Here is a 41,405-nt window from a genome sequence, read left to right as displayed (position 1 = left end):
GGATGTCCCGGCCGGGCGTCCACGCGTATGAAAGGGGGTGATCAGCCGGTGAACGGCTTGACGTCGAGGATCTTGACGGCTGCCTTCTTGCCGTTCGGCAGCTCGTACTCGGCGTTCTCGCCGATCGTCTTGCCCATCACGCCCATGCCCAGCGGGGACTGCGGGGAGTACGTCTCGAAGTCCGAGGACGCGTACTCGCGCGAGGCCAGCAGGAACTCCATGGTGTCGTCCTCGTCGCCGTCGAAGGCGATCTTCACGAGGGTGCCCGGAGCCACCACGCCGTCGGAGGCGGGGGCGGTGCCGACCTTGGCGTTCTCCAGCAGCTGCGTCAGCTGGCGCACGCGCAGCTCCTGCTTGCCCTGCTCCTCCTTGGCCGCGTGGTAGCCGCCGTTCTCCCGGAGGTCGCCCTCCTCGCGCGCCGCCGCGATCTTCGCCGCGATCTCCGTGCGGGCAGGACCAGAGAGGTAGTCCAGCTCCGCCTTCAGCTGGTCGTACGCCGCCTGGGTCAGCCAGGTGACGCTCTCGCTCGTCTGGGTCACGGGTGCTCCTCGTCGGTACAGGGGGACTACAAAGCCGCCAGCGGCGGACGAAACCACGAGCCTAACAATTCGGGAAGAAAAGGGGGAGGACACCTTCCGTATGAAGTGCGTCATCGCCAGTCACGGAGCCACCGCGCACCGGCCGGATCAGCGTGCGGCAGCCGCCTGGCAGCCCACCAGCTCCACCATCGTCGCGCGCCCCGTGGTCTTGAGCGAGACGACCTCGTCCACGCGCGTGTCGCGCTGCGCGAAGGTGAAATCGGCCCGGCCGACCTCGCCGTGGTCCTTGTCCTGCGAGCTGAGGGTGCACACCCCGGTGACGGAGGCGTCCTTGCGGACCTCCAGGTGGACCTTCACCTCGCTCGCCGAGACGATCTGGAACTTGATCACCTCGGCGCTGACGCTCTGCCCGGCGACGTAGTCCCAGCCGATCCAGCCGACCACGCCCAGCAGCGCGACCCCGAGCACCGAGCCGACGATCTTGAGCTTCCGGTCCGCCCGCTCGTCCGCCGAACGGCCGTACCGGCCCTCGGGCAGTCCCTCGCGCACCGTGCTCATCGACCGATCCTTTCGAGAGGGCCCAGCGGGCCGGGCAGCGGCTCCGCCGCCGGATCCCACCCCAGGAATTTTCCGTCCCCCGATTCGGTCACTATAGAAGCCTTCGCCCTGACGAATCACAGAGGATCCTGTCTTGACCGAGCAGCTTCGACTGATGGCCGTCCACGCCCACCCCGACGACGAGTCGAGCAAGGGCGCGGCCACCATGGCCAAGTACGTGTCCGAGGGGGTGCCCGTCCTCGTCGTGACCTGCACCGGTGGCGAGCGCGGCTCGATCCTGAACCCCAAGCTCCAGGGTGACAAGTACATCGAGGAACACATCCACGAGGTGCGCGCCAAGGAGATGGACGAGGCGCGCGAGATCCTCGGCATCGAGCAGGAGTGGCTCGGCTACGTCGACTCCGGGCTGCCCGAGGGCGACCCGCTGCCGCCGCTGCCCGAGGGCTGCTTCGCACTCGCGGACGTCGACGAGGCGGCCGGCCGGCTGGTGCGGAAGATCCGCACCTTCCGGCCGCAGGTGATCACCACCTACGACGAGAACGGCGGGTACCCGCACCCCGACCACATCATGACCCACAAGGTCACGATGGTCGCCTTCGACGGCGCGGCCGACACCGAGAAGTTCCCCGAGGCCGAGTTCGGCCCCGCCTACCAGCCGCAGAAGCTCTACTACAACCAGGGCTTCAACAAGCCGCGCACCATCGCCCTGCACGAGGCACTGCTCGCGCGGGGCCTGGAGTCCCCGTACGGGGAGTGGCTGGAGCGCTGGAAGGAGTTCGAGCGCAAGGAGCGGACGCTGACCACCCACGTCCCCTGCGCCGACTTCTTCGAGATCCGCGACAAGGCCCTCATCGCACACGCCACCCAGATCGACCCCGACGGCGGCTGGTTCCGCGTCCCGATGGACCTCCAGAAGGAGGTCTGGCCCACCGAGGAGTACGAGCTGGCGAAGTCGCTCGTGGACACTTCCCTCCCCGAGTCCGACCTCTTCGCGGGCATCCGGGAGAATGCGTAGCTATGAGCGCTACGCAGGCAGCAGTCACCCAGCTCCTTCCGCTGGCCGCCGACACCTTCGACAAGAACAAGGTGACGCCCGGGCTCCTGGGCTTCATCGTGTTCGCCGCCCTCGCCCTCGGGGTGTGGGGCCTGATGAAGTCCATGAGCCGGCACATGGGCCGGGTCGACTTCCAGGAGGCGCCCGAGCCGGCCGCCTCCGCCCCGGAACCCCGCAAGCCGTAGCTGCCGCGCGGCCGCCGTGACCCCGCCCCGGCGGGGTCACGGCACCCGCACGCCCATGACCTCACGGGAGTGCAGGTTCGGCACCAGGCCCAGCCGCCACGCCTGCCAGCCCTCCGCCGGGTCCACGCCCCGGCCCAGGATCACCGCGTAGGAGTCCAGGCAGTCCGCCAGCCGGCCGTCCCGCAGCGGATGCGGGGCCGCCGCCAGCCGGGCCAGTTCCGCCGCCGCGTCCTGCGGGTCCGCCGGGACCGCGTACGGCAGCAGCGTGCAGCGCAGGAACCGGGCCCAGTCCTCGCCGCGCAGGTCCCCGTACGAGACGAACAGCCGCGCCGCGTCCTCGCACAGGTCCAGTGCCTGCGGCACCCGGTCGTTGCCCGCGTCCACGACCGCCAGCTCCAGGCACGTCCACGCCTCGCCGTGCGCCAGGCCGATCCGCCGGAAGTCCGCCCGCGCGTCCACCAACAGCTGCCGGGCGTAGCCGGAGTTGCGCAGGTTCCCCGTCCGCGCCGCCCGCTGATCGCGGGTCACCCGGCCCGAGTGGTGCCGGGCGTGCGCCAGCCCGTACACGTCCCGCATCCGCGAGAACATCGCCCGGGCCCGCTCCAGCTCCCGCACCGCCGCGTCCCGCTCGCCGCCCTCCTCCAGCGCCTGCCCCAGGTAGTACAGCGTCCACGCCTCGCCCCGCGCGTCCTCCGCCAGCCGGTGGCGGGCCAGCGCGTCCCGCAGCCGCTCCAGCGCCGGCTCCGGCTCCCCGGCGAAGACCCGGGCCCGCCCCAGCTGGGTCAGCGCCCACGCCTCGCCGCGGTCGTCGCGGGTGCGCCCGTACAGCTCCAGGGCCAGGTCCAGCTCGGCCTGGGCCCGCTCCGCCTCGCCCAGCCGCAGGTACACCTGCCCGAGCTGGAAGTGCGCCCACGCCTCGCCGTGCACGCTCTCGCTGTCCCGGTGCAGCACCAGGGACCGCTCCAGCAGGCTCAGCGCCTCCGCGAGCAGCCCCCGGTCCCGCTCCACCGCCGCCAGCGCGTGCAGGCCCCACGCGCGGTCGCCCGCCAGGTCGTCCGCCTCCTGCAAGGTCAGCGCCTCGCGCAGCCGCGCGGCCGCCTCCGGCAGGTTGCCCTGGTGGTGCAGCGTGATGCCGAGCGAGACCAGCGCCATCGCCGCGCCCGCCTCCTGCCTGGCCTCCATGTACTGGTCGACCACCGACGTCAGGGTGGTGCGGGCCTTGTCCAGGTCGCCGAGCTGGCGCGCCGCGATCCCGGTGCGCCACTGCACCGAGCGCGCCAGCCGCCCGTCCGGACCGGGCCGGGCGCCCTCCACGGTCCGCGCCAGCTCGTTGATCTCCCCGAGCCGGTAGAGGTCCCCGCGCAGCAGGCAGAAATCGCAGAGCGCGCCCAGCAGGTCCAGTACCGCCTGCTGGTCCACGTCCTCGGAGTGCCGCAGCGCCGCCGTGATGAAGCTCGACTCGTCGTCCAGCCAGCGCAGCGCGGCGTCCAGGGAGGCGAAGCCGTGGCCGCCGAAGTGGTGGGCCCGCGTCGACATCTTCCCGTCGACCATCCGGATCACCGAGTCGGCGAGGTGCGCGTAGTTGCGGATCAGCCGCTCGTGCGCGGCCGCCGACTGCACCCGGTCCTCGTCCGCCGCGAGCCGCGCCGCCGCGTACGCGCGCACGGCGTCGTGCATCCGGTACCGCTCCCCGCGTACGTGGTCCAGCAGCCCCGCGTCCGCCAGTTCGCGCAGCAGCCGCCCGGCCTCCACCGGGTCGGCGTCGATCAGCGCGGCCGCCGCCGACGGGCCGAGCGAGGCGCGCCCCGCCAGGGTGAGCAGCCGCAGCAGCCGTCGCCGCTCCTCGGGCAGCCGTTCGTACGCCGACGCCAGCGCCGCTTCGAGCCCGGCGCCGGGTCCCGGAACCTCGCCCAGCGGGGCCAGCACCCGCAGCGCGAGCGGCAGCCCGGCGCCGAGTTCCAGCAGGGCCCCCTCCGTCTCCTCGTCGTACGGAGCCCCACCCGCGGCCCCGGCCGCCGCCCGGACCAGCTCGGCGGCCTCCGGCGGGGCCAGCCGCGGCACCGGCAGCTGGTGCACCCACGCCGCGAGGTCCGCCGGCAGCTCCAGCGGGCCGGACGCCGTCACCAGCACCAGGCTCTCGGAGCGCTCCGGCACCAGCGTGCGGACCTGCGCCGGGTCCACCGCGTCGTCCAGGACCACCGTCACCGGCTGCCCCCGTAGGTGCTGGTGGTACAGCTCGCCCAGGCGCCGCACCTGCTGCTCCGCCGACGCGCCCTCGCGGAACAGCAGCTGCTCGCGCGGGGCGCCGAGCCGGTTCAGCAGGTGCAGCAGCGCCTCGCGGGTCGGCAGCGGGGCCTGGCCCGCCTCGGCCGCCCCGCCCCGCAGGTCCACCACGCACGCTCCGCGGAACTGGTCCCGCAGCGCGTGCGCCGCACGCAGGGCCAGGGCGGTGCGGCCCGAACCCGGCTCGCCGTGCAGCACCACCACCACCGGCCGGGTCTCGGTGCCGGCCCGGGCCGCCTGGACCCACTGCACGATCCGGGCCAGCTCCGCCCGCCGCCCCGCGAACACCGCCTCCGGCTGCGGGAGCTGCCCGAAGGACTGCTCCAGCGCGCTGCGCCGACGGGCCTGCGCGCTGCGGTCCGCACCGCGCAGCGCGGGCCCGGTCCCGCCGGCGGGCTGCTTGGCCAGGCCGACGACACCGCCGGCCGCCCCGCCCGGGCCGCGGGAGCCGGCCCGCACCGCCGCGGCCACCAGCCGCTGCTGCTCCAGGAAGGGCCGGATCCCGCGCACCTCCAGCACCGACAGCCAGTGGAGCCGCAGCTGCTCGGCGCCGCCCGGCCGCCCCAGCACCCCGGCCCGCCGGTTCGCGGCCGGCAGGTGCAGGGCCGTCACCTTGGCCACCGTCGCCGCGGCCCCGGCGACGCCCGCGACCAGGCCCGCGCTGAGGGCCGTACCGGCCGCCACGCCGAAGGCCAGGTCCGCTCCGGCGGCGGCCGCCGCGGCGACGCCGGTCACCAGCAGGGCGGTGGAGGTGTTGGCCCGCCGGAACGCCTCGGCCAGCGACTCCTCCCCGGCCGCCGCCTCGTCCAGGGCCCGGACGTACGCCTCGTACTCCTCGGCGGCGGCCGCCGCGATCTGCTCCAGCGCCTCCCGGCCGCGCGCGAGCAGCGCCGCCCCGTCCACCGGCGCCCGCCGCACCTCCTCCGCCACGGCCCGCTCCAACAGTCGCTCGGCCTCACCGCGATGGCTGTCCCGCATCGGCATCCCCTCAGAGAGCTCCGCCAAGGAGCCCCAAGTGTCCTGCCGGACCCCCGCGAGCGCGAGGAATCTGAGCTAGTTCAGAGGGAGTTGACAATCCACCACCCCCCACGACGCATATATGCGCGGTCCGGGCCCGGCCGCGCCGCTCCGTCCACGCGGGCCGACCACGGGCTCCCGACGGCCGAGGGGTCCCCGAAACGGCGGTCCGAGGGCCCGGTCACCGGGCGGTCGGCGCCGCTTGCGGCAGGATGGGTCCCATGTCGAACCGCCTCGCGAACGAGACCTCGCCGTACCTGCTCCAGCACGCAGACAATCCCGTCGACTGGTGGCCCTGGTCCCCGGAGGCGTTCGCGGAGGCGCGGGAGCGGGGCGTGCCGGTGCTGCTGAGCGTCGGCTATGCGAGTTGCCATTGGTGTCATGTCATGGCCAACGAATCGTTCGAGGACGAGCCGACCGCCGCGTACATGAACGAGCACTTCGTGAACATCAAGGTCGACCGCGAGGAGCGGCCCGACGTCGACGCCGTCTACATGGAGGCCGTACAGGCCGCCACCGGGCAGGGCGGCTGGCCCATGACGGTGTTCATGACCCCCGACGCCGAGCCGTTCTACTTCGGCACCTACTACCCGCCCGAGCCGCGGCACGGGATGCCCTCCTTCACGCAGGTCCTCGAAGGCGTGTACGCCGCCTGGGACGGGCGCCGCGAGGAGGTGGCCGATGTCGCGCAGCGCGTCGTGCGGGACCTCGCCGGACGCAAGCTCGACTACGGCAAGGCCGGCGCGCCCGGTCCCGAGGAGCTGGCGCAGGCGCTGCTCGCGCTGACCCGGGAGTACGACGCCACCCGCGGCGGGTTCGGCGGGGCGCCGAAGTTCCCGCCGTCCATGGTGCTGGAGTTCCTGCTGCGCCACCACGCCCGCACCGGCTCCGAGGGCGCCCTGCAGATGGCGGCCGACACCTGCGAGGCCATGGCCCGCGGCGGGATCTACGACCAGTTGGGCGGCGGGTTCGCCCGGTACTCGGTGGACCGGGACTGGGTGGTGCCCCACTTCGAGAAGATGCTCTACGACAACGCGCTCCTGTGCCGGGTGTACGCGCACCTGTGGCGGGCCACCGGGTCGGACCTCGCCCGGCGCGTGGCGCTGGAGACCGCCGACTTCATGGTCCGCGAGCTGCGCACCCGCGAGGGCGGCTTCGCCTCCGCGCTCGACGCGGACAGCGAGGACCCGGCCACCGGCGAGCACGTGGAGGGCGCGTACTACGCCTGGACCCCCGCGCAGCTGACCGAGGTGCTCGGCGAGGACGACGGGCTGCTGGCCGCCGTGTACTTCGGGGTGGGCGACGAGGGCAACTTCGAGCACGGCACCTCCGTGCTGAGGCTGCCGCAGGACGGGCCCGTCCTGGACGCGTCGAAGGCGGCCGCTATCAGGGAGCGGCTGCTCGCGGCGCGGGCCGGGCGTCCCGCGCCGGGCCGGGACGACAAGGTGGTCGCCGCCTGGAACGGGCTGGCCGTCGCGGCGCTCGCCGAGTGCGGGGCGTACTTCGGGCGGCCCGACCTGATCGAGCGGGCCACCGAGGCCGCCGACCTGCTGGTCCGGGTGCACATGGACGGCAAGGCCCGGCTGGCGCGGACCAGCAAGGACGGCCGGGTGGGCAACAACGCGGGGGTCCTGGAGGACTACGGCGACGTCGCGGAGGGCTTCCTGGCGCTGGGCGCCGTCACCGGCGAAGGGGTCTGGCTGGAGTTCGCCGGGTTCCTCCTCGACCTGGTGCTGGACCGGTTCACCGCCGAGGACGGCTCCCTGTACGACACCGCGCACGATGCCGAGCAGCTGATCCGGCGGCCCCAGGACCCCACGGACACCGCGGCGCCCTCCGGCTGGACCGCCGCCGCCGGGGCGCTCCTGTCGTACGCCGCGCACACCGGTTCCGAGGCGCACCGCACGGCGGCCGAACGGGCGCTGGGGGTGGTGCACGCCCTCGGGCCGCGCGTCCCGCGGTTCATCGGACACGGGCTCGCGGTCGCCGAGGCGCTGCTGGACGGCCCGCGCGAGGTGGCCGTCGTCGGGCACGCGGAGGACCCGGCGACGGCCGAGCTGCACCGCACGGCGCTGCTGGGCACCGCTCCGGGGGCGGTGGTGGCGGTGGGCCTGCCGCGCGGGGCGGACGGCAGCGGCGGCGAGTTCCCGCTCCTGGCCGACCGCGCGCTGGTCGAGGACCGGCCGACCGCGTACGTCTGCCGGCACTTCGTCTGCTCCCGGCCCACGACGGAACCGGCCGAGCTCGCCGCGCAGTTGGGCTCGGTCACCTCCTGAGCGGCCGGCCGACCGCCCGCGCGGTGCCGCGGCTGCGCGCGCGGCCGGCCGCGCTGCGCACCGCGGGCCCGCTCGTCCGGATGACCGGCTTCGGGCTGATCGGGCTCTCCGGTTTCGCGCCCAACCTCGCCGCGCTGTGGCTGCTCACCCGGGCCGGGGCGGACTACCTCGCGGCCGTGGTGCTCGCCAACCAGGCGGGGGTGGTGTGGAACTTCGTCCTCGTCGAGCTGCTGATCTTCCGCGACCGGCGCCGGCACCGCCACTGGGCGGACCGGCTCGGCCGCTTCGTCCTCCTCGCCAACGCCGACCTGCTGCTGCGGATCCCGCTGGTCGCGCTGTTCGTCACCCGGCTGGGGCTGGCGGTGCTGCCCGCCACCGCCCTGGCGCTCGGCTCCGCCTTCGTCCTGCGCTTCGTGGCGACCGAGACCCTCGTGTACCTGCCCCGCGGGCCGGCCGTGGCCCGGCCCGGCTCAGTGCCGGTACGCGGCGAGGGAGATGCCGACGTAGTGGGCGACGAACGCCGCGAGGGTCAGCGAGTGGAAGACCTCGTGGAACCCGAAGAAGCGGGGTGAGGGGTTGGGGCGCTTCATCCCGTAGATGACGCCCCCGGCGCTGTAGAGCAGGCCCCCGGCGATCACGAGGACCAGGACCGCGATGCCGCCGGTCCGCAGGAAGTCGGGCAGGAAGAAGACGGCCGCCCAACCCATCGCTATGTAGCAGGGCGTGTACAGCCAGCGCGGTGCGCCGACCCAGAAGACGCGGAAGGCGATCCCGGCCGCGGCGGCGATCCACACCGCCCACAGGAGCGTCCGTCCGGTGGAGTCGGGGAGGAGCAGCACCGTCAACGGGGTATAGGTGCCTGCGATGATCAGGAAAATGTTGGCGTGATCGAGTCTTCGCAGCACGGCCTCCCCCCGCGGCCCCCAGGTGCCGCGGTGGTAGACGGCACTCACGCCGAAGAGCAGGCAGGCCGTCAGCACGTAGACGCCGCAGGCGACTCGCGCCCTGGTGGAGCCGGTGAAGGCCATCAGCGCCAGGCCGGCGACCACTACGGCGGGGAACATTCCGGTGTGCAGCCAGCCGCGCATGAGCGGTTTGAGCTCTGCGGGGCCCTCGGGGACCGTTTCGGCCACGGCGGCGGCGTCAGAAGTCATGCCGCACATGCTACCTACGGGTCCGTAGGTTTCCGTTGATGCGCTTTACGGAAGATTGACGCGAGTGGCGATGCTCACGTGAGAAGCCCTCTGGACATATGCGCATACGCACCGGATGATCAGATGAGTGCGGTCGGCACCGGATGAGCGGAGCGCGAAGCGTCCGGGTCGCAGCCCCCACGGGGCATACACCAAACAAACCCCTCAACAAGGAGCAATCGTGGCGCGCGACAACGCGGCTCCCACCACTTCCGTCCCGACGAACCACACGGAGCTCATTTCCTGGGTCGATGAGATCGCGGCCCTCACCGAGCCGGACCGGGTCGTCTGGTGCGACGGTTCCGAGGCCGAGTACGAGCGCCTGTGCGAGGAGCTCGTCTCGAAGGGCACGTTCAAGAAGCTCGACCCGGCCAAGCGCCCGAACTCGTACTACGCCGCCTCCGACCCCTCCGACGTCGCGCGCGTCGAGGACCGAACCTTCATCTGCTCCGAGAAGGAGGAGGACGCGGGCCCGACCAACCACTGGAAGGCCCCTTCCGAGATGAAGGAGCTGTTCGCGGGGGAGAAGGGCATCTTCCGCGGTTCCATGAAGGGCCGCACGATGTACGTCGTGCCCTTCTGCATGGGCCCCCTCGGCTCCGAGCTCTCCGCTACCGGCGTCGAGATCACCGACTCCGCCTACGTCGCGGTCGCCATGCGCACCATGACCCGCATGGGCAAGGCCGTCCTCGACGAACTCGGCACCGACGGCTTCTTCGTCAAGGCGGTCCACACCCTCGGTGCTCCGCTCGCCGAGGGCGAGGCCGACGTCCCGTGGCCGTGCAACACCACCAAGTACATCTCGCACTTCCCGGAGACTCGCGAGATCTGGTCCTTCGGCTCCGGCTACGGCGGCAACGCCCTGCTCGGCAAGAAGTGCTACGCGCTGCGCATCGCCTCCGTCATGGCCCGCGACGAGGGCTGGCTCGCCGAGCACATGCTGATCCTCAAGCTCACCCCGCCGCAGGGTGAGGCCGAGGGCCCCAAGTACATCGCCGCCGCGTTCCCGTCCGCCTGCGGCAAGACCAACCTGGCCATGCTGGAGCCCACGATCCCCGGCTGGACGGTCGAGACGATCGGCGACGACATCGCCTGGATGCGGTTCGGCGAGGACGGTCGCCTGTACGCGATCAACCCCGAGGCCGGCTTCTTCGGCGTCGCGCCCGGCACCGGCGAGCACACCAACGCCAACGCCATGAAGACGATGTACGCGAACACCGTCTTCACCAACGTCGCGCTCACCCCCGACGGCTCCGACGTCTGGTGGGAGGGCATGACCGAAGAGGCGCCCGCGCACCTCATCGACTGGAAGGGCAACGACTGGACCCCGGAGAGCGGGACCCCGGCGGCCCACCCCAACGCCCGCTTCGCCGTTCCGGCCTCGCAGTGCCCGACGATCGCCCCCGAGTGGGAGGACCCCAAGGGCGTCCCGGTCTCCGCGATCCTCTTCGGCGGCCGCCGCGCCTCCGCCGTCCCGCTGGTGACCGAGTCCTTCGACTGGAACCACGGCGTCTTCATCGGCTCGAACATCGCCTCCGAGAAGACCGCCGCCGCCGAGGGCAAGGTCGGCGAGCTGCGCCGCGACCCCTTCGCCATGCTGCCGTTCTGCGGGTACAACATGGGCGACTACATGGGCCACTGGATCGACGTCGCCAAGGACAAGGACCAGTCCAAGCTGCCGAAGATCTACTACGTGAACTGGTTCCGCAAGAACGACGCGGGCAAGTTCGTGTGGCCCGGCTTCGGTGAGAACAGCCGCGTCCTCAAGTGGGTCGTCGAGCGGCTCGACGGCAAGGCCGAGGGCGTCGAGACCCCCATCGGCATCCTGCCGACCGCGGACTCCCTCGACACCGAGGGCCTCGACCTGCCGGCCGAGGACCTGGAGTTCCTGCTGACGGTCGACAAGGAGGTCTGGCGCGACGAGGCCGCCCTGGTCCCCGAGCACCTGAACACCTACGGCGACCACACGCCGAAGGAGCTGTGGGACCAGTACCACGCGCTCGTCGAGCGCCTGGGCTGATCCCGCCCTCCCCGCCCGGTCAGGACCGGCCCCGGTCCTCCAGGTAGCTCGTGTGCGTCTGCTGACGGCGGGCCTCCGTTTCCCGGAGGCCCGCCGTCACGCGTTCCGCCTCGTCGAGCAGGGCGGACAGCTGCCGCTCCAGGTGGCGCTCCGGCGACTCGCCGCCCGGGGCGAGCCGGTTCCACCACCGGGCGCGGTGGTAGCCGTCCACGCACTCGGGGACGTCCAGCCGGATCGCCCGGGACGGCGCGCGCACCGCCTCCGGCTCCGCGGCCAGTACCTCCGCCACCCATCCAGGATCCAGTAGCGCCTCGTACAGCTCCAGCAGCTCACTCGGTCTCCCCCCGGCCTTCGGTGTCAGCTCCACCTCCGCCACGTACTCGCGGAGCCGGGCGAAGTCCGCCCGCACGGCCGCCAGTTCCCGCGCCGGCGGCGGGAAGGCGGGCAGCGGCACGCGTCGCGGCGGGGCGAGCAGCGCCCCCGCGCCGTACAGGGCCAGGTCCACCAGCGGTCCGGAGCCCCCCGCCGACCCGGTCAGGGCCAGGCCCACGCCGGCCAGCCCGCACGCGCAGCCCGCCGCGCTCCGGGTCGAGCCCGTTCACGTCCTTGTGGATGGCGTCCGGCGCCCGACCCGGATCACCGGGGGCGTACGTGGCCAGGTGGTCGCGCAGCCGGTTGCCGCCGGGCAGCTTGGCGAGGAGCCCGCGCACTCCCTTGGCGTCCAGGTCCTCCACGGTGCGCCGCAGTTCCACGAGCGAGCCCGCCACCCGGGACCCGCGCCGGACGGGGGCGACGGGTTCGGGTGCGGTCAGGGCGAGCGCGGCGCCCCCCGCGCCGTCCTCGGGCGGTGTCGGTGTCATACGGGTCCCCCTACTCGCCCTTGTCCGCCGGGGCCTTGACGACGTCCGGGTCACGGAAGAAGCCGGACTTCTCCGAGCCGAGGACGCCGCGCGCGGTCTTCGTTGCCGTGGTGTCCGGTCCGAGTCCCGCGACGACGACGGCGGCAACGCCGCCGATCAGGAGGACCGCCGGAGCGATTCCGAGGATGCGTCTCACGGATGCAGGCTGCTCGCCCAAACCCACATTCCGCGACGGGTCGGGTGAACCCCGGGTGGCCGGGCGGTCCCACTTCGAAATGCTGTGTGACACCGCGGGTGCTGGTGGGCCGGGCGGGCGCCGGGAAGGATCGGGCCATGGGCGTGAGCGCGTTGAAGTGGCAGGGCTGGCTGGTCGGCCTGGTGGTGGTGGCCGGGCTCCTGGTGTTCGCCCCGCTGGGGCTGTACGTGTGGGCCAGCGGTGACGGGGCCGGCGCGGCCGTACCGGGGCGGCCGGCGGCGCTGGACGTACGCGTCACCGGGTGCCGGGTCGAACCGGCGAGCCGGCGGGTGGTGGCGACGGTCGAGGTGACGGGACGCACCACGGGCGGCGGGGCCTACGTCGTCACGGTCGAGTTCCGCGAGAGCGCGGACCCGGCGCCGGGCGCCCGGGCGGCCCAGGCGCTGGTACGGATCCCGGGCGTGGCCCCGGGGGCGACGGAACGCGGTGAGGCGGTCGGGCCGGTGTGGCCGGCCGCCCGGGTCCCGTGGTGCGGGGTGGCGGCGGCGCAGTTCACGCCGTCACCCTGAGGTGTGTGGCGCCCGGTCCGGAGCCTCCGCGGCCCCGGACCGGGGCCGTCAGAGGGCGCCGGCCCGGTCCTGGGACTCCAGGGCGGCGGCGTGGGCGTCCATGCGCTCGGCGGCGAGGATCGCGACGGTGGTGTCGGCCCGGGACGCGGCGACGAGCAGCGCCCGGCCGGCGAGGTCGTGCGCCCGGCGGTGCAGCTCGGCCAGGTCCTTCGACCGGTCGTGCGCCGACGGCTCGTGGACCGCCCGCACGGGGCGGGCCCCGCGCAGCCGGGTGACCTGGTCGGCGATGCGGGCGGCGGCATCGCCGAGCCCGAGCTCGTCGGTGACGGCGAGGAGCGCCGCGAGGTGTCCGGCGAGCTGGATGTCCAGGGCTTCGCCACGGCTGCGGTGCGGGTAGTCGGTGCGGCCGCCGGGCATGCGGTGGACGACCGACTTGGCGCGGATCGGCTCGTACATGAGGAGGCCTCCTGCGGGGTCAGGAGACCATCCTACATTGGATCCGTTCTAAAGTTGTGCTCGATCCGGCGAGACTCAAGTCTCCGGCGAGTCTCCGGCGAGTCCCCGGCGAACCGGCAGCAGGCCTAGAGCTGGCCGTAGCCGTCCAGGAAGTTCCCGATCCGGGTGACCGCGTCCGCCAGGTCCTTGGTGTTCGGCAGCGTGACGATCCGGAAGTGGTCGGGCTCCGGCCAGTTGAAGCCCGTACCGTGCACCACCATGATCTTCTCGGCCCGCAGCAGGTCGAGGACCATCTGCCGGTCGTCCTTGATCTTGTAGACCGCCGGGTCCAGTTTCGGGAACAGGTACAGGGCGCCCTTGGGCTTCACGCAGCTGATGCCGGGGATCTGCGTCAGCAGGTCGTACGCCGTGTCGCGCTGCTCGCGCAGCCGCCCGCCGGGCAGGACGAGGTCGTTGATCGACTGGCGGCCCCCGAGCGCGGTGGCGACGGCGTGCTGCGACGGCATGTTGGCGCACAGCCGCATGTTCGCCAGGATCGTGAGTCCCTCGATGTACGAGGAGGCGTGCTTCTTGGGGCCGCAGACCGCCATCCAGCCGGCCCGGTACCCGGCGACGCGGTAGTTCTTGGAGAGCCCGTTGAAGGTGAGGGTCAGCACGTCCGGCGCGATCGCGGCGGTGTTCGTGTGGGTGGTCCCGTCATACAGGATCCGGTCGTAGATCTCGTCCGAGCAGACGACCAGGTTGTGGCGGCGCGCGATGTCGGTCAGGCCGCGCAGCATCTCGTCGTCGTAGACGGCGCCGGTCGGGTTGTTCGGGTTGATGATCACGAGCGCGCGGGTGCGGTCGGTGATCTTGCGCTCGATGTCGGCCAGGTCCGGCATCCAGTCGGACTGCTCGTCGCACCGGTAGTGCACGGCGGTGCCGCCGGCCAGGCTGACCGAGGCCGTCCACAGCGGGTAGTCCGGCGCGGGGACCAGTACCTCGTCCCCGTCGTCCAGCAGCGCCTGCATGGACATCTGGATCAGCTCGGAGACGCCGTTGCCGAGGTAGACGTCCTCGACGTCCAGCTCGATGCCCTTGGTCTGGTAGTGCTGCATCACCGCGCGCCGCGCGGAGAGCAGCCCCTTCGCGTCCCCGTATCCATGGGCGGTGCCCAGGTTGCGGAGCATGTCCTCGAGGATCTCCGGCGGGCACTCGAAGCCGAAGGCCGCGGGGTTGCCGGTGTTCAGCTTGAGGATGCGATGACCTGCCGCTTCGAGCCGCATCGCCTCTTCGAGGACGGGTCCGCGGATCTCGTAGCAGACATTGGCGAGTTTCGTTGACTGGATCACCTGCATGACGGGAGCTTACGGTCCCGGCGGCGGTCGCGCCGCTTCATTCCCGTACCTTCCCGCGGGTCCATTTGTCCCGTTTCGGGAGATGTGGAGGCCAGGGTCGACACCCTCCTTGGAATCCGTGGCCCAGCCCGCGCTCCGCCCTGCGGAACGACTTTCTTCGGCTCCCTGCCGTCCGCCCCGGTGTTGCGCTCGTCACCCTCGCGGCGGCTCGTCACCCCACGGTGTACCGGGCCTGCGTGAACCCCGCCCCCAAGGCCCGGAACTCGCGCAGGGTGAGTTCCACGTCCTCGTCCAGCGCCCCGAACAGCGGCAGGCCCGAGCCGAGGAGCACCGGGGCGGTGGTGAGGGTGAGTTCGTCCAGCAGGCCCTCGCGCAGGAACGTTCGGACCATCCGGCCGCCGTCCACGTAGACGCTCTTCGCGCCCTGCTCCGTCAGGCCCGTCAGCAGCTCCCCCAGCGAGCGGTACACCGTCACGCGCGGGTCGTCGGCGGTCAACGTGGTACTGAGGACGGTCACGCGCTTTCCCTCGTAGGGCCAGAAGCCGAAGGTGAGCACCTTCTCGTAGGTGTTGCGGCCCATGGCGAGGGTGTCGACACCGGCCATGAACTCCTCGTAGCCCGTGTCCCCGGCGGCCTCGCCGCGGGTCGTCAGCCACTCGATGTCACCGTCGGGGCGGGCGATGAACCCGTCGAGGCTGATGCCGATCGTCACGGCGGTGCGGAAGCTGCGGTCCGTGGTCATGCGGGGTCCCTTCGGTCGGTGGGGCCGGCGGTGCGGTACGGGGCGAGGGCCGCGGTGAGGGCGGCGCGCTGGCGTCCGGCGAGGCCGCCCTCGCGGTCGACGGCCCAGAGCAGCCCGGCTCCGGTGACGGCCGCCCGTACCGCCTCGGTGAGCGCGGTGACGTCGGTGCCGCGGCGGAGTTCGCCCGCTTGCGCCGCGCGGCGGAGCAGGGCGTGGCAGGCGTCGCCCTGGGCCCGCTGGGCATCGAGCGCCAGTTGCCGGAACTCCGGGTCGGCGAGGTCGCCGCACAGGAACGCCAAGTGGTTCGCGTACGCGTCCGGGGTGGCCAGCGGGCCCCAGGCGGCGGTGATCAGCCCGGCCAGCGCGTCGAGCGCCGAGCCGTGCTCCCGGCAGACCCGCTCCCGCAGTTCCGCGAAGTCCGCCGCGCCGTGCCGGGCCAGTGCGAGCAGCAGCCCGCGCTTGGACCCGAACCGCTGCACGAGCGTGCCGGGCACCAGTCCGACCTCCCGCGCCACGGCGGCCAGGGTGAGCCCGGCCGGTCCCGTGCGGCCCATCACCCCCACGGCCGCCCGCAGGATCGTGGCGTCGTCTACGCCCCGGGGCCGTCCGGCCATGCCCTCGCCTCCGGTTCGCTCATTAATAAATGACTGTGCATTCATTAAAGCACGCGCGCCGGCCCGGCGGGAGCGCCCCGGGGCGGAGCCGCCGCTACGAGCGGCCGCAGCGGGCCGCCGCGTGCTGCCAGAGGTGGAGCAGGTACGGGTGGCGGGGGGCGGGGCGGGCCGGGCAGATGTCGAAGTGGGTGACCCGGCAGTCGTCCGTGGGCGCGGCCGCGCCGAGGTGCACGGCCGTGCCGTCGGAGCCGATCCGGTAGCGGCCGGCCGCGGGGACGAGGTGGTACGGCACGCTCCCGGGCTGCATCAGGATCCACCGGCCGTGCACCGTGCGGTGCCACAGGGCGGCATCGCCGCAGTCGCGGCACGTGGCGGGACGGCCCGCGCCGCCGTCGGGCCCGCCGATCGCGGCCAGGGCGCCGGCCAGTACCTCGCCCACCGCGATCGGCGTGCCGGGATCATCACGCAACGGGGTCCCACCTCCGCGCCGTTGGTAACACGGCACGGGCACGCGCGACCGCCGTACGGGGGACCTGCCACCCCTACGGGTGACCGAACCGGTCCAGGATCACGAGCGGCACCCCGCCGGGCGCGGCCGCCTGGTGGTCCTCGTAGGCGGGCCAGAGCGCGGTCAGCGCCTCCCAGTAGGTCTCCCGCTCCAGCGCGTCCGCCGTGCGGGCCAGCGCCTGGAAGGAGAGGGCGCCGACCTGGAGCCGGACCTCGGGGTGGGCGGTCAGGTGCGCGTACCACTGCGGGGCCGGGGCGCCCGGGGTCCGGCCGGCGGCCACGACGAGGTGCCGGCCGCCGTCGCGGACGTAGATCAGCGGGGTGCGCACGGTGCGGTCCCGGGCCCGGTCGACCGTGGTCAGCAGGAGGGTCGGGACTCCGTGCCAGAGGTGCCCGTCCAGGCCCCCCGAGCCCACGTAGGCCCGTACGTGGTCCAGGGCACGGCCCGGTCCCGGGTCGGTGGGGTGGTCCCAGTCGATGGTGACGGTCTGCATCACGGCGTCCTCCGGCTTCGGGCCCCCCGCGTCCTAACGACGCCCGGCGCCAAGTGGTTGCGCGCCCGGGACGCCCGCCGCCCCCGGTCCGGCCGGCGGGCACGGACCGGGGGCGGCGGGCGGGACCTGCCCCGTACCTACGGCAGGTAGCGTTCGATGACCGAAGGACCCTCCCGCTCGATCATCTTCCGGGCCTTCTCGACCCGCTCCGGAGTCGGGTCGGCGCCCGTCGCCATGACGAGGTCCTCGGGGTCGTAGGGCCGCTCGCCGCCGGTCCACAGCTTGGACGGGCGGTCCGCGTGCTGGGGCTGCTGGTCCGATTCACGTTCCATCGCGTACCTCCTCGGGGGTGTCCCCGTTTCCCATCATCCTCCGGCGCCCGCGCCATGAACGCACGTCGGCCGCGGCGGTTCCCGCGCCGTCCTCAGTGCACCACCAGCGTCAGCACCACACCCAGCGCGAACAGGGACCCGCAGACGGCCAGGTTGACCGTCTTCTGCTCCATGAACACCGCCGCGAACTCGCGGATCGTCGCGCTCGGCCAGAAGTACGCGGCCGTCGGCGATCCCAGCACCTGCCCGTCGACCCCTGCCTTGCGGGCCATCATGGCCGCCCGGAAGGCGTGGAAGTTGTTGGTCACGACCACGCACCGGTAGCCCGGAGTGGCCGCGGACATGATCGCCGCGCTGAGGGCCAGGTTCTCCTCCGTCGTGCGCGACCGGTCCTCCAGCCGGACGTGCCCGGCGGGAACCCCGTCCGCGATCAGCCAGTCCGCCATGGCCCGCGCCTCGGCGACCTTCTCGTCCGAGCCCTTCCCGCCCGACGGCAGCAGCACCGGCGCCACGCCGCCCCGGGCGCGCTGGGCCTCGTAGATCTGCCTGCCCTTGCGCAGCCGGGAGGCCAGCAGCGGCGGCACCCGGTCGCCGCCGACCAGGCCGGAGCCCAGCATGACCACGTAGTCCACGTCGCCGCGCACCTTGATCCGCCCGTAGAGGTAGGCGTAGGCGAGGAAGCAGAGGAAGAGGAACGAGACGTACGCCGCGATCACGACCACCATCGCGGTCATCCCGGCGAGCTTCCCGGAGCCGCTCAGCACGGTGACGAGGGCCAGCGCGAGCACCCCGAAGATCGCGAGCCCGGCCAGCATGGACAGCAGGTTGCCGAGGCTGCGGCCCTCCTTGCGCACCATCGTCACCCCGTTGGCGACCAGGAAGCAGGCGAGCGCCACCACCCCCACCGCCGGGAGGAGGAACACGGCGGCCACCAGGGCCACCGCGAGTCCCCGCGGCAGCTGCGCGATCCGCGACAGCAGCCCCAGCGCCAGGCTGATGAACGTGAGCCCCAGCAGGACGGCGTTCCGGAAGCGCCGGCGGTCCTCCCGCACGCTCAGGCAGAAGAAGACGAACAGCGCTGCGGCCGGGGCAAAAGCGATCACGGCGGTCATCGTAGGCGCCGCCCGTGAACCGGCCGCGGGCCGCCCGTGGACAGCGCTCAGGGGGTCCTGCGGACCGCCCGCCCGGCCAGGACGTCCGTCCTGCGGCCGTCGCGCATCACGAAGCGGCCGTCGATCAGGACGTGCGGGATGCCGGTCGGCAGCGCCCGGGGGTTCTCGTACGTCGACCCGGCGGCCACCGTGTCCGCGTCGAAGAGCACCAGGTCGGCTCGGTAGCCGGGGCGGACCAGTCCCCGGTCGGGCAGCCGCAGCCGGGCCGCCGGGCGGCCGGCGAGGTGCGCCACGCACTCCTCCAGGGACAGGACGCCCAGCTCGCGCACGTACCGGCCGAGGTAGTGCGGGAACGTCCCGTACGCCCTCGGGTGGGGCTTCGCGCCCTGGAGGATGCCGTCGGAGCCGCCGGTGTGCGCGGGGTGTCGCATGATCGCCCGGACGTTCTCCTCGTGACCCACGTGCTGGATGACCGCGGGCCGGAGCCGGTCCCCGAGCAGCAGCCGCCGCGCCTCGTCCCAGCCGCGCAGGCGGGTGCCGACGTAGCCGCCGAAGGCGGGGTCCCCGACGCCGGACACCTCGATCGTCGACCAGTCCACCGGCACCCCGTGGCAGCCGTCGGAGCCTTCGGCCTCCAGCGCGTACCGGATCCGCTCGGCCGCGCGGTCGTCGCGCAGCCGGTCGAGCACGGCCTCGGGGCCGCCCGCGCCCGCCCAGCTCGGCAGCAGGGCGGCGAGGGTGGTGCAGCCGGGGGTGTACGGGTAGCTGTCCAGGGTGAGGTCGGCGCCCTCGGCCAGCGCCCGGTCGAGGAGGGCGAGGAGTTCCCCCGCCCGGCCCCGGTTCTCGGCGAAGTTCATGGTCGCGTGCGCGAGGTGCAGGGCGCAGCCCGCCGCGCGGGCCAGGGCGATCATCTCGGCGTAGGCGGCCAGGGCGCCGCGCCCGTACGAGCGGTGGTGCGGACAGTAGTAGCCGCCGTACCGCGCCACCACCCGGCACAGCGCGGTCAGTTCGGCGTCCCCCGCGTACATGCCGGGGGTGTAGGTGAGCCCGGAGGACATGCCGACGGCCCCCTCGGCCAGGCCGTCCGCGACGAGCGTGCGCATCCGGTCGAGCTCGGCGGCGGTGGCCGGGCGGTCGTCCCAGCCCACCGCGTACGCGCGGACGGTGCCCTGCGGGACGAGGTAGGCGGCGTTGACCGCGATGCCGGCGGAGTCGAGCCGGTCCAGGTACCCGCCGACGGTGCGCCAGCCGACGTCGGCGTCGTCCCCGGGGCCGTTCCAGCCCGCGATCGCGGCCCGGACCCCGGCGAGGGTGCGGTCGTCGGCGGGCGCGTAGGAGAGGCCGTCCTGGCCGAGGACCTCCAGGGTCACGCCCTGGGCCGCCTTCGCGCTGTGGTCGGGATCGCGCAGCAGGGCCAGGTCGCTGTGGGCGTGCATGTCCACGAAGCCGGGGGCCAGTACCAGGCCGTGCGCGTCCAGGGTGTGCCGGCCGCCCGTCCGGATCCGGCCGATCGCCTCGATCCGGCCCTCGTGGACGGCCACGTCCGCGGTGTAAGAGGGGCCGCCCGTGCCGTCCACGACCCGGGCGCCCCGGACCACCAGGTCCACCGGCGGCTAGAAGAAGGTGCGGACGTAGTCGCCGACCGTGCCGGCCGCCTCCACCACCGGGATCAGCGGCCACTTCTCGAAGATGGTGCAGGGGTGGGACATGCCCAGCGCCACCCAGTCGCCCACCTGGAGGCCGTCGGCCGAGTCTGTCTCCAGCCAGGCGTGCTGGTCGGACAGCTTGACCACCCTGATGCCGGTGGCGGGCCGCTCCGCGCCGTCGAGCGGGTCGCGCACCAGCTCCGCCTCGGGCAGCCCGAGGTCGTACGCGATGTCGCGCTTGCCGGCGTTGACGAACGCCTGGGTGGGGGAGGGGCGGGAGACGACCTGCGTCCAGAGCCGGAACGCGGGGCGCAGCGCGCCCTCTTCGGGAAGGCGGTTGAACGGGGTCAGGCGGGTGTACCAGCCGTGGTCGTGCGAGACGTACGCGCCCGAGCGCAGCAGCCGCAGCGTCGGCCGCGACAGCTCCGGCAGCTCCGCGAAGACGTCGGCGACGGCGTCGAACCAGGACGAGCCGCCCGCGCTCACGACGATCTCCGCCACGTCCGGGGAGAACCGGCCCGCCTTGTCGAACTCGACGGCGAGGCCGGTGAGCCGGTGCAGGTACGCGTGCACGGAGTCCGGGTCCGCGCCGGGCACCTCGGCCTCGTACCCGGCGACGCCGACCAGGCGCAGGGTGTCGCTCTGCGCGACGGCGTCGGCAACGGCCCGGCAGTCGTCCTCGGTACGGGCGCCCGTACGGGCCCCTTCCCCGGCGCCGAGTTCCACGACGACGTCGACGGTCGCGCCCCGGCCCGCCAGGGCGCGGTCCATGAGCCGGACGCCGCGCACGGAGTCGACGTAGCAGACGAAGCGGAACGCGGGGTCGGCGGCGAGTTCGGCGGCCACCCAGTGCAGGGCGGCGGGGTCGACGAGCTCGTTGGCGAGAAAGATCCGCTGGATGCCGAACGCGCGGTAGACGCGGGCCTGGTGCGGCACGGCGGCGGTGATGCCCCAGGCGCCGTGCTCCAGCTGGCGCCGGAACAACTGGGGGGCCATGCAGGTCTTGCCGTGCGGGGCGAAGGACAGCCCGTGGCGCCGGGCGTACGTCTCCAGGGCGGCCAGGTTGTGGGCGAGCGCGTCCGCGTCGAGGGTGAGGACCGGGGTGGTGAAGCCGCCCGTGAACAGGTCGCGGCGCTCGGCGGCGAGCTGACCGACGGTCAGCCGGGAGCGTTCCGCATCCGGCGGGAGGCCCTTGAAGCGGTGGTCCACCGGTTCGTCGGCGAGCCGTCGGACTGCGTCGCTGCCCATGCGGAATCCTCTCGCGTTGCGCTGTGCGCAACGTTCGTTGCAGATGGTGCCCGTTGCTGTCTAACATCCCCGAAGACGACGGGTCAACGGGGGCCGGTTCCCCGAACCCCGTCGCGACGGCGCGCGAAGGGACGGGGCGTGAGCCAGTCGGTGGAGCGGGCGCTGCGCATCCTGCCCGCCCTGGCAAAGGGCCCGGCGGGGCTCGGCGCGGTGGCGGACGCGCTCGGCGTGCACAAGAGCACCGCCCTGCGCCTGCTGCGCACCCTGCGCGCGCACGGCCTCGTCTACCGGCAGCCGGACGGCCGCTACCGGCTCGGGGCGGCGCTGTTCGCCCTCGCCGCCGAAGCCGTCGAGCACCTCGACGTCCGCGAGGTCGCCCGCCCGCACCTGGCGGAGCTGAACCGGCTCACCGGCCACACCGTGCACCTGGCCGTCCACCAGGACGGCGAGGTGGTGTACGTCGACAAGGTCGACAGCCGCCACCCGGTCCGGATGCACTCCCGGATCGGCGCGCCCGTCCCGCTCACCGTGGCCGCCGTCGCGAAGGTGCTGCTGGCCGACCTCCCGGAGGGCGAGCGGGAAGCGCTCGCGGCGCGGCTCGACTACCCCCGCCACACCGCCCGCTCCACGCCCGGCGCGGCGGCCTTCCTGCGCGAGCTGGCCCTCGTACGGGAACAGGGCTGGGCCGCGGACCTGGGCGGCCACGAGGAGTCCCTGAACTGCGTCGGCGCGCCCGTGCGGGGGCCGGACGGGCGGGCCGTCGCCGCGCTGTCCCTCTCCGCGCCGGACCGCGCGGCCGGCGCCGACGAGCTGCTCGGACTGCTGCCGCTGGTCCGCCGTACCGCCGAGACCATCGGCCGGGAGTACTCCGCTTCCGGCGACGAACCCCGAGACGACTCCTGACAGGAAGGCGCCCCATGACCGAGAAGACCGCCATCACTCCCGCGACCCACAACGCCCCGCCCGCGAGGTTCTCGCACGGCGTGCGCAAGGGGAACGTCCTCCAGGTCGCCGGCCAGGTCGGCTACCTGCCGTACGTGGAGGGGCAGCCGGCCGCCCTGGCCGGGCCGTCGCTGCGAGAGCAGACGCTGCGGACGCTGGAGAACGTCCGCGCCGTACTGGAAGCGGGCGGCGCGACCTGGGACGACGCGGTGATGATCCGCGTGTACCTGACCGACACCGGCCACTTCGCCGAGATGAACGAGATCTACGACGCGTACTTCGAGGAGCAGGGCGTCAAGGAGGCCCCGGCCGCCCGCACCACGGTCTACGTGGGCCTGCCCGCCGGCCTGCTCGTCGAGATCGACGCGCTGGCCGTCCTCGGATAGGGGGCGCCCGGGTTCGGGGGCGCCCCCCTGGCGGTGGAGCGCCCCCGCCCGTCCGGCCCGGCCGTGGCTCAGACGCAGTACTGCGCGGCCTTGCCGATCGACCGGTACATGCAGTCCGCGTTCTCCAGCAGCTGGAGGACGGCTTCCCGGTTGCGCGCCGTCTCGCGGTCGATCACCTCGTCGGGCGGGTAGAAGCCGCCCCCGCCGCCGGTGTCGCTCGGGTACATCTCGAAGGTGTAGGCGAAGATCTTCTGGTTGCCCCACAGCCAGTCGTCGATCGTCCCGTCCGTGATGTACAGGTCGCTCGACTGCTCCGCCGTGTAGCCGTTGCTGGCCGCCATGCCGGTGCCGATCTTCTTGTAGGCGGCGAGGTCGTCGGCGGTCATGCCGGGGGCCGTGTCGTTGTACGTCCACCCGAACGGCCACATGACCAGTTCGCTGTACGTGTGGAAGTCGATGGCGGCCTTGATCTGCTGCTTGCCGCCCACCACGCGGCTGCGGACGAAGTCCGCGACGACCTTCACCTCGGGCGCCGACTCGCCGGCGGAGCCGCGGTAGGTCTCGGAGCTCTTGCTGCCGCTGGAGCCGCCGCAGCAGCCCCACTTGTAGTCCCAGTTCCGGTTCAGGTCCGTGCCGACGTAGGACGAGCCGGAGTTGGGCTGCCGGTTCTTGCGCCACGAGCGGTAGGAGCCGGAGGCGATGTCGTACTCGCCGCCGTCGGGGTTGAGGTCCGGGACGATCCAGATCTCCCGGCTGTTGACCAGGTTGGTGACGCGGGCGTCGGAGCCGTACTTGGAACCGAGCTCCTTGAGCAGGTACAGGGCCATTTCCACGGTCAGGTGCTCACGGGCGTGCTGGTGGTGCGTGAAGAGCACCTCGGGCTCGGCCTCGTCGGTCCCGACGTTGTCGCTGATCTTGACCGCGATGATGTCCCGGCCCTGGTACGACTTCCCGATGACCTGCTTGCTCATGATCGAGGGGTACTGGGCGATGCGCTGGTCGATCTCGGTCGTCGCCTCGGCGTAGTTGTGGTACTTCGAGTCGGCGGACGGGAAGTCGCTCACTCCCGTGGCCACGCTGCCCAGCGAGCGTTGTGGCGGCCCGGGCAGCGGGGTGACCTGGTAGCCGAGCGCGCGAACGCTCCTGGCCTGGGCGGGGTCGGCGCTGACGACGACGGAGCGGGCGTCGACCTCGTCGATCGACACGCCGGTGCGCAGCAGGGCGGTGCGTTCGGCGGGCGTGGCCGGGCCCTTCACCTCGTACTGGGCGACGGACTCGTCCTGGGTGGCGGTCGAGGGGGTGGGTGGCGGGGCGGCCGTCGCGCTCATCCCGTAGGCGGGTGCGCCGAGGGCCAGGGCCAGCAGGGCCGCCGTGACGGCGGCCCTCCGACGGTTGTGGAGCCGCATGCGTTCTCCTGGGTGGGAGTGTGGGGGTAGCCGTGCGGACGCGCACAGCGTGCTCTCATGGCATGTCCGGGTCAAGAAACCGAAACCGGCCAGAAGCGGTCGGGCCGCTCGGTCACCCCCACACGTACCGCCTACGGAAGCGCGTGCACCTTCGGACCCACCGTGTCGGACCAAGCGCTACCCGCCTTGGCGTCCCAGTTGGTCGACCAGGTCATCGCGCCGCGCAGCCCCGGGTAGGTCTTCGACGGCTTGAAGGAACCGCAGTTCATGCCGCGCGCCAGGCAGTCCAGGGCGTTGTTCACGACGGCCGGAGAGACGTAGCCGCTGCCCGCGCCGCTGGGCGAGGCCGGGACGCCGAGGCCCACCTGTGAGGGGTCGAGCCCGCCCTCCAGCTGGATGCAGGCGAGGGCCGTCAGGAAGTCCACCGTCCCCTGGGAGTAGACCTTGCCGTCGCACCCGTTCATCGAGCCGCTGTTGTAGTACTGCATGTTGACGACGGTCAGGATGTCCTTGACGTTCAACGCCGTCTTGAAATAGCCGCCGGCCGTCGACTGCATGTCGATCGTCTGCGGCGCCATGGTCAGGACGAACGAGGGCCCGGCCTTGGTGGCCAGAGAGCGCAGCGCCTGCGTCATGTAGGTCGGGTTGAGGCCGTTCTCCAGGTCGATGTCGATCCCGCTGAACCCGTACTCCTGCATCAGCGCGTACGCCGAGTTCGCCAGGTTGGCGGCGGAGGCGGAGTCGTTGACCGAGATGGTGCCCTTCTCGCCGCCGATGGAGAGGACGACCGACTTCCCGGCCGCCTTCTTCGCGGCGATGTCCGCCTTGAACTGAGCTGTCGTGTACCCGCCCAGGCCGACCGAGTCCAGGGTGAAGGAGATGGCGCCGGGCGTGGTCGTGGCGTCGGCGAAGGAGACGGCGATGATGTCGTACTGCGCGGAGACGTCCGAGATCTTCTGGACGGTCGCGCCGTTGTTGAAGTTCTGCCAGTAGCCCGTCAGGGCGTGCTTGGGCACCGACGGGTTCGGGTTCGGGTTGCCGCCGCCGGTGGTGGTGCCGGTCACCGACGCGGACCTCGGGCCCTCGCCGGCCGCGTTGTACGCGCTCACCTGGAGTGCGTACGAGGTGCCGGCCGCGAGCCCGGTGAGCTGGACGGGCGGGGCGGAGACCGTGCGGACGCGGACGCCGTCCTGGTACACGTAATAGCCGCTCGCCCCGCTGACCGCGTTCCACGAAAGGGTGAGGGCGTTGTTGCCCTGACCGGAAACTGCGGCCCCCGCGGGCGCGCCGGGGACGCCCGGGCCGGGGTCGGTGCCGCCGCCCCCGTCCGGGCCGAAGACGCTGAACTCGTCCACGACGTAGGCCGGCTGGCCGTACCAGCCGTGCGTCCAGACGGTGACCTGGGTGGTGTTCGGCCCGGTGGAGAAGGTGGTGGAGAGCTTCTGCCAGCCGCCGCCCGAGCCGGGGGTCCAGGTGGAGACGTCCTGGGTGCCGGTGCCGGTCGCGCCGAGGTAGACGTACGAGCCCTGCACCTGCGTGCTGAGCGTGTACGTGGAATTCGGCTTGACCGTGACGGTCTGGGCGCACTGGGCGTTGTCCTGCCCGGCCGGGGTGGCCCTGAGGGCGCCGGAGCCGGAGAAGACGGGGGAGGAGACGGCGGCGCCGCTGCCGCCCGTGCAGGACCAGTTGGCCAGGCCGGACTCGAAGCCTCCGTTCCGGGCGACGTTGACGTCGGCGGCCTGTGCCGTACCGGCGGTGACGGCGGTCAGGGCGCCGGCGGCGAGCGTGACGGCCAGGGGCAGGGCGAGGGAGCGTATGCGGTTCACGAAGGCTCCGGTGGGGGGAGAAGGGGATGCGAACGGGGTGACGGGGGGATGTGGGGGACCCCCGGGGCCAAGTTGGTCCAGACCAATCCCGGTGTCAAGGGTCTGGGCAAAGTGGCCTGAAATCAATGCAGTTCACCAGGAAGGCCGGTCCCTGTTGTCCCGGTTTCCGGCCACCTGTGACATGTGCTCGCGGCACGGGAATCGGCAAGGCCCTGCCCCACCGCGGATGACGCGGATATGGTGCTGAGGCAGGGGGGAAGTGCGCTGCTCGTGTGCGGTCGGGCTGTCCGTACGCGGAGGTGAAGGCCGCGTGACGGGCGAGCGAAGACCGCGGTGTACGGGGTGAACAGGGGGATTCGCGTGCCGACCGCCATTGCTGTCACCAGCGCCGATCTGGTGCTGCCGGCCCCCGACCGGCACACCCCGGGCGCCGCCGTCCTGCACCCGCCCGGCCGGCTCGACCTCGACGGCGCGCTCGCCGAGACCACCGCCCTGCTGGAGGCGCACGGCCACCTCGTGGTCGTCGTACCGGCCTGGCTGCCGGCCGTTGCGGTCCGGCGGCTGCACACCGTACGCGCCATCCTGGAAACCGACCGGATAGCGCTCGTCGAAGCCGACCTGCCTCCACTCGGTACCGCCCTGCTGGTGCGTCAGCTGCGCCAGCTCAGCGTCTGCGAGTTCAGCCCCGGGGTCATCGCCTCGGCCGCCCGGCTGCTGTCCCACTACGTCTACGCGGGCGCCCTGCTGGGCAGCGTCGCCAAACTGGACCGGGTGCCGGTCGGGCTCAAGGCGCACGCCCGCTCCTGGTCACCGGGCGCCCAGTTCGCCGTACTCGCCCACCCGACGCCCCACCTGGCCAGGCTGGCGCCCGCGGCCTCCTCCGGCGCGCACGCGGGCGGCGCCGCCGTCCTGCCGCCCGGTCCCGGCTTCGCCACGCACCTCACCTTCGCCCGCGGCCAGCTCGCCTCCGACTGGGTGGCGGCGGAACTGGCGCCGGCCTGGCAGGTCGGGGGCGTCATGGAGAACCCGCTGCCCGCCGACTCGGCCGCGTGGTGGGCCACCCCCAAACTCGTCGAGTTCGCCGCGGCCATCCCGGACCCGTCCGTGCTCTGCCAGCTCGTCGCCTCGGTCCGCCGCGAGGAGTGCCGCTGGTGCGGCATGGAACTCATCGGCGACCGCTGCGGCTTCTGCTCGGCGCCGCTGACCGCGCCGCCACCGGCGCCGCCGCCCGCCGGCGGGCAGCGTGCCGCACCGCCCGGACCCCGACCCTGACCGGCCCGAACGAACGAAGAACGGCGAGGTAGTACGGCCCATGAACTCACGCCAGCGCCGCGGCGTCATCTTGCTGCTCCTGTCGGTCCTGTGCGCGCTCGCGGCGTTCGCCGGGGTCCTCGTGGTGATCGGTGACGTCAACTCCAAGGTCGGGTCCGAGGTCGTCGCGTACCGCGTGAAGGGGGACATCGCCCCTTACACGCCCCTGGGGACGGGCCAGTTCGAGGAGGTCAAGGTCCCGAAGCGGTGGCTGTCCGAGACCGCCGTGACCGACCTCGGCGCACTGAAGGGCAAGATCGCCCTCACCACGCTCAAGAAGGGCTCCCTCCTCCAGGAGGACATGTTCGTCGACAAGCCCCAGCTCCAGCCGGGCGAGCAGGAGATCGCGATCATGATCGACGCCGCGACCGGCGTGGCCGGCAAGATCACCTCCGGCGCCAAGGTCAACATCATCGCCACCTTCAAGGGCGCCAAGGACACCGATCCGTCCCGCTCGGTGATCATCGTCGCCAACGCCCGCGTCCTGAACGTCGGCAAGCTCACCCCCCTCGACAAGGACAGCGACAAGAAGGGGCCCGCCGAGGCGGTCCCGATCACCTTCGCCCTGAACACCAAGGACACCCAGCGCGTCGCGTACGCCGAGTCGTTCGCGGAGCACGTACGGCTGGCCCTGGTGGCCCCCGGCACCGAATCGGCCCCCGGCCCGGGCGACCGCACGTACACCCTCGACGGGGACAAGTGAGGCCCGGATGACCACCCGAATCCTCCCCGCGGCCGGCGACCCGGACGCCGCCCGCCTCATCGCCACCCTGCTGGACCGGCTCCCGGCCGCGGAACCGGCCGGGCCCGTCCCCGACTCGAACGCCCTGCTCGAAACCCTGGGGCGGCTCGCCGCCGAGTCCATCGACGAACTGCCCGAGGTCGTCCTCGTGCACGAGCGGATCGGCCCGCTGCCCGCCCTGGAGCTCGTCCGCGAGGTCGCCCTCCGCTTCCCGGCGGTGGGTGTGGTCCTGCTGTCGTCCGACGCCGGCCCCGCGCTGTTCTCCGCCGCCATGGACTCCGGTGCGCGCGGCCTGATCGGACTCCCGCTCTCCTACGAGGAACTCGCCGCCCGCGTCCAGGCCGCCGCCCAGTGGTCCGCGGGCGTACGCCGCCACCTGGGCCGGGGCCCGGAGACGCCGACGGGGCCCGGCGGCCGGGTGGTGACCGTCGCCGGGGCCAAGGGCGGCGTCGGGACCACCTTCACGGCGGTGCAGTTCGCCCTGGCCGCGGCCGCCGCGGGGCGCCGGACGGCACTGGTGGACCTGGACCTCCAGGCCGGGGACGTGGGCTCGTACCTCGACGTCCAGTTCCGCCGCTCCATCGCCGACCTCGCCGGGATCCAGGACATCTCCCCCCGGGTGCTCCAGGACGCCGTGTACGACGACCGCACCGGGCTGGCGCTGCTGCTGGCCCCGGGCGACGGCGAGCGGGGCGAGGAGGTCGACGAACGGGCCGTCCGGCTGGTCATCGCCGCCCTGCGGGCCCGCTACGAGCTGGTCGTCATCGACTGCGGGACCCAGGTCACCGGGGCCAACGCGGCCGCCGTGGAACTGGCCGAGGCGGCGGTCCTGGTCACCACCCCCGACGTGGTCGCGGTGCGGGCCGCCAAGCGCCTGGTCCGGATGTGGGAGCGGCTCCAGGTCCGCAAGGCCGAGGACACCGTGATGGTCGTCAACCGCTGGAGCAGGCACACCGAGATCCAGCCCGCCCTGATCGAGAAGATCACCCGGACCCGGGTCGCCCGCACCACCGTCCCGGCCGCCTTCAAGGAACTCCAGGCGGTGGTGGACGCGGGCCGGGTGCAGGACCTCGACAACCGCTCGACGGTCAAGCAGGCCCTGTGGAAGCTGGCCGGGGAGCTCGGGCTGCTGACGGCCCCCGCCACCGCCGCCGAGCCCGCCTCCGCCGAACTGGCCGTACGGGCCGCGGCCGGGCCGCTGGCCCGGCTGCGCCGGGGCCGGGAGGGGTGAGGGCGTGCCCGCGCGGAGCCGGGGCGGCGCCCCGGGGGACCGGGGCCAGGTGGCCGTCGAGTTCGTCGGCATGGTGCCGCTGATCCTGCTGCTCGTCGCGGCGGTGTGGGAGTGCGTCCTGATCGGGTACGCGTTCTCACTGGCGGGCAACGCGGCGGACGAGGCGGCGCGGGCCGGGGCAGTGCACGGCGGCGCCGCGTGCGACACGGCGGCCCACCGGCACGTCGGGGACGCCTGGACCATGTCGGTGTCCTGCGGGAACGCGGGGGACATCTACAAGGCGACCGTCAGGCTCAACGTGCCCGTGCTGTTCCCCGGGCTCGACATCGGCGTACCCATCACGGGCGAAGGCGGCTCGTCACAGGAGCAGGAGAGGGCGGGGGAGTGAGATGAGCCGGACCCGGCGCGGTGACCAGGACCGGGGCCAAGTGGCCCTGGAGTACATCGGCTTCATCCCCATCCTGCTCTTCGTCGCGCTGTGCGGCATCCAGCTCGGCTGGGTCGGTTACGTCCACCAGCAGGCGCAGACGGCCGCGCGCACGGCCGCCCGGGTGGAGGCCCGCAAGCCGGGCGCGGGGGAGGCGGCGGGCCACGCCGCCATCCGCTCCGGACTCACGGCCGACATCACGGTGGCCTCGGGCGCCGACGCGGTCACCGCCAACGTCTCCATCCCGGTCAAGTCCATCATCCCCGGGCTCTCGCTCGACCCCGCCACCGCCACCGCCGTCATGCCCAACGACGACCCGAAGGGACCCTGACGATGAGCCTGCGTTCCCGGGTCGGCACCCCCGACGACCGCCACAACCCGCGCGAGGACGGCCGGCTGGTCTCCTCCTACCGCGCGAAGCTGCTGGAGGAGATCGACCTCGCCGAGATGTCCGCGCTCGCGCCCGCCGAGCGCCGGGCCCGGCTGGAGCGCGTACTCGGCCACATCATCAGCCGCGAGGGCCCCGTCCTCTCCACCGTCGAACGCGCCCAGCTGATCCGCCGCGTCGTCGACGAAGCGCTCGGCCTCGGCGTCCTCGAACCGCTCCTCGAAGACCCGTCGATCTCCGAGATCATGGTCAACGGACCGGACCAGATCTTCGTGGAGCGGGCCGGACGCGTAGAACGACTGCCGCTGCGCTTCGCCTCGCACGAGCAGCTCATGCAGACCATCGAGCGCATCGTCTCCACCGTCAACCGCCGGGTGGACGAGGCCAACCCGATGGTGGACGCCCGGCTGCCCAGCGGCGAGCGCGTCAACGTCATCATCCCGCCGCTCTCCCTGACCGGCGCCACCCTCACCATCCGCCGCTTCCCGCGGGCGTTCACCCTGCACGAGATGATCGGCCTCGGTTCGCTGGACGAGCAGATGCTGCTGCTCCTGTCGGGCCTGGTGCAGGCCAAGATGAACGTGATCGTCTCCGGGGCCACCGGCACCGGCAAGACCACCCTCCTCAACGCGCTCTCCGGCCTGATCCCCGAGGGCGAGCGGATCATCACCATCGAGGACTCGGCCGAACTCCAGCTCCAGCAGGCGCACGTCATCCGGCTCGAGTCCCGCCCCGCGAACGTCGAGGGCAGCGGCCGGATCACCATCCGCGACCTCGTACGCAACTCCCTGCGCATGCGCCCCGACCGCATCATCGTCGGCGAGGTCCGCGGCGGCGAGACCCTCGACATGCTCCAGGCGATGTCGACCGGCCACGACGGCTCCCTGGCCACCGTCCACGCCAACAGCTCCGAGGACGCCCTCATGCGCCTGCAGACCCTGGCGTCCATGTCGGAGGTGGAGATCCCGTTCGAGGCGCTCCAGGACCAGATCAACAGCGCGGTGAACGTCGTCGTACAGCTCACCCGCTTCGGCGACGGCTCGCGCCGCATCACCGAGATCTCCATCCTCGACTCGCACGGCCGCGAACCCTTCCGGATCATCACCGTCTGCCGGTTCGCGGCCCGGCCGATGGGCGCGGACGCCCGCGTGCACGGCCACTTCGAGTACTACCCGCTGCCGCGCACGGTCGCCGACCGGCTCTACATGAACAACCAGCCGGTCCCGCAGGCCTTCGGCGTCGCCCTGTCCGACGACCAGCTCGCCGCCCGGACCACCGGGGGCCCCGGGTTCCCCGCAGCCCCCGGAGCCCCTTGGGCGCCCGGTTCCCCCGGCGGCCCCGGTGCCCCCTGGACCACTCGGAACGTCCTGTGAACCCATTGATCCTCCTCACCCTCGGCGCGACGCTGCTCGCCTGCCTGCTCGTGGTCCTCGGCGTACACGCGTACGCCGCGGGCCGCGCCCAGCGCGCCGCGCTCATCGAACGCCTCTCCGCGAGCGGCGCCCCGGAGCCCCTGGGCCGCCGGCGCCGCTTCCGCGGGGTCGACCGCCGGCTGCGCCGCACCCGGCTGGGCCGCCGGATCGAGGTGAAGCTGGCGACCACCGGCCTGGACCTCACCCCGGGCGAGTTCTTCGTCTACATGCTGATGTCCGTCGCCGGGGTCTGGCTCGTCTCGGCGTCCCTGCTGGCCCCCTTCTTCGGCCCGGTGGCGGGTCTGATCGGACTGTGGGCGGGCAACGCCTTCCTCAACTGGCAGCGCACGCGCCGTACCGAGAGGTTCATCAACCAGCTCCCCGAGCTGGCCCGCATCCTGGCCAACGCCACCCAGGCCGGCCTGGCGCTGCGTACGGCCATCGGCATGGCGGCGGAGGAACTGGAGGCCCCGGCGGGCGAGGAACTCGGCCGCGTCGCCGACCGGCTCGCCGTCGGCCACTCCATCGAGGAGTCCCTGGGCGAGCTGACCGAACGCCTGCCCTCGCGCGAACTCGTCGTCCTCGTCTCCACCCTGGTCCTGTCCGCCCGCGCGGGCGGCGCGCTCGTGGGGAGCCTGCGCAACCTCACCGTGACGCTGGAACAGCGCAAGGAGACGCGCAGGGAGATCCGTACGCAGCTCTCGCAGGTGACGGTGACGGCGTACCTGGTGCCCGCGATCGGACTCGGCTCGCTGCTGCTCGTGGACCTGATGATGCCGGGCGCCCTGGACCGCATGACGGGCGCCTTCATCGGGCAGACGGCCGTCATCATCGCGCTCGGCCTCTTCACCCTGGGGTTCATCCTCATCCGCCGGCTGTCGAAGATCGACGTGTGAGGGGGACCGCGTGATCACACTCCTGCCCGCCGCGGCCCTCGGGCTGTCGGTCTTCGGCGCCCTGTACGGGGTCCGCCTCTACCGCGCCGACGTCAAACTGCCCGGCGACCTCGCCCTCGCCCTGGAGGTCGGCGCCACCCGCACCACGGCCGTCGGTTCGCTCGTCGACCGCCTCGGCATCCGCTGGGCCCCCCTCGTGCTGCGCGCGATGGGCCACGACCGGGTGGCACGCAAGCGGCGCCAGATCGACATGGCGGGCAACCCCGCCGGTCTGACCATCGACCGGTACGCGGCCCGGCGTGCGGTGTACGGATTCCTCGGCGCGCTGGGCGCGTTCGCGATGCTGGTCAACGGGCAGTGGGTGGCCGCCCTGCTCATGGTGGCGTTCGGCCTGTTCTGGATCGAGGTCGGCCTCTGGTCGGCGATCCGGGTGCGCCGGGACCACATCGAGCGGACCCTGCCGGACTTCCTCGACGTACTGGCCGTCGTCGTCAGCGCCGGGCTCGGCTTCCGGCAGGCGCTGGAGCGGGTCGCGGGCAAGTACGAGGGCCCCTGGTCGGACGAGGTCCGGATCACGCTGCAGCAGATGGACATGGGCGTGAGCCGCCGCCAGGCCTTCGACGAACTGCGCCGGCGCAACGACTCCGAGCAGGTGGCGCAGTTCGTCACCGCGCTCCAGCAGGGCGAGGAGCTGGGCTCCCCGATCGTGGAGACGCTGATCGCCATCGCGGAGGACATGCGCCGCACGGACGCGCAGAACGCCCGCCGCCGGGCCGCCCGGGCCGTCCCCAAAGCCACCTTCACGGTCACCATGTTCATGCTGCCGGGCACCCTGATCCTGCTCGTCTGCGGTTTCGTCTACGGAGCGGACATCGACTTCTCCGCCCTGTTCGGGAGCGGGTGAGCCATGGCCGTCACGATCGGTTTCGCACCCGCCGCCTGCGCCGAGAGCCGGGCCGCGCCGCCGCTCGCCCTCCAGGTGAACGCCCTCCAGGCCCTGTGCCGGCAGGTCTTCGCCTTGCGGATGGTGCTCATCGCCCTCGGCGCGCCCCTCGCGCTCGGCCGTACCGCGCCCGGCGCCCCCGGGTACCTGGTGGGCGGGGCGGTCCTGCTCACGTTCATGCTGTCGTACGTCCTCTTCCGCGACTGGGAGCGGTTCGGGCCGCTGCTGCTGCGCCACCGCTGGCTGCTCGCGGTGGACATGGCGTTCAGCGCGCTGCTCCTGATCACCGCCACGCCCGCGTCCCCGCTCGGACCGGTCGCGCTGTGCGCACCGCTGCTGGCCGGGCTGGTCTACGGCTGGCGCGGCTCGGCGCTCTACGCGGCCCTCCAGGCGGCCCTGGTGGTCGCGGTCTCGGGCGGCCCGACGCTGGCGGGGCTGTGCCTGCTCGCGGGCGCCGCGGGCGCCTCCCTGCGCGACCTGCTCTTCCGGTTCGGGGCGGCGAGCCGGGCCCTGACGGAGACCCGGGCGCGGCTGGCGGTGGCCGAGGCGGTACGGGCCGAACGGGAGCGGCTGGCCCGCGAGATGCACGACTCGGTGTCGAAGACCCTGCACGGCCTGGCCATGTCCGCCGACGCCCTCTCCCGCACGGCAGCCGACCCGGAGGCGACGCGCCGCCAGGCGCGGGCGGTGGCGGAGGCGGCCCGCCGGGCGGCGGCCGAGTCCCGGGCCCTGCTGACGGACCTGCGCCGGGACCTGGACACCCCGGGCGTCTCGCTGGCGGCGGAGCTGCGGGCCCTGGCCGGTGCGGGCGTGGAGCTGCGTACGTCAGGTGTGCTGCCCCTGCTCCCTTCGGCGGTTGCCACCCACCTCTTGGCGGTGGTCTCGGAAGCCCTGGAGAACGCCCGCCGCCACGCGGCGGCCTCGTCGGTCGAGGTCGAGGCCGCCGTCTCCGGGCCCCAGCTGGTGCTCACGGTGGAGGACGACGGCTGCGGCCTGCCGCCGGACGGTCTCGACGTGACCGCCCTCTCGGAGTCGGGCCACTTCGGCCTGCTCGGCATGCGGGAACGCGCGGCGGCGATCGGCGCCGGGTTCCGCATCGGCCCCCGCCCGACCGGACCCGGCACCCGGGTCCGCCTCGAACTCCCCCTCGGGAGCCTGTGATGCCCCCACTGCGGATCCTGATCGCCGACGACAACCCGGTCGTCCGGGCGGGCCTGGCCGCCCTGCTGGCGACCGCCGGCGACCTGGAGGTCACCGCCCAGGCGGCGGACGGCCGCGAGGCGTTGAACCTGACCCGCCTGCACCGGCCCGACGTCGTCCTGCTCGACGTCCGAATGCCGGGCGTCGACGGCATCTCCGCCCTTCCACACCTGGTCCGGCTGGCGCCGGTGCTGATGCTGACGTACAGCACGGAGGCGGAGGTCGTCCGCGAGGCCCTGCTCCTGGGCGCGGGCGGCTACCTGGTCCACGGCGAATTCACCCCGGACCACCTGATCCGGGCCATCCACGACACCCACGCGGGCCGCGCCCACTTCACCCCGACGGCGGCGAACGCCGTCCTCGCGGAACTCCGGGCCTCTTCGCAAACGCAACCAGTTGTGGCACCCTCTTCTCAGCGGCTCGTCAATCACGTGGCCTACGGCCTGAGTTCGCGGGAGGAGGAGGTCATGGACCTGATCGCATCCGGGATGAACAACCAGCAGATCGCGGCGGCCTGCTTCATCAGCGAGAAGACGGTCAAGAACCACATCAACCGCATCTTCGCGAAGCTCCGGACCACCACCCGCAGCGAGGCGATAGCCCACTGGCTGGGCACGGCCCGTCCAGGAGTGACCGGCCATGGGTAGACGCACTGCGCAATGGGTCCGTAATTGGGCCCCGGGACCCTTGGTAACCACCCGTAACTCCCCGTACATTCCGCCCATCACCAGCGCCACCGGACCGGGAGGGACCCCCCATGCCACACAACACCCTGGCAAGGATGCGGAAGCGCTACGGGAACAAGACCACGACCGACCGCGGCCAAACGGCCTTCGAGTACCTGGGCATCATCCTGGTGGTCGTGGTCATCATCGGCGCCATCATCGGTACCGGGATCGGCCAGGCCATCACCACCAAGATCACGGCTGCCGTCGCGAGTATCACGGCAGGGAAGTGACGCGGCGCCGGTTCGGCGGTGACCGAGGTCAGGCGTTCCCTCTCTATGCGGTAGTCGTGGTGGGTGTGCTCTTCGCCGTTCTGGCGTACTTCACCATCAGCAAGGCTGGCATCGTGCGGAGCGGCGCGCAGGGAGCCGCCGATGCCGCCGCACTCGCGGCGGCGCGGGACGCCCGGGACCACCTCGCACCCGGCGTGGATCTGGCCACGCTTTCACCCGGGGACTGGGAACAGGTCCTGGAGGGCAACCGCTTTGCCGGCGGTTCGGGCCCGTGCGGGGCGGCGACGGTATTCGCCGCGAGGAACGATGCGACAGTGTCGTGCAGCCGCTCGGGTCTCCGGTTCACCGCCCGTACCAAAACGAACGAGACGGTGGGGGATTCGGTCGTCCCTGGGGTGAGCGGGACGCAAGGCATGGCCGTCGCCACGGCGGAGATCGTCCCCCGCTGCCGGATCAAGTCGGCAGAACCGGGCAGTGGTGGCGGCTCCGAGCCCAAGCCTCCGCCACCCGACCGGCTCGAGTTCAGGTGCGACAAGGGCGCCGTAGTCGTCTTTGACCCTGCCCGACCGGGCTCGTGGCGCTCATTGGCCGCGGCCTTGTTCGACCTACGCCTGACCGCCTGACGACCGAGAGGCAAGGAAGCTGTGTACATGAGTGTTCGGCGCTCGACCCATGGGAAAGCGGCTGTGGGCATGGTGGCGGCCTTGGCCCTGGCCCTGACGGGGTGCGGCGGCGACGGCAAGTCTGACAAGCCCGCCGGGTCGACCGCGGTGAAGCCGCCGGGCAGCGCAGGGGCGTCCCCGTCAGGCGCGGCGAAGACCGAGGCTCCCCCGGCGAGCCAGATCCTCGCCACGGTGAACGGTGAGGGAGGGATGGTGCTCACGATCAACAGGGCGGGCCGGGACGCGGGCGGATTCCTGACGATCGAAGGTCAGCTGAAGAACACGGGCGGCACCCCGTACGTGAACACCGCCCCCTGGCGTGGGAACGAACTCAACGCCAGCGGCGTATCCGTTGCGGGTGTGACCCTGGTCGACAAGGCTGGCAAGAAGCGGTATTACGTGCTGCGAGACACGGATGGCCGGTGCCTCTGCACCACGGGGCTGAACATCATCGACGCCGGCCAGACGGTCCCCTTCTTCGCCCAGTTCCCGGCCCCGCCTGCCAGTGCCACCGAGGTGGACTTCAGCCTCCCCACCTTCGCCACGGCCACCGTCAAGATCTCCGGGTGACCCCATGAGCCAACGCCACCGCGTCTCCGCCGCAACCGCCGTCGTCGGTCTCGTCATCGCCGGCGCCCACATCCTCGGCGCGACCGGGGCGTACGCCGACGACGTCAAGCCGTCCGTGCCCCCCGGGACCGAGCCTTCCGCCGCCGCGCCCGTGGCCATCGACTCCAACGCGCCCGGGCTCAAGATCCCGCAGGGCGGGACCCTGGCCCCCGTCAAGGTGCTCGACATCGCCGAAGTCGTCGAAGACCTCGGTGGGGAGCAGCGGCGGCAGGAGACCAATCAGACCGTCATGATGGCCCTCCAGGCCGAGGTGCTCTTCCCCGAGGACAGCGCCGTCTTCAACGCCCAGGCGGCCGCCCGGATCCAGGCCATCGCGCAGGAGATCAACCAGCAGAAGGCCACCCGCGTGCGGGTCTTCGGGTTCACCGACGACCAGGGCAGCTACGAGCACGGCAAGGAACTGTCCAAGCAGCGCGCCGACGCCGTGCAGGCGGAGCTGGCGAAGACCGTGACCAGCCCCGGGGTCGTCTTCGACGTGCGCGGGTACAGCGAGGACTACCCGATCGCCGACAACGGCACCGAAGAGGGCCGCAAGAAGAACCGCCGCGTCGAGGTCACCTTCCCGCGCGGCAGCGACAAGCCCTAGCCCCCGCCGCGCAGCAGCACCACCGCCGCCTCCCGCGCTCGCCGGGCCGGGTCCGGGCCCGGGTCGAGGGCGGCCACCGCCGTGGCCCCCTCGACCAGGATCAGCAGTTGCTCCGCCAGCTCCCCCCGGCCCGGGCCGGTCAGTTCGGTGAGCAGGGTCCGCAGCTCCGCCTTGTGGCGGCGGACCACGTCCAGTACCGCCGCCGGGCCCGTGCCCAGCTCGCCGTACGCGTTCAGGAACGCGCAGCCCCGGAAGTCCGGCTCCGCGAACCACCGCGCCAGCCAGTCGAACACCGCCGGCACCGGCTCCGCCGCGTCCGCCACCGCGCTCCGCAGGCTCTGCGTCCAGCGCCGGTCGCGGCGCTCCAGGTAGGCCGTGACCAGGGCTTCCTTGGCCGGGAAGATCCGGTACAGCCGCTTCAGCGGCACCGTCGACTCCGCGCGGATGCGGTCCATCCCCACTGCCTGGATGCCCTCCGCGTAGAACAGCGCCTCCGCCGCGTCCAGCAGTCGGGTGCGGGCCTCTTCGTCGTCCATGAAGGCAGGGTAACCGAGAACCCCTTACCGTGAGAACGATCGTTCTCTAGTCTGAGAGCGGCCGTTCTCACACTTCGTTGAAAGGCGACGCCGTGTCCATTCCCCCCTTCACCGAGGAGACCGCCCGTGCCAAGGTCCAGGCCGCCGAGGACGCCTGGAACACCCGCGATCCCGAACGCGTCGCCCTCGCCTACACCGAGGACTCGGTTTGGCGGAACCGCGACCGCTTCCTCACCGGCCGCGCCGAGATCCGCGCCTTCCTCGCCGACAAGTGGGCCCGCGAACTCGACTACCGCCTCCGCAAAGAGCTGTGGACGTACACCGGAAACCGGATCTCGGTCCGCTTCGAGTACGAGTGGCACGACACCGCCGGCCAGTGGTGGCGCAGCCACGGCAACGAGCAGTGGGAGTTCGCGGACAACGGGCTGATGTCCCGCCGCGAGGCCAGCATCAACGACGTCCCCATCGCCGCCGAGGACCGCCGCCTGGGCTAAGCGGCACGTGTGAGGGACGGCCGCCCGAGGTATGTGTCCGGTTGCCATCCAGCTGATGAGGAGATTCGGCATGCCACGGGCTCGCGCGAACGGGGTGGACCTCTTCTACGAGATCACGGGCGAGGGCGAGCCCCTCGTACTGGTCCACGGGTCCTGGGTCGACCACCACAGCTGGGACGCGGTCGCCCCCCGCCTCGCCGAGTCGTACCGCGTGGTGGTCTACGACCGCCGCGGCCACAGCCGCAGCGAGCGCCCGCCCGGCCAGGGGACCCGCAGGCAGGACGAGGACGACCTCGCCGCGCTCATCGAGGTCCTGGACCTCGCCCCGGCCCACGTCGCGGGCAACTCCTTCGGCGGGTCCACCGCCCTCGGCCTCGCCACCCGCCGCCCCGACCTGTTCCGCAGTCTCGCCGCCCACGAGCCCCCGCTGCTGGGCCTCGTCGAGGGCGATGAGGAGGCGCGAGCCGCCCGGCTGCGCCTGGACGCCGTCTTCGCGGACATCCGCGGCGGCGACCACCCGGCCGCGGCCCGGCGCTTCGTGGAAGAGGTGGTCTCCGGGCCGGGGGAGTGGGGCAGGGTGCCGGAGCCGGTCCGCGAGACGTTCATCGCCAACGCCCCCACCTTCCTGGACGAGCAGTCCGACCCGGCCTGGGCCATGCTCGACCTCCCCCGCCTCGCCGCCACCTACACCGGCCCCGCGCTGCTGACCACGGGCGGCGAGGGCATGCCCTGGTTCCCCGTCATCGTCGCCAGGCTCGCCAAGGCGCTGCGCCGGGCGCAGGTCGCCACTCTGGAGGGCGCCGGACACGTCCCCCAGCACACGCACCCGGACGCCTACGTGGACACCCTCACCGGGTTCCTGCGGTCGGCTACGGCTGCTGGTGGTGGGCCCGGGTGATGAGGTCCGTGGCGACTTCCAGGGCCGCCTTACGGGTCTCCTCGGGGTCGCCCTCCACGTGCTGGAGGAACATCATTCCGGCATGCAGGGTGAACAGCGCGCTGATGCAGCGCACTTGGTCGGCCAGCGGGGCGTCCTCGGACCTGAGGAGTTCCACCAGGGCGAAGAGCCGCTTCTTCATCGTCTCGCCGATGCTGAGCTCCCGCACCGTCGCCTGGTTCTCCTGCATGAACCGGTACAGCGAGACCCCGGACGCCATCGCCTCGCTGTAGCGGCGCAGCACTTCGCGCTTGGTCTCCAGCGTGCGCGGTTCTCCCTCGGCCCAGCCGATCAGGTCGTCGATGGGCTGGGTCAGGTCCTGGAAGACGCTGATGATGATGTCTTCCTTGGTCTTGAAGTGGTAGTACAGCGCCGCCTTCGTGACCTCCAGCCGCTCCGCGATCTCGCGCAGCGACGTCTTCTCGTACCCCTGCTCGGCGAAGAGCTCCAGCGCGACGTCCTGGATGCGCTGACGCGTGTTCCCGCGCCGCTGGTGCGGACTGCTGCTGGACATGACTCTCCCCAAAGAACTTACTTGACGCCCGGCTAGTGACGCGTCTACCTTCACCATTGTAGTGAACTAGCCGGGCGGCAAGTAAGTGGCCGGGTGCGGAAAGTGCCAGGGGAGTGGACAGCATGGTGGAGATGACTGAAAAGACGGAGAACTCCGGGGAGGTGAAGCCACGCAGCGTCCGCGTCGTGCTCATGGCACTCATGATCGCGATGCTGCTCGCCATGCTCGACAACATGATCATCGGTACGGCGATGCCGACGATCGTGGGTGAGCTCGGCGGGCTGGAGCACCTGTCCTGGGTGGTCACGGCGTACACGCTGGCCACCGCGGCCTCCACGCCCATCTGGGGCAAGGTCGGCGACATGTACGGCCGCAAGGGTTCGTTCCTCACCTCCATCGTGATCTTCCTGATCGGTTCCGCCCTGAGCGGCATGGCCCAGGACATGGGCCAGCTGATCGGTTTCCGCGCGATCCAGGGTCTGGGTGCCGGCGGTCTGATGGTCGGCGTCATGGCGATCATCGGCGACCTGATCCCGCCCCGCGAGCGCGGCAAGTACCAGGGCATGATGGCCGGCGTGATGGCCCTCGCGATGATCGGCGGCCCGCTGGTCGGCGGCACCATCACCGACCACATGGGCTGGCGCTGGTCCTTCTACATCAACCTCCCGCTCGGCGCCGTGGCGCTGGCGATGGTCACCGCGGTTCTGCACCTGCCGAAGAAGGCAGGACAAGGAGAACGCCCGAGAATCGATTACCTCGGCGCGGCCCTGCTGACCATCGCCATCACCTCCACCGTGCTGGTCACCACCTGGGGCGGGACCGAGTACGCGTGGGGCTCCGGTGAGATCATCGGCCTGATCGTCGTCGGCGTCGTGGCGATCGCCGCGTTCCTGTTCACCGAGACCAAGGCCGCCGAGCCCGTCATGCCGCTGCACATCTTCCGCAGCCGCAACTTCACCCTCATGTCGGTGATCGGCTTCCTCGTCGGCTTCGCGATGTTCGGCGGCGTGCTCTACCTGCCGCTGTTCCAGCAGGCCGTGCAGGGCGCCTCCGCCACCAACTCCGGTCTGCTGCTCCTGCCGATGCTGCTCTCGATGATGGTCGTCTCGCTCATCGCGGGCCGGATCACCACCAGCACCGGCAAGTACAAGATGTTCCCGATCGTCGGCGGCGCCCTCATGGTCGTCGGGCTCTTCCTGCTCGCGACGATGGACACCGGCACCACCCGACTGGTCTCCGGCCTGTACATGGCCGTCCTCGGTGCCGGCCTCGGCTTCCTGATGCAGATCACCATGCTGGTCGCACAGAACAGCGTGGACATGAAGGACATGGGCGTCGCCTCGTCCTCCGCCACCCTCTTCCGTACGCTCGGCGGTTCCTTCGGCGTGGCGCTGATGGGTTCCCTGTTCACCTCGCAGGTCACCGAGACCATGACCGACCGGCTCGGCCCGGCCGCCGCCGCCAAGTCGGGCTCGGCGCAGCTCGACGCGGCGAGCCTGGCCAAGCTGCCCGAGGCGGTGCGCGACGCGTACCAGCACGCGGTCGCCGCCGGTACGCACTCGGCCTTCCTGCTCGGCGCGGCCATCGCCGTACTGGGCTTCCTGGCGGCCTGGTTCGTCAAGGAGGTCCCGCTCCGGGGCGCCGGTCCGGCCCCGGCCGGCGACGAGGGCGGCCAGCCCGTGCCGGTCCCGCAGGAGTCCATCGTCCACTGAGTCCGGTGGTCGCGGCCCGGCCCCGGGG

General features: G+C 72.5%; 44 protein-coding genes and 1 pseudogene. 25 read left to right on the top strand and 20 right to left on the bottom strand.

From position 1 onward, the window contains the following. Positions 1 to 41: 41 nt before the first annotated feature. A complete protein-coding gene (gene greA, locus ACWGH1_RS32275) occupies positions 42 to 539 on the bottom strand; it encodes a transcription elongation factor GreA (protein WP_361310152.1) in 498 nt (165 codons plus the stop codon). Between the two features lie 147 nt (positions 540 to 686). Further along, complete coding sequence (locus ACWGH1_RS32270; protein ID WP_453357455.1) at positions 687 to 1,097, bottom strand: DUF4307 domain-containing protein; 411 nt, start codon at positions 1,095 to 1,097, stop codon at positions 687 to 689. 133 nt (positions 1,098 to 1,230) lie between these two features. On the opposite strand from ACWGH1_RS32270, the gene mca reads away from it, so the two are divergent. Continuing rightward, positions 1,231 to 2,112 carry a mycothiol conjugate amidase Mca gene (mca, locus tag ACWGH1_RS32265; RefSeq protein WP_453357454.1) on the top strand — a complete coding sequence of 294 codons (882 nt, stop codon included), beginning with the start codon at positions 1,231 to 1,233 and terminating at the stop codon, positions 2,110 to 2,112. A gap of 2 nt (positions 2,113 to 2,114) precedes the next feature. Continuing rightward, complete coding sequence (locus ACWGH1_RS32260; protein WP_453409241.1) at positions 2,115 to 2,336, top strand: hypothetical protein; 222 nt, start codon at positions 2,115 to 2,117, stop codon at positions 2,334 to 2,336. 36 nt (positions 2,337 to 2,372) lie between these two features. Here the strand turns inward: ACWGH1_RS32260 and ACWGH1_RS32255 are convergent, their stop codons facing one another. After that, entirely contained in the window at positions 2,373 to 5,597 is a 3,225-nt protein-coding gene (locus ACWGH1_RS32255; RefSeq protein WP_453409240.1) for a tetratricopeptide repeat protein, read from the bottom strand. 260 nt (positions 5,598 to 5,857) lie between these two features. Between ACWGH1_RS32255 and ACWGH1_RS32250 the strand changes: the two genes are divergently transcribed. Beyond that, a complete protein-coding gene (locus tag ACWGH1_RS32250) occupies positions 5,858 to 7,912 on the top strand; it encodes a thioredoxin domain-containing protein (protein ID WP_453355548.1) in 2,055 nt (684 codons plus the stop codon). A gap of 23 nt (positions 7,913 to 7,935) precedes the next feature. Further along, a complete protein-coding gene (locus ACWGH1_RS32245; RefSeq protein WP_453355547.1) occupies positions 7,936 to 8,484 on the top strand; it encodes a GtrA family protein in 549 nt (182 codons plus the stop codon). Here the strand turns inward: ACWGH1_RS32245 and trhA are convergent. Continuing rightward, entirely contained in the window at positions 8,383 to 9,066 is a 684-nt protein-coding gene (gene trhA, locus ACWGH1_RS32240) for a PAQR family membrane homeostasis protein TrhA (RefSeq protein WP_453355546.1), read from the bottom strand. The two genes, ACWGH1_RS32245 and trhA, sit on opposite strands and share 102 nt — an antisense overlap. Before the next feature lie 220 nt (positions 9,067 to 9,286). Here trhA and ACWGH1_RS32235 point away from each other — a divergent pair, with 220 nt between their 5' ends. Beyond that, positions 9,287 to 11,125, top strand: coding sequence for a phosphoenolpyruvate carboxykinase (GTP) (locus ACWGH1_RS32235; RefSeq protein WP_453409239.1), 1,839 nt, complete (start codon positions 9,287 to 9,289; stop codon positions 11,123 to 11,125). A gap of 19 nt (positions 11,126 to 11,144) precedes the next feature. On the opposite strand, the gene ACWGH1_RS32230 is transcribed toward ACWGH1_RS32235, so the two are convergent. Continuing rightward, positions 11,145 to 11,675, bottom strand: a complete 531-nt coding sequence (locus ACWGH1_RS32230) for a hypothetical protein (protein ID WP_453409238.1) — start codon at positions 11,673 to 11,675, stop codon at positions 11,145 to 11,147. Positions 11,676 to 12,001: 326 nt separating this feature from the next. Further along, positions 12,002 to 12,181: pseudogene (locus ACWGH1_RS32225) on the bottom strand (hypothetical protein); the annotation flags it as partial. A 143-nt stretch (positions 12,182 to 12,324) separates the two neighbouring features. On the opposite strand from ACWGH1_RS32225, the gene ACWGH1_RS32220 reads away from it, so the two are divergent. After that, a complete protein-coding gene (locus ACWGH1_RS32220) occupies positions 12,325 to 12,750 on the top strand; it encodes a hypothetical protein (protein WP_453355587.1) in 426 nt (141 codons plus the stop codon). Positions 12,751 to 12,798: 48 nt separating this feature from the next. Here ACWGH1_RS32220 and ACWGH1_RS32215 read toward each other — a convergent pair whose 3' ends face one another. From ACWGH1_RS32215 to ACWGH1_RS32170, 10 genes are all read right to left on the bottom strand, one after another. Then, positions 12,799 to 13,206, bottom strand: a complete 408-nt coding sequence (locus tag ACWGH1_RS32215) for an SCO4983 family protein (protein ID WP_453355588.1) — start codon at positions 13,204 to 13,206, stop codon at positions 12,799 to 12,801. A gap of 125 nt (positions 13,207 to 13,331) precedes the next feature. Then, on the bottom strand, positions 13,332 to 14,543 hold the full coding sequence (locus ACWGH1_RS32210; RefSeq protein WP_453355589.1) for a pyridoxal phosphate-dependent aminotransferase: 1,212 nt from the start codon (positions 14,541 to 14,543) through the stop codon (positions 13,332 to 13,334). A gap of 211 nt (positions 14,544 to 14,754) precedes the next feature. Further along, positions 14,755 to 15,285: a dihydrofolate reductase family protein gene (locus tag ACWGH1_RS32205; RefSeq protein ID WP_453355590.1), complete on the bottom strand. Its 531-nt coding sequence runs from the start codon at positions 15,283 to 15,285 to the stop codon at positions 14,755 to 14,757. Then, positions 15,282 to 15,899 carry a TetR/AcrR family transcriptional regulator gene (locus tag ACWGH1_RS32200; protein ID WP_453355591.1) on the bottom strand — a complete coding sequence of 206 codons (618 nt, stop codon included), beginning with the start codon at positions 15,897 to 15,899 and terminating at the stop codon, positions 15,282 to 15,284. Before ACWGH1_RS32200 ends, ACWGH1_RS32205 begins: the two co-directional genes overlap by 4 nt. Positions 15,900 to 15,993: 94 nt before the next feature. Continuing rightward, a complete protein-coding gene (locus ACWGH1_RS32195) occupies positions 15,994 to 16,368 on the bottom strand; it encodes a DUF6083 domain-containing protein (RefSeq protein ID WP_453355592.1) in 375 nt (124 codons plus the stop codon). Between the two features lie 73 nt (positions 16,369 to 16,441). Next, a complete protein-coding gene (locus tag ACWGH1_RS32190) occupies positions 16,442 to 16,900 on the bottom strand; it encodes a nitroreductase/quinone reductase family protein (RefSeq protein WP_453355593.1) in 459 nt (152 codons plus the stop codon). A gap of 137 nt (positions 16,901 to 17,037) precedes the next feature. Further along, positions 17,038 to 17,232: a hypothetical protein gene (locus ACWGH1_RS32185; protein ID WP_190183185.1), complete on the bottom strand. Its 195-nt coding sequence runs from the start codon at positions 17,230 to 17,232 to the stop codon at positions 17,038 to 17,040. 92 nt (positions 17,233 to 17,324) lie between these two features. Next, entirely contained in the window at positions 17,325 to 18,335 is a 1,011-nt protein-coding gene (locus ACWGH1_RS32180; protein WP_453355733.1) for a YdcF family protein, read from the bottom strand. A 56-nt stretch (positions 18,336 to 18,391) separates the two neighbouring features. Next, entirely contained in the window at positions 18,392 to 19,951 is a 1,560-nt protein-coding gene (locus ACWGH1_RS32175) for an N-acyl-D-amino-acid deacylase family protein (RefSeq protein ID WP_453355734.1), read from the bottom strand. A 6-nt stretch (positions 19,952 to 19,957) separates the two neighbouring features. Next, positions 19,958 to 21,238, bottom strand: a complete 1,281-nt coding sequence (locus ACWGH1_RS32170) for an amino acid deaminase (protein ID WP_453355735.1) — start codon at positions 21,236 to 21,238, stop codon at positions 19,958 to 19,960. A 138-nt stretch (positions 21,239 to 21,376) separates the two neighbouring features. Between ACWGH1_RS32170 and ACWGH1_RS32165 the strand changes: the two genes are divergently transcribed. Then, positions 21,377 to 22,141, top strand: a complete 765-nt coding sequence (locus ACWGH1_RS32165; protein WP_453355736.1) for an IclR family transcriptional regulator — start codon at positions 21,377 to 21,379, stop codon at positions 22,139 to 22,141. 14 nt (positions 22,142 to 22,155) lie between these two features. Beyond that, a complete protein-coding gene (locus ACWGH1_RS32160) occupies positions 22,156 to 22,566 on the top strand; it encodes a RidA family protein (RefSeq protein ID WP_453409237.1) in 411 nt (136 codons plus the stop codon). Positions 22,567 to 22,634: 68 nt separating this feature from the next. Here the strand turns inward: ACWGH1_RS32160 and ACWGH1_RS32155 are convergent, their stop codons facing one another. Both ACWGH1_RS32155 and ACWGH1_RS32150 read right to left on the bottom strand, forming a co-directional pair. Then, positions 22,635 to 23,972, bottom strand: coding sequence for a M14 family metallopeptidase (locus ACWGH1_RS32155; RefSeq protein ID WP_453353508.1), 1,338 nt, complete (start codon positions 23,970 to 23,972; stop codon positions 22,635 to 22,637). A gap of 131 nt (positions 23,973 to 24,103) precedes the next feature. Then, positions 24,104 to 25,798, bottom strand: coding sequence for a chitinase (locus tag ACWGH1_RS32150; protein ID WP_453353509.1), 1,695 nt, complete (start codon positions 25,796 to 25,798; stop codon positions 24,104 to 24,106). Positions 25,799 to 26,158: 360 nt separating this feature from the next. On the opposite strand from ACWGH1_RS32150, the gene ACWGH1_RS32145 reads away from it, so the two are divergent. The 14 genes from ACWGH1_RS32145 (at position 26,159) to ACWGH1_RS32080 (ending at position 37,184) form a co-directional block, all read left to right on the top strand. Then, positions 26,159 to 27,070 carry a hypothetical protein gene (locus ACWGH1_RS32145; RefSeq protein ID WP_453353510.1) on the top strand — a complete coding sequence of 304 codons (912 nt, stop codon included), beginning with the start codon at positions 26,159 to 26,161 and terminating at the stop codon, positions 27,068 to 27,070. Positions 27,071 to 27,110: 40 nt separating this feature from the next. After that, positions 27,111 to 27,812 carry a Flp pilus assembly protein CpaB gene (gene cpaB / locus ACWGH1_RS32140; protein WP_453353511.1) on the top strand — a complete coding sequence of 234 codons (702 nt, stop codon included), beginning with the start codon at positions 27,111 to 27,113 and terminating at the stop codon, positions 27,810 to 27,812. A gap of 7 nt (positions 27,813 to 27,819) precedes the next feature. After that, positions 27,820 to 29,082, top strand: a complete 1,263-nt coding sequence (locus ACWGH1_RS32135) for an AAA family ATPase (protein ID WP_453353512.1) — start codon at positions 27,820 to 27,822, stop codon at positions 29,080 to 29,082. A gap of 4 nt (positions 29,083 to 29,086) precedes the next feature. Then, on the top strand, positions 29,087 to 29,470 hold the full coding sequence (locus ACWGH1_RS32130; protein ID WP_453353513.1) for a TadE/TadG family type IV pilus assembly protein: 384 nt from the start codon (positions 29,087 to 29,089) through the stop codon (positions 29,468 to 29,470). 1 nt (position 29,471) lies between these two features. Further along, positions 29,472 to 29,840: a TadE/TadG family type IV pilus assembly protein gene (locus ACWGH1_RS32125; protein WP_453353514.1), complete on the top strand. Its 369-nt coding sequence runs from the start codon at positions 29,472 to 29,474 to the stop codon at positions 29,838 to 29,840. Positions 29,841 to 29,842: 2 nt separating this feature from the next. After that, on the top strand, positions 29,843 to 31,270 hold the full coding sequence (locus ACWGH1_RS32120; protein WP_453353515.1) for a CpaF family protein: 1,428 nt from the start codon (positions 29,843 to 29,845) through the stop codon (positions 31,268 to 31,270). Further along, entirely contained in the window at positions 31,267 to 32,205 is a 939-nt protein-coding gene (locus tag ACWGH1_RS32115) for a type II secretion system F family protein (RefSeq protein ID WP_453353516.1), read from the top strand. Before ACWGH1_RS32120 ends, ACWGH1_RS32115 begins: the two co-directional genes overlap by 4 nt. A 13-nt stretch (positions 32,206 to 32,218) precedes the next feature. Further along, positions 32,219 to 33,109, top strand: coding sequence for a DUF5936 domain-containing protein (locus ACWGH1_RS32110; RefSeq protein WP_453353518.1), 891 nt, complete (start codon positions 32,219 to 32,221; stop codon positions 33,107 to 33,109). Positions 33,110 to 33,112: 3 nt separating this feature from the next. Next, entirely contained in the window at positions 33,113 to 34,309 is a 1,197-nt protein-coding gene (locus ACWGH1_RS32105) for a sensor histidine kinase (protein ID WP_453409236.1), read from the top strand. Further along, positions 34,309 to 34,995, top strand: coding sequence for a response regulator (locus ACWGH1_RS32100; protein WP_453355006.1), 687 nt, complete (start codon positions 34,309 to 34,311; stop codon positions 34,993 to 34,995). Before ACWGH1_RS32105 ends, ACWGH1_RS32100 begins: the two co-directional genes overlap by 1 nt. A gap of 110 nt (positions 34,996 to 35,105) precedes the next feature. Then, a complete protein-coding gene (locus ACWGH1_RS32095; protein WP_453355007.1) occupies positions 35,106 to 35,306 on the top strand; it encodes a hypothetical protein in 201 nt (66 codons plus the stop codon). Further along, positions 35,303 to 35,929 carry a pilus assembly protein TadG-related protein gene (locus ACWGH1_RS32090; protein WP_453355008.1) on the top strand — a complete coding sequence of 209 codons (627 nt, stop codon included), beginning with the start codon at positions 35,303 to 35,305 and terminating at the stop codon, positions 35,927 to 35,929. Before ACWGH1_RS32095 ends, ACWGH1_RS32090 begins: the two co-directional genes overlap by 4 nt. 72 nt (positions 35,930 to 36,001) lie before the next feature. Next, the gene (locus tag ACWGH1_RS32085; protein ID WP_453355015.1) at positions 36,002 to 36,538 is read left to right on the top strand and encodes a hypothetical protein; all 537 of its coding nucleotides are present in this window, start codon (positions 36,002 to 36,004) and stop codon (positions 36,536 to 36,538) included. Between the two features lie 4 nt (positions 36,539 to 36,542). Then, entirely contained in the window at positions 36,543 to 37,184 is a 642-nt protein-coding gene (locus ACWGH1_RS32080) for an OmpA family protein (RefSeq protein WP_453355009.1), read from the top strand. Here the strand turns inward: ACWGH1_RS32080 and ACWGH1_RS32075 are convergent. Beyond that, complete coding sequence (locus ACWGH1_RS32075; RefSeq protein ID WP_453355010.1) at positions 37,181 to 37,720, bottom strand: TetR/AcrR family transcriptional regulator; 540 nt, start codon at positions 37,718 to 37,720, stop codon at positions 37,181 to 37,183. The two genes, ACWGH1_RS32080 and ACWGH1_RS32075, sit on opposite strands and share 4 nt — an antisense overlap. 92 nt (positions 37,721 to 37,812) lie before the next feature. Between ACWGH1_RS32075 and ACWGH1_RS32070 the strand changes: the two genes are divergently transcribed. Together ACWGH1_RS32070 and ACWGH1_RS32065 are read left to right on the top strand one after the other, a co-directional pair. Then, complete coding sequence (locus ACWGH1_RS32070) at positions 37,813 to 38,214, top strand: nuclear transport factor 2 family protein (RefSeq protein WP_453355011.1); 402 nt, start codon at positions 37,813 to 37,815, stop codon at positions 38,212 to 38,214. Positions 38,215 to 38,284: 70 nt separating this feature from the next. After that, the gene (locus ACWGH1_RS32065) at positions 38,285 to 39,112 is read left to right on the top strand and encodes an alpha/beta fold hydrolase (protein WP_453355012.1); all 828 of its coding nucleotides are present in this window, start codon (positions 38,285 to 38,287) and stop codon (positions 39,110 to 39,112) included. On the opposite strand, the gene ACWGH1_RS32060 is transcribed toward ACWGH1_RS32065, so the two are convergent. Further along, positions 39,084 to 39,665, bottom strand: a complete 582-nt coding sequence (locus ACWGH1_RS32060) for a TetR/AcrR family transcriptional regulator (protein WP_453355013.1) — start codon at positions 39,663 to 39,665, stop codon at positions 39,084 to 39,086. The genes ACWGH1_RS32065 and ACWGH1_RS32060 overlap by 29 nt on opposite strands. Positions 39,666 to 39,796: 131 nt before the next feature. Here ACWGH1_RS32060 and ACWGH1_RS32055 point away from each other — a divergent pair, with 131 nt between their 5' ends. Continuing rightward, the gene (locus tag ACWGH1_RS32055; protein WP_453355014.1) at positions 39,797 to 41,377 is read left to right on the top strand and encodes an MDR family MFS transporter; all 1,581 of its coding nucleotides are present in this window, start codon (positions 39,797 to 39,799) and stop codon (positions 41,375 to 41,377) included. The last annotated feature ends 28 nt before the right edge of the window (positions 41,378 to 41,405 follow it).

It is taken from the genome of Streptomyces sp. NPDC054883, assembly GCF_053610645.1.
This window is presented reverse-complemented; position numbering and strand designations above follow the sequence as displayed.

Coding starts and splice junctions, on each gene's coding strand:
- ACWGH1_RS32055 (WP_453355014.1), top strand. CDS start 39,797: ATGACTGAAAAGACGGAGAACTCCGGGGAGGTGAAGCCACGCAGCGTC.
- ACWGH1_RS32185 (WP_190183185.1), bottom strand. CDS start 17,232: ATGGAACGTGAATCGGACCAGCAGCCCCAGCACGCGGACCGCCCGTCC.
- ACWGH1_RS32255 (WP_453409240.1), bottom strand. CDS start 5,597: ATGCGGGACAGCCATCGCGGTGAGGCCGAGCGACTGTTGGAGCGGGCC.
- ACWGH1_RS32120 (WP_453353515.1), top strand. CDS start 29,843: ATGAGCCTGCGTTCCCGGGTCGGCACCCCCGACGACCGCCACAACCCG.
- ACWGH1_RS32270 (WP_453357455.1), bottom strand. CDS start 1,097: ATGAGCACGGTGCGCGAGGGACTGCCCGAGGGCCGGTACGGCCGTTCG.
- trhA (WP_453355546.1), bottom strand. CDS start 9,066: ATGACTTCTGACGCCGCCGCCGTGGCCGAAACGGTCCCCGAGGGCCCC.
- ACWGH1_RS32080 (WP_453355009.1), top strand. CDS start 36,543: ATGAGCCAACGCCACCGCGTCTCCGCCGCAACCGCCGTCGTCGGTCTC.
- ACWGH1_RS32260 (WP_453409241.1), top strand. CDS start 2,115: ATGAGCGCTACGCAGGCAGCAGTCACCCAGCTCCTTCCGCTGGCCGCC.
- ACWGH1_RS32250 (WP_453355548.1), top strand. CDS start 5,858: ATGTCGAACCGCCTCGCGAACGAGACCTCGCCGTACCTGCTCCAGCAC.
- ACWGH1_RS32135 (WP_453353512.1), top strand. CDS start 27,820: ATGACCACCCGAATCCTCCCCGCGGCCGGCGACCCGGACGCCGCCCGC.
- ACWGH1_RS32125 (WP_453353514.1), top strand. CDS start 29,472: ATGAGCCGGACCCGGCGCGGTGACCAGGACCGGGGCCAAGTGGCCCTG.
- ACWGH1_RS32170 (WP_453355735.1), bottom strand. CDS start 21,238: ATGGGCAGCGACGCAGTCCGACGGCTCGCCGACGAACCGGTGGACCAC.
- ACWGH1_RS32100 (WP_453355006.1), top strand. CDS start 34,309: ATGCCCCCACTGCGGATCCTGATCGCCGACGACAACCCGGTCGTCCGG.
- ACWGH1_RS32200 (WP_453355591.1), bottom strand. CDS start 15,899: ATGGCCGGACGGCCCCGGGGCGTAGACGACGCCACGATCCTGCGGGCG.
- ACWGH1_RS32215 (WP_453355588.1), bottom strand. CDS start 13,206: ATGTACGAGCCGATCCGCGCCAAGTCGGTCGTCCACCGCATGCCCGGC.
- ACWGH1_RS32205 (WP_453355590.1), bottom strand. CDS start 15,285: ATGACCACGGACCGCAGCTTCCGCACCGCCGTGACGATCGGCATCAGC.
- ACWGH1_RS32060 (WP_453355013.1), bottom strand. CDS start 39,665: ATGTCCAGCAGCAGTCCGCACCAGCGGCGCGGGAACACGCGTCAGCGC.
- ACWGH1_RS32105 (WP_453409236.1), top strand. CDS start 33,113: ATGGCCGTCACGATCGGTTTCGCACCCGCCGCCTGCGCCGAGAGCCGG.
- cpaB (WP_453353511.1), top strand. CDS start 27,111: ATGAACTCACGCCAGCGCCGCGGCGTCATCTTGCTGCTCCTGTCGGTC.
- ACWGH1_RS32065 (WP_453355012.1), top strand. CDS start 38,285: ATGCCACGGGCTCGCGCGAACGGGGTGGACCTCTTCTACGAGATCACG.
- ACWGH1_RS32155 (WP_453353508.1), bottom strand. CDS start 23,972: ATGCGGCTCCACAACCGTCGGAGGGCCGCCGTCACGGCGGCCCTGCTG.
- ACWGH1_RS32210 (WP_453355589.1), bottom strand. CDS start 14,543: ATGCAGGTGATCCAGTCAACGAAACTCGCCAATGTCTGCTACGAGATC.
- ACWGH1_RS32160 (WP_453409237.1), top strand. CDS start 22,156: ATGACCGAGAAGACCGCCATCACTCCCGCGACCCACAACGCCCCGCCC.
- ACWGH1_RS32190 (WP_453355593.1), bottom strand. CDS start 16,900: ATGCAGACCGTCACCATCGACTGGGACCACCCCACCGACCCGGGACCG.
- ACWGH1_RS32095 (WP_453355007.1), top strand. CDS start 35,106: ATGCCACACAACACCCTGGCAAGGATGCGGAAGCGCTACGGGAACAAG.
- ACWGH1_RS32075 (WP_453355010.1), bottom strand. CDS start 37,720: ATGGACGACGAAGAGGCCCGCACCCGACTGCTGGACGCGGCGGAGGCG.